The organism is Haemophilus sp. THUN1690 (assembly GCF_059704375.1).
Genome location: NZ_AP046582.1, coordinates 634,385 through 692,055, shown reverse-complemented (window position 1 = coordinate 692,055; position 57,671 = coordinate 634,385). Strand labels below are relative to the sequence as shown.

At 37.8% G+C, this 57,671-nt stretch carries 50 protein-coding genes, 1 tRNA gene and 5 pseudogenes (2 of these 56 running past the window's edge); 18 read left to right on the top strand and 38 right to left on the bottom strand.

What is annotated here, in order from left to right:
* The 3 genes from AC6H22_RS03340 to AC6H22_RS03330 all read right to left on the bottom strand — a co-directional run.
* Positions 1-248, bottom strand: partial view of a TusE/DsrC/DsvC family sulfur relay protein gene (locus AC6H22_RS03340; protein ID WP_497515336.1) — the 5' portion only. It extends 82 nt beyond the left edge of the window; only the first 248 of its 330 coding nucleotides appear in the window; it begins with the start codon at positions 246-248; its stop codon lies beyond the left edge, outside the window.
* 1 nt (position 249) lies between these two features.
* Positions 250-1,191 (bottom strand): tRNA 2-thiocytidine(32) synthetase TtcA, encoded by a 942-nt coding sequence (ttcA, locus tag AC6H22_RS03335; protein ID WP_497515335.1) that lies wholly within the window; start codon positions 1,189-1,191, stop codon positions 250-252.
* A gap of 541 nt (positions 1,192-1,732) precedes the next feature.
* On the bottom strand, positions 1,733-3,457 hold the full coding sequence (locus AC6H22_RS03330) for a YadA-like family protein (RefSeq protein WP_497515334.1): 1,725 nt from the start codon (positions 3,455-3,457) through the stop codon (positions 1,733-1,735).
* Between the two features lie 369 nt (positions 3,458-3,826).
* Here AC6H22_RS03330 and mukF point away from each other — a divergent pair, with 369 nt between their 5' ends.
* The 7 genes from mukF (at position 3,827) to ftnA (AC6H22_RS03295) (ending at position 14,547) form a co-directional block, all read left to right on the top strand.
* The gene (mukF, locus tag AC6H22_RS03325) at positions 3,827-5,161 is read left to right on the top strand and encodes a chromosome partition protein MukF (protein ID WP_118816906.1); all 1,335 of its coding nucleotides are present in this window, start codon (positions 3,827-3,829) and stop codon (positions 5,159-5,161) included.
* 46 nt (positions 5,162-5,207) lie between these two features.
* Positions 5,208-5,960, top strand: coding sequence for a chromosome partition protein MukE (gene mukE / locus AC6H22_RS03320; RefSeq protein ID WP_049374517.1), 753 nt, complete (start codon positions 5,208-5,210; stop codon positions 5,958-5,960).
* Entirely contained in the window at positions 5,960-10,477 is a 4,518-nt protein-coding gene (gene mukB, locus AC6H22_RS03315; RefSeq protein WP_497515333.1) for a chromosome partition protein MukB, read from the top strand. The genes mukE and mukB overlap by 1 nt, the downstream gene beginning before the upstream one ends.
* A 68-nt stretch (positions 10,478-10,545) precedes the next feature.
* On the top strand, positions 10,546-11,421 hold the full coding sequence (locus AC6H22_RS03310) for a DMT family transporter (protein WP_497515332.1): 876 nt from the start codon (positions 10,546-10,548) through the stop codon (positions 11,419-11,421).
* 12 nt (positions 11,422-11,433) lie between these two features.
* Positions 11,434-12,855, top strand: coding sequence for an exodeoxyribonuclease I (gene sbcB, locus AC6H22_RS03305; protein ID WP_497515330.1), 1,422 nt, complete (start codon positions 11,434-11,436; stop codon positions 12,853-12,855).
* A 691-nt stretch (positions 12,856-13,546) separates the two neighbouring features.
* Positions 13,547-14,032 carry a non-heme ferritin gene (ftnA, locus tag AC6H22_RS03300; protein WP_005634630.1) on the top strand — a complete coding sequence of 162 codons (486 nt, stop codon included), beginning with the start codon at positions 13,547-13,549 and terminating at the stop codon, positions 14,030-14,032.
* A 17-nt stretch (positions 14,033-14,049) separates the two neighbouring features.
* Positions 14,050-14,547 (top strand): non-heme ferritin, encoded by a 498-nt coding sequence (gene ftnA / locus AC6H22_RS03295; RefSeq protein WP_497515329.1) that lies wholly within the window; start codon positions 14,050-14,052, stop codon positions 14,545-14,547.
* Positions 14,548-14,662: 115 nt separating this feature from the next.
* Here the strand turns inward: ftnA (AC6H22_RS03295) and AC6H22_RS03290 are convergent.
* Positions 14,663-14,748, bottom strand: a tRNA-Leu gene (locus AC6H22_RS03290).
* Positions 14,749-15,033: 285 nt separating this feature from the next.
* Between AC6H22_RS03290 and fnr the strand changes: the two genes are divergently transcribed.
* The 6 genes from fnr (at position 15,034) to trpA (ending at position 20,823) form a co-directional block, all read left to right on the top strand.
* The gene (gene fnr / locus AC6H22_RS03285) at positions 15,034-15,807 is read left to right on the top strand and encodes a fumarate/nitrate reduction transcriptional regulator Fnr (RefSeq protein ID WP_005634634.1); all 774 of its coding nucleotides are present in this window, start codon (positions 15,034-15,036) and stop codon (positions 15,805-15,807) included.
* A gap of 133 nt (positions 15,808-15,940) precedes the next feature.
* Positions 15,941-16,870: a universal stress protein UspE gene (uspE, locus tag AC6H22_RS03280; RefSeq protein ID WP_497515328.1), complete on the top strand. Its 930-nt coding sequence runs from the start codon at positions 15,941-15,943 to the stop codon at positions 16,868-16,870.
* 199 nt (positions 16,871-17,069) lie between these two features.
* Positions 17,070-17,906, top strand: coding sequence for a DUF4198 domain-containing protein (locus AC6H22_RS03275; RefSeq protein WP_497515327.1), 837 nt, complete (start codon positions 17,070-17,072; stop codon positions 17,904-17,906).
* A 138-nt stretch (positions 17,907-18,044) separates the two neighbouring features.
* Positions 18,045-18,803, top strand: coding sequence for an SDR family oxidoreductase (locus AC6H22_RS03270; RefSeq protein WP_118816855.1), 759 nt, complete (start codon positions 18,045-18,047; stop codon positions 18,801-18,803).
* A gap of 17 nt (positions 18,804-18,820) precedes the next feature.
* Complete coding sequence (gene trpB / locus AC6H22_RS03265) at positions 18,821-20,017, top strand: tryptophan synthase subunit beta (protein WP_046953164.1); 1,197 nt, start codon at positions 18,821-18,823, stop codon at positions 20,015-20,017.
* Positions 20,017-20,823 carry a tryptophan synthase subunit alpha gene (gene trpA / locus AC6H22_RS03260; RefSeq protein ID WP_118816854.1) on the top strand — a complete coding sequence of 269 codons (807 nt, stop codon included), beginning with the start codon at positions 20,017-20,019 and terminating at the stop codon, positions 20,821-20,823. The genes trpB and trpA overlap by 1 nt, the downstream gene beginning before the upstream one ends.
* Positions 20,824-20,873: 50 nt before the next feature.
* Here trpA and AC6H22_RS03255 read toward each other — a convergent pair whose 3' ends face one another.
* Together AC6H22_RS03255 and AC6H22_RS03250 are read right to left on the bottom strand one after the other, a co-directional pair.
* Positions 20,874-21,230 (bottom strand): DsrE/DsrF/TusD sulfur relay family protein, encoded by a 357-nt coding sequence (locus AC6H22_RS03255; RefSeq protein WP_118816853.1) that lies wholly within the window; start codon positions 21,228-21,230, stop codon positions 20,874-20,876.
* Positions 21,231-21,255: 25 nt separating this feature from the next.
* Positions 21,256-22,209 (bottom strand): oxidoreductase, encoded by a 954-nt coding sequence (locus AC6H22_RS03250; protein WP_118816852.1) that lies wholly within the window; start codon positions 22,207-22,209, stop codon positions 21,256-21,258.
* Positions 22,210-22,267: 58 nt separating this feature from the next.
* On the opposite strand from AC6H22_RS03250, the gene ybaK reads away from it, so the two are divergent.
* Positions 22,268-22,744, top strand: coding sequence for a Cys-tRNA(Pro) deacylase (ybaK, locus tag AC6H22_RS03245; RefSeq protein ID WP_005631703.1), 477 nt, complete (start codon positions 22,268-22,270; stop codon positions 22,742-22,744).
* Between the two features lie 46 nt (positions 22,745-22,790).
* On the opposite strand, the gene recD is transcribed toward ybaK, so the two are convergent.
* The 14 genes and pseudogenes from recD to AC6H22_RS03175 form a co-directional block, all read right to left on the bottom strand.
* Positions 22,791-24,713 (bottom strand): exodeoxyribonuclease V subunit alpha, encoded by a 1,923-nt coding sequence (gene recD / locus AC6H22_RS03240; protein WP_118816851.1) that lies wholly within the window; start codon positions 24,711-24,713, stop codon positions 22,791-22,793.
* Positions 24,713-28,321, bottom strand: coding sequence for an exodeoxyribonuclease V subunit beta (gene recB / locus AC6H22_RS03235; protein ID WP_118816850.1), 3,609 nt, complete (start codon positions 28,319-28,321; stop codon positions 24,713-24,715). The genes recD and recB overlap by 1 nt, the downstream gene beginning before the upstream one ends.
* 108 nt (positions 28,322-28,429) lie before the next feature.
* A complete protein-coding gene (gene rplT / locus AC6H22_RS03230; protein WP_005596075.1) occupies positions 28,430-28,783 on the bottom strand; it encodes a 50S ribosomal protein L20 in 354 nt (117 codons plus the stop codon).
* Between the two features lie 65 nt (positions 28,784-28,848).
* Positions 28,849-29,046 carry a 50S ribosomal protein L35 gene (gene rpmI, locus AC6H22_RS03225; RefSeq protein WP_005596065.1) on the bottom strand — a complete coding sequence of 66 codons (198 nt, stop codon included), beginning with the start codon at positions 29,044-29,046 and terminating at the stop codon, positions 28,849-28,851.
* Positions 29,047-29,256: 210 nt separating this feature from the next.
* Positions 29,257-29,754: a translation initiation factor IF-3 gene (gene infC / locus AC6H22_RS03220; RefSeq protein ID WP_428844780.1), complete on the bottom strand. Its 498-nt coding sequence runs from the start codon at positions 29,752-29,754 to the stop codon at positions 29,257-29,259.
* A gap of 177 nt (positions 29,755-29,931) precedes the next feature.
* A complete protein-coding gene (locus AC6H22_RS03215; protein ID WP_005628698.1) occupies positions 29,932-30,744 on the bottom strand; it encodes a D-hexose-6-phosphate mutarotase in 813 nt (270 codons plus the stop codon).
* 84 nt (positions 30,745-30,828) lie between these two features.
* Positions 30,829-32,274, bottom strand: coding sequence for a sulfatase family protein (locus AC6H22_RS03210; protein ID WP_497513335.1), 1,446 nt, complete (start codon positions 32,272-32,274; stop codon positions 30,829-30,831).
* Complete coding sequence (locus AC6H22_RS03205; protein WP_118790108.1) at positions 32,274-33,953, bottom strand: solute:sodium symporter family transporter; 1,680 nt, start codon at positions 33,951-33,953, stop codon at positions 32,274-32,276. The genes AC6H22_RS03210 and AC6H22_RS03205 overlap by 1 nt, the downstream gene beginning before the upstream one ends.
* 179 nt (positions 33,954-34,132) lie before the next feature.
* A complete protein-coding gene (locus tag AC6H22_RS03200; protein ID WP_005628693.1) occupies positions 34,133-34,372 on the bottom strand; it encodes an IS3 family transposase in 240 nt (79 codons plus the stop codon).
* 225 nt (positions 34,373-34,597) lie between these two features.
* Positions 34,598-34,916, bottom strand: a pseudogene (locus tag AC6H22_RS03195) (transposase).
* A 90-nt stretch (positions 34,917-35,006) separates the two neighbouring features.
* Positions 35,007-36,962: a site-specific recombinase gene (locus AC6H22_RS03190; RefSeq protein ID WP_118816848.1), complete on the bottom strand. Its 1,956-nt coding sequence runs from the start codon at positions 36,960-36,962 to the stop codon at positions 35,007-35,009.
* Between the two features lie 76 nt (positions 36,963-37,038).
* Positions 37,039-37,182 (bottom strand): annotated as a pseudogene (locus AC6H22_RS03185) (PP2C family protein-serine/threonine phosphatase); the annotation flags it as partial.
* Positions 37,182-37,334 (bottom strand): annotated as a pseudogene (locus AC6H22_RS03180) (NAD-dependent deacetylase); the annotation flags it as partial. The pseudogenes AC6H22_RS03185 and AC6H22_RS03180, both read right to left, overlap by 1 nt.
* 4 nt (positions 37,335-37,338) lie before the next feature.
* Positions 37,339-37,455: pseudogene (locus AC6H22_RS03175) on the bottom strand (DNA translocase FtsK); the annotation flags it as partial.
* 217 nt (positions 37,456-37,672) lie between these two features.
* Between AC6H22_RS03175 and AC6H22_RS03170 the strand changes: the two are divergent.
* Positions 37,673-38,674 (top strand): annotated as a pseudogene (locus AC6H22_RS03170) (virulence RhuM family protein/type II toxin-antitoxin system death-on-curing family toxin).
* 51 nt (positions 38,675-38,725) lie between these two features.
* Here the strand turns inward: AC6H22_RS03170 and AC6H22_RS03165 are convergent.
* The 8 genes from AC6H22_RS03165 to AC6H22_RS03130 all read right to left on the bottom strand — a co-directional run bounded on the left by AC6H22_RS03165 (position 38,726) and on the right by AC6H22_RS03130 (position 46,472).
* Positions 38,726-39,436 (bottom strand): SIR2 family NAD-dependent protein deacylase, encoded by a 711-nt coding sequence (locus AC6H22_RS03165; RefSeq protein WP_005628684.1) that lies wholly within the window; start codon positions 39,434-39,436, stop codon positions 38,726-38,728.
* A 3-nt stretch (positions 39,437-39,439) separates the two neighbouring features.
* Complete coding sequence (locus AC6H22_RS03160; protein WP_005628682.1) at positions 39,440-40,330, bottom strand: 5' nucleotidase, NT5C type; 891 nt, start codon at positions 40,328-40,330, stop codon at positions 39,440-39,442.
* A gap of 58 nt (positions 40,331-40,388) precedes the next feature.
* Positions 40,389-41,342 carry a helix-turn-helix transcriptional regulator gene (locus tag AC6H22_RS03155; RefSeq protein ID WP_005628680.1) on the bottom strand — a complete coding sequence of 318 codons (954 nt, stop codon included), beginning with the start codon at positions 41,340-41,342 and terminating at the stop codon, positions 40,389-40,391.
* A gap of 64 nt (positions 41,343-41,406) precedes the next feature.
* Positions 41,407-41,892, bottom strand: coding sequence for a C40 family peptidase (locus AC6H22_RS03150; protein ID WP_005628678.1), 486 nt, complete (start codon positions 41,890-41,892; stop codon positions 41,407-41,409).
* Positions 41,893-41,944: 52 nt separating this feature from the next.
* Positions 41,945-42,235 (bottom strand): integration host factor subunit alpha, encoded by a 291-nt coding sequence (locus tag AC6H22_RS03145; RefSeq protein ID WP_005628676.1) that lies wholly within the window; start codon positions 42,233-42,235, stop codon positions 41,945-41,947.
* A 1-nt stretch (position 42,236) separates the two neighbouring features.
* Complete coding sequence (gene pheT / locus AC6H22_RS03140) at positions 42,237-44,624, bottom strand: phenylalanine--tRNA ligase subunit beta (protein WP_118816847.1); 2,388 nt, start codon at positions 44,622-44,624, stop codon at positions 42,237-42,239.
* 33 nt (positions 44,625-44,657) lie between these two features.
* On the bottom strand, positions 44,658-45,647 hold the full coding sequence (gene pheS / locus AC6H22_RS03135) for a phenylalanine--tRNA ligase subunit alpha (RefSeq protein ID WP_032825725.1): 990 nt from the start codon (positions 45,645-45,647) through the stop codon (positions 44,658-44,660).
* 147 nt (positions 45,648-45,794) lie between these two features.
* The gene (locus AC6H22_RS03130) at positions 45,795-46,472 is read right to left on the bottom strand and encodes a hypothetical protein (RefSeq protein WP_005628671.1); all 678 of its coding nucleotides are present in this window, start codon (positions 46,470-46,472) and stop codon (positions 45,795-45,797) included.
* A gap of 48 nt (positions 46,473-46,520) precedes the next feature.
* Here AC6H22_RS03130 and yfaE point away from each other — a divergent pair, with 48 nt between their 5' ends.
* Positions 46,521-46,769 carry a class I ribonucleotide reductase maintenance protein YfaE gene (gene yfaE / locus AC6H22_RS03125; protein WP_032825724.1) on the top strand — a complete coding sequence of 83 codons (249 nt, stop codon included), beginning with the start codon at positions 46,521-46,523 and terminating at the stop codon, positions 46,767-46,769.
* Here the strand turns inward: yfaE and dapB are convergent.
* The 6 genes from dapB to ribH form a co-directional block, all read right to left on the bottom strand.
* Entirely contained in the window at positions 46,764-47,576 is an 813-nt protein-coding gene (gene dapB, locus AC6H22_RS03120) for a 4-hydroxy-tetrahydrodipicolinate reductase (RefSeq protein ID WP_005628667.1), read from the bottom strand. The genes yfaE and dapB overlap by 6 nt on opposite strands.
* Positions 47,577-47,592: 16 nt before the next feature.
* Positions 47,593-48,222: a LysE family transporter gene (locus AC6H22_RS03115; RefSeq protein WP_005628665.1), complete on the bottom strand. Its 630-nt coding sequence runs from the start codon at positions 48,220-48,222 to the stop codon at positions 47,593-47,595.
* Entirely contained in the window at positions 48,222-48,713 is a 492-nt protein-coding gene (locus AC6H22_RS03110; protein ID WP_005628663.1) for a phosphatidylglycerophosphatase A family protein, read from the bottom strand. Before AC6H22_RS03110 ends, AC6H22_RS03115 begins: the two co-directional genes overlap by 1 nt.
* Positions 48,710-49,696, bottom strand: a complete 987-nt coding sequence (gene thiL, locus AC6H22_RS03105; RefSeq protein ID WP_118816844.1) for a thiamine-phosphate kinase — start codon at positions 49,694-49,696, stop codon at positions 48,710-48,712. Before thiL ends, AC6H22_RS03110 begins: the two co-directional genes overlap by 4 nt.
* 65 nt (positions 49,697-49,761) lie before the next feature.
* Positions 49,762-50,196 carry a transcription antitermination factor NusB gene (gene nusB / locus AC6H22_RS03100; RefSeq protein ID WP_005628659.1) on the bottom strand — a complete coding sequence of 145 codons (435 nt, stop codon included), beginning with the start codon at positions 50,194-50,196 and terminating at the stop codon, positions 49,762-49,764.
* A 3-nt stretch (positions 50,197-50,199) separates the two neighbouring features.
* Positions 50,200-50,673, bottom strand: coding sequence for a 6,7-dimethyl-8-ribityllumazine synthase (gene ribH, locus AC6H22_RS03095; RefSeq protein WP_005628657.1), 474 nt, complete (start codon positions 50,671-50,673; stop codon positions 50,200-50,202).
* A 226-nt stretch (positions 50,674-50,899) separates the two neighbouring features.
* Between ribH and asnS the strand changes: the two genes are divergently transcribed.
* Both asnS and can read left to right on the top strand, forming a co-directional pair.
* Positions 50,900-52,303, top strand: coding sequence for an asparagine--tRNA ligase (gene asnS, locus AC6H22_RS03090; RefSeq protein WP_005628655.1), 1,404 nt, complete (start codon positions 50,900-50,902; stop codon positions 52,301-52,303).
* A 75-nt stretch (positions 52,304-52,378) separates the two neighbouring features.
* Positions 52,379-53,068, top strand: a complete 690-nt coding sequence (gene can / locus AC6H22_RS03085; protein WP_005628653.1) for a carbonate dehydratase — start codon at positions 52,379-52,381, stop codon at positions 53,066-53,068.
* Positions 53,069-53,096: 28 nt separating this feature from the next.
* Here the strand turns inward: can and AC6H22_RS03080 are convergent, their stop codons facing one another.
* From AC6H22_RS03080 to AC6H22_RS03065, 4 genes are all read right to left on the bottom strand, one after another.
* Positions 53,097-55,040, bottom strand: a complete 1,944-nt coding sequence (locus AC6H22_RS03080) for an ABC transporter ATP-binding protein (RefSeq protein ID WP_005628651.1) — start codon at positions 55,038-55,040, stop codon at positions 53,097-53,099.
* Between the two features lie 94 nt (positions 55,041-55,134).
* Positions 55,135-56,520 carry an anti-phage deoxyguanosine triphosphatase gene (locus AC6H22_RS03075; RefSeq protein WP_497515326.1) on the bottom strand — a complete coding sequence of 462 codons (1,386 nt, stop codon included), beginning with the start codon at positions 56,518-56,520 and terminating at the stop codon, positions 55,135-55,137.
* A 92-nt stretch (positions 56,521-56,612) separates the two neighbouring features.
* On the bottom strand, positions 56,613-57,308 hold the full coding sequence (locus tag AC6H22_RS03070; RefSeq protein WP_005628646.1) for a CidB/LrgB family autolysis modulator: 696 nt from the start codon (positions 57,306-57,308) through the stop codon (positions 56,613-56,615).
* 22 nt (positions 57,309-57,330) lie between these two features.
* Positions 57,331-57,671: the 3' portion of a CidA/LrgA family protein gene (locus AC6H22_RS03065; RefSeq protein WP_005628643.1), read on the bottom strand. It continues 91 nt past the right edge of the window; 341 of the gene's 432 nt are visible here — the last part of the coding sequence; its start codon lies off the right edge, out of view; its stop codon occupies positions 57,331-57,333.

Here is a 57,671-nt window from a genome sequence, read left to right as displayed (position 1 = left end):
TAACGGCTGTTACCTTTATCCGCACCAAGCTTTTCAGTCATGGCTTTTACCAACATACGAATGGCAGGGGAGGTGTTATATTCTTGATAAAAGTCTCTCACAAAGTAAATCACTTCCCAATGGGCGTCTGTTAATTCAATATTTTCTAACTGTGCAATAGCACGAGCGACATCTTCGTTCCATTGTTGGCCATGGAGCAAGTAACCGTCTTTGTCAGTTTCAACTTCAATTCCATTGATATTCAACATATTAATTTACTTCTTTAAAGTTAATCATTTCGTTGTTTGAAAAATCGGTTTGATCTTCGTCCTCAAATTGCATTGGCGTAATTCGTTCTTCATCAAATGCGGTATCACCTTCAATGCCATCAATTATTTGCCCATGCTTGATTCCTTTGAAATCAAATAATTTCGGATCACACATATGTGACAATGTAATGTTTTGCATTGCGCTAAACATGGTTTCTAAGCGTCCCGGATATTGGCGATCCCAAGTATTAAGCATTTCTTTTACCACTTGGCGTTGAAGATTTGGTTGTGAGCCACATAGATTACAAGGAATAATCGGAAATTCTTTCGCGATGGCATATTTTTCAATATCTTTTTCTTTACAATAAGCAAGCGGACGAATCACAATTTGTTTGCCATCGTCAGAAATTAATTTAGGTGGCATGGATTTCATTTTGCCGCCATAAAACATATTTAAAAATAGTGTCGCTAACATATCGTCGCGGTGGTGTCCTAAAGCGATTTTGGTTGCACCAAGTTCTGTCGCGGTACGGTATAAAATTCCACGGCGTAGGCGAGAGCAGAGCGAACACGTTGTTTTTCCCTCAGGAATTTTTTCTTTCACAATTCCGTAAGTATTTTCTTGTACAATTTTATAATCGACGCCAATACTTTCCAAATATTCAGGCAATACGTGCTCAGGGAAACCTGGTTGTTTTTGATCAAGGTTTACCGCCACAATATCAAATTTAATCGGCGCGCTTTGCTGTAAATTCAACAAAATATCGAGAAGCGTATAACTGTCTTTGCCTCCGGATAAACACACCATGACTTTATCGTCATTTTCGATCATACCAAAATCTGCAATAGCGTTGCCTACGTTACGGCGAAGACGTTTCTGTAATTTATTGAAATTATAGGTTTGTTTTTTTTCTTGTTGGGCTAACTGGGTTAAATCGCTCATTTTGTTATCTTTAGTTATTCATGAAAGACGCACATTATACGTGAAAAATAGTAAAAGTGCGGTCAATTCAAGAGAAGATTTTTAAGAACCGCAATAAATCCTGTACAATCTTTCCGAATTTTCTTTGAATTTACCTACCTAAGGTTTGGTTTTCTTACTAGCTATTGTAATTGAATGCTTTCTGAATTAGAAATGATTATTGGTAAAGTGCTTTTTTATGTATTTAAACCTATAACGTTTAGCCTAATAGAGCATTTTTATTACGCAAGAAGTATATAATGAATCATTAAATTTTTGTTGATGAAAGAAATTTATTAAAAGCAGTCGATTAATGTTCAAATCATTCTGACTTAAAATAAATATTTCTTCACAAGAATTAACTAAAAATGTTTAATATAAATTATTATGATGATTATTTTTGTTCGCGCATTCGTTTGCGTGGCTTATATTATAATAAGTGCGGTTAAATTTTTAATTATTTTAAGAAGAGAAAAAGAGCCACAAATTTGTGGCTCTTTATTATTTTGAGATTTAAATCAGATTACCATTCATAACCTACACCAGCCCCCACAGTCCACTGACCACGAGTATCTGTTGCACCATTTACGTTTGATGACCAATGTCCATTATCAGAGTTGCGAGACGCTTTGATTGCAATCGCACTTTCACCACGGTGGTGAGCAACCCCAGTTGATACCATGCTTCTACCGTCTTTACGCGCAGATGGAGCTGATGCAATCGCTGCAACGCCTGCAATACCTGCGCGAGATTTACGGTCAAAGTCATTAACTTTCTTATTTAAAGTATTAATTGCTTTAGTATTGTTAGCCACATCGGTTTTCACTTTATTTAATTGTGAAACATTCACTGCATCGTTATCATTTTCACCATTTGCAACGTTGATCACTTTTTTGTTACCTGCATTCATTCCATTTTGATCAATTTTGATATTGGAATTATTAATGGTATAAGAATTTGCTTTGATGTCTTTTTTGGTACTAACCTTATAGGTTTTTACTTGGTTAGCATCATCGTTAGTTTCTACATCAATGTTATCGCCAGCTTCTAGTTTCGCACCCGAAGAGAGAGTACTAATATTGTCAATAAGTTTTTTGTTTTTGCCCACTTGCTCTGCAATCATATAAAGCTGAGAACCGTTGATTGCATCGGTAGAAGTGGCTGAAATCTTACCTGCACCAACATTAATAATTTGGCGTGTATGTGGCGTAACTGTGATTTTACGATCAAGTCCGTTTATGTTATCTGGTACCGTATATGTTTCACTTTTTTCTGAACCAACAGAAACAACGGATAAGGGATCGTGACCAGCAAAACCACTATACGTGATACCGTTAACAGTTGCCTCATTTTCTTGTGTCGCTTCACGAGTAATGGTGCCTGCTCCTAAAGCAACAGAATTATCATCTTTTGCATAAGCGTCTTTAGATAAAGCTAGGCTTTTTTTACCTGTAGATATTGCTGATGAACCAATAGCAATAGCATCGTCAGCACTAGCTTTAGCTTTGGAACCAATTGCAATGGTCTCAGTTGCTGTGGCGTGAGCGGAATAACCAATTGCAATTGGGCTTGAGATTTTAGAGTTATCTTCTTTTTTGGCAGGTCCTGCTTGAGATGCTGTACCAAGTGCAATTGCAGCAAAACCATTTGAGACAGCGTCACTACCGACAGCCATAGAATTTGCACCATTTACATGATTGTATTGACCTAGAGCCAAGTTTTCATCACCTAAGACAGTATTGTTGATACCAAACGCAACTCCTGATTGTGTATTCTTATCTGTAACAATATCTTTCGCTGGTATTTTATTGTTGCTATCGGAGCCTTGTTCGGGTTGGGCACCAACCATGTTACCAGCACCGAATGCCATAGAACTATTTGAATAAACTTTGTTCCCATAACCAAAACTTTGTGATTGTGATCCATAAACATCATTTTTGTTACCGATCGCACTAGCGTCAAAACCTTTTACTACATTTTGGTTACCAATAGCTGAACTAGACCCTTTACTTTTTTCTTCACTGTAGTGCCTTCTCATTTCTTCTGACTCAGGAACTGAATAGATTTGGTTTTGCTGACCAATTGCAGTATGGCCAGGGCCTTTAACATTAGTTGCTTCTATTATTTTGTTTGCATTATCAGGATCTGTTGTCGTGATATTCAAAATATTTCCATCAGTAGCATTTACTACAGCTACATTTAATCCTAAAAGTAATACTGTCATCGCATTAATTCTAAAGTTTCTCATAATTTCCTCATTATTAGATTGTTAGAATATTCGTATTTATTACGTATATTTCAGTGGTTTAATATTAATATGATTAAATATAGAATATTGAAAATAATTTTCTATTATCTATATATTTAGAGTATTATAGTTTATTTTTTAATCATATGGAAGTGGGCAACTAAGACAATTTTGTAAAGAAATGTAAATTTGATTAAATTGGCTTATAAAAATAAAATTATTTTTCTTTTTTTAGTGAATATAACTATAAGTTTGAATAACAAGTCTAAATAAAAAGTGCGGTCAATTTACAAGAAGATTTTCAAGATTGACAAAAAATCCTGTATAATCTCAAAAATTTTTTGTTCAATTTTAAGCTTTTGTAACCGAATGATCGAAACCTCACAAACCATTCCTGAACTCGTCTCATGGGCGAAAGATCGGGAATTTTCGTTAAATCTGCCGACAGAGCGTTTAGTATTTTTACTGGCCATTGCTATTTATAACAATGAGCGTTTAGATGGTGAGATGCTAGAAGCCGATTTAGTGGATATTTTTCGCCATACAGCCAATGCCTTTGACCAATCAACGGACGCGATTGCAACCCGTGCCAATAATGCTATCAATGAACTGGTGAAACAGCGTTTTCTTAACCGTTTCAGCAGTGAATTTACTGAAGGGCTTTCTATTTATCGTCTCACTCCATTAGGCGTTGGCGTATCAGATTATTATATTCGTCAGCGTGAGTTTTCTGCGTTGCGTCTTTCCGTGCAGCTTTCTATTGTGGCTGATGAAATTCAGCGTGCATCCGATGCCGCGGAAGAGGGTGCAACAAAAGGGGAGAATGAGCACTTTTGGCGCCGGAATGTTTTTGCTCCGTTAAAATATTCAGTAGCAGAGATTTTCGATAGTATTGATTTATCACAACGTGTGATGGATGAAAATCAGCAAAGCATTAAAGAAGAAATTGCCAATTTACTTACCAAAGATTGGCAGGCGGCAATTTCTAGCTGTGAACGTTTATTAGATGAAACCTCAGGCAATTTACGTGAGTTACAAGATACCTTAAATGCCGCAGGTGATAAGTTGCAGGCTCAATTATTACGTATTCAAGATTGTGTAATTGGCCATGATGAGCTGTATTTTATTGAACAATTAATTACCGATTTACAATCTAAGCTCGACCGCATTATTAGCTGGGGACAACAAGCCATCGATTTATGGATTGGTTATGACCGTCACGTGCATAAATTTATCCGTACCGCCATTGATATGGATAAAAATCGTGTATTCTCACAACGCTTGCGTAATTCTATCCACAGCTATTTCGATCATCCTTGGTTCTTGTGGACCGCTCAAGCGGAACGTTTGGTCGATCTGCGTGATGAAGAAATGGTATTACGTGAAGATGATGCATTGGGTGAATTACCTGAAGAGTTGCAATATGAATCTTTGGCTGATTTACATGATCAAATCGTCGAACATATGCAAGGCTTATTAATTCAATACCGTGAGAATAATCGTCCAATCGATTTAAGTTTAGTCTTAAAAGAACAATTAGAAGCTTATCCACTTTCTCGTCATTTTGATGTGGCGCGTATTATTGTGGATCAAGCAGTGCGTTTAGGTATGGCAAATGATGATTTAGCCGGTCTTTATCCGCAATGGCAGGAAATTAACGATTACGGCGCAGAAGTGCAAGCGCATGTAATTGATAAATATTAATTTCGTGGCTTACCCAAAAACGAATTCATAAAATGAGAAATTAACCATGACAGATATTCAAGATGTAATTTCCCCGAAATTGGCAAATGCCATTGCAAACCCTATTTTCCCGACAGTGGACAGCTTATTGCGCTCAGGTCGCCATATCAGCACAGATCAATTAGATAATCATGCTTTTTTGATGGATTTCCAAAATGAGTTGGATGGCTTTTACCGCCGTTACAACGTGGAATTAATTCGTGCACCGGAAGGCTTTTTCTATTTACGTCCAAAAGCGACGACGTTAATTGCCCGTTCAGTGCTTTCCGAATTAGAAATGTTAGTAGGGAAGGTGCTTTGCTATTTGTATTTAAGCCCAGAACGTTTGGCGCAGCAAGGTATCTTCAGTACGCAAGAAGTCTATGATGAATTACTGAATTTAGCAGACGAAGGCAAATTATTGAAAGCCGTCAATCAGCGCTCTAGTGGTTCGGATTTGGATAAACAAAAATTAGCTGAAAAAGTACGCGCAGCGATCGGTCGTTTACGCCGTTTAGGCATGATTCATACCGTAGGTGAACAGCATAGCGGTAAATTTACGATTTCAGAATCAGTTTTCCGTTTTGGGGCTGAAGTCCGTTCTGGTGATGACCCGTTAGAAGCACAAGCTCGTTTAATTCGTGATGGGGAAGCAGCAACACCACAATCTCTCGAATTGGAAAAACAAGCAAAAGCGGCGAGCAATGCTGATGACCTTGATGATGAAGAAAGTGCGGTCGAAATTGATGAAGAATTTGATGATGCAGGAGAACAAGAATAATGTCTGATGTATTAGAACTTGAAAACGAAATCTATCAAGACGAACCAGAGCAATCAACCGAACAGGTTGAAGAAGAATTTATTGCTCCTGTATTAAACCAACATAATGGGGTAGAACGGGGTAAATTCCGTTCACTCACCTTAATTAACTGGAATGGTTTCTTTGCCCGTACCTTTGATTTAGATGAATTGGTGACCACACTTTCAGGTGGTAACGGTGCCGGTAAATCCACAACCATGGCGGGTTTTGTCACAGCGTTGATTCCAGACTTAACCTTGTTGCATTTCCGTAATACCACTGAAGCCGGCTCAACAGGCGGCTCTCGTGATAAAGGCTTACACGGTAAATTGCGTCCAGGTGTGTGTTATGCGGTATTGGATACCATCAATTCTCGTCATCAACGTATTCTCGTGGGTGTGCGTCTGCAACAAATCGCGGGTCGTGATAAGAAAGTCGATTTAAAAACGTTCTCGATTCAAGGTGTAGAATTATCCTTAAATCCGACCGCACTTTTCACCGAAACAGTCGGTGAACGTCAAGCGCGCGTACTCAATTTAAATGAATTAAAAGACAAAATTGAAAATCTTGGTGCGCAATTCAAGCAATATCATTCCATCACCGATTATCATGGCATGATGTTTGATTTAGGTATTATTCCAAAACGCTTACGTAGTGCTTCAGACCGTAGCAAATTCTATAAATTAATCGAAGCTTCTTTATACGGTGGTATTTCCAGCGCCATTACCCGTTCTTTACGTGATTACTTATTGCCAGAAAACCTTGGTGTACGCAAAGCCTTCCAAGATATGGAAAGTGCGTTACGTGAAAATCGTATGACCCTTGAAGCAATTAAAGTTACTCAATCTGACCGTGATTTATTCAAACATTTAATCACTGAAAGCACTAATTATGTGGCATCAGATTATATGCGTAATGCCAATGAACGTCGTGGCAATATCGAAGCGGCTCTAGGTTTCCGTCGTGATTGGTATAAAGCAAAAGCTGAGCAAGAGTTATCACAACACCGCTTAATTGACTTAAGCCGTGAAGCTGCAGAATTGGCAGAAAATGAACGTACTTTAGAAGTAGATCACCAAAGTGCGGCAGACCACTTGAACTTGGTATTAAATGCGTTACGTCATCAAGAAAAAGTATCGCGCTATCAAGAAGATGTGGCTGAGCTTACAGAAAAATTGGAAGAACAAAAAATGGTTGTGGAAACCGCAACCGAACAGCTTGAAGAAAGCCAAGCACAATTTGAGCAAACGGAACTTGAAATTGACCAAGTGCGTGCGCAACTTGCGGATTATCAACAAGCATTAGATGCACAACAAACTCGTGCATTGCAATATCAACAAGCGATTGCTGCGCTTGAAAAAGCGAAAACCCTGTGTGGTTTAGCAGATTTAAGCGTGAAAAATGCGGAAGATTACCAAGCAGAATTTGCTGCCCATGCTGAAAGCCTTACCGAGCAAGTGCTTGAGTTAGAACATAAAATGTCTATTTCTGAAGCGGCTAAATCACAATTTGATAAAGCCTATCAGTTAGTGTGCAAAATTGCTGGTGATATGCCTCGTTCAAGTGCTTGGGAAAGCGCTAAAGAATTATTGCGTGAATATCCAACACAAAAAATTCAGGCGCAACAAACCCCACAATTACGCGCGAAATTACATGAGTTAGAGCAGCGCTATGCTCAACAACAAAGTGCGGTTAAATTATTAGCTGATTTTAATCAACGTGCTGATTTATCTTTAGAAACCGCTGATGAACTTGAAGCATACCACGCTGAACAAGAAGAACTTATTGAAAGTTTAAATGAAGAACTTGCTGAGCAAGTAGAAAACCGTTCAACCTTACGTCAAAAACGTGAAAGTTTGACCGCACTTTACGAAGAAAATTCTCGTAAAGCACCAGCTTGGTTGACTGCTCAAGCCGCTTTAGAACGCTTACAAGAGCAAAGTGGTGAAACCTTCGAACATAGCCAAGATGTGATGCATTTTATGCAATCACAATTGGTGAAAGAACGTGAACTGACTATTCAACGTGACAATTTAGAGAAACAACGTCAACAACTAGATGAGCAAATTTCTCGTTTAAGCCAACCAGATGGTTCTGAAGATGCTCGCTTGAATATGCTTGCAGAACGTTTTGGTGGTGTATTGCTTTCTGAATTATATGATGATGTTCCAATTGAAGATGCACCTTATTTCTCAGCACTTTATGGTCCTGCGCGTCATGCTATTGTTGTACGTGATCTCAACACTGTACGCGAACAATTATCTAATTTAGAAGACTGTCCGGACGATTTATATTTAATCGAAGGTGATCCAAATGCCTTTGATGATAGCGTACTTTCAGCCCAAGAGCTTGAAATGGGCGTTGTGGTGCAAGTGTCTGATCGTGAATTACGTTATTCAAAATTCCCGCAAATTCCATTATTCGGCCGTGCAGCACGTGAAAAACATTTAGAAGAATTACAAGCTAAACGTGATGAGATTGCGGAAGAATACGCACAAATCGCCTTTGATGTACAAAAATGTCAACGTTTACACGAACACTTTAGTCAATTTGTTGGCTTACATTTAGCTCTAGCGTTCCAACCAAACCCAGAAGAGGTGATGGCGGAAATCAATCAAGAACGCAATGAAATTGATCGCGAGCTCAATCAATTCTCAAGCACTGAACAACAAATTCGCATTAAATTGGATAATGCCAAAGAAAAAATGCAATTGTTGAACAAGTTAATGCCGCAGCTTAACTTGCTTGCTGATGAAGAATTACTTGATCGTATTGAAGAGTGCAGCGAACAACTAGACATCGCAGAGCAAGATGAAAGTTTTATTAGTCAACATGGCGTTGCGTTGTCACAATTAGAACCGATTGCAAATACCTTACAAAGTGACCCAGAGAACTATGAGCGCTTAAAAGCTGATTTAACCCAAGCGGTTGAACGTCAAAAACAAGTACAGCAACGTGTATTTGCTTTAGCGGATGTGGTGCAACGTAAAAATCACTTCAGCTATGAAGATGCAGGTCAAGCAGAAACATCAGAGCTTAATGAGCAACTTCGTCAACGTTTGGAGCAATTACAGGCACAGCGTGATGCTCAACGTGAACAATTACGTCAAAAACAAAGCCAATTTGCACAATACAACCAAGTATTTATCCAATTACAAAGTTCTTATGACAGTAAAAATCAATTGTTAAAAGAATTAATTGCTGAGATTGGTGAATTGGGCGTGCGTGCTGATGAAGGGGCTGAGGAACGTGCAAGAAATCGCCGTGATGAGTTGTATCAACAACTTTCAACCAGTCGTCAACGTCGTTCTTATGTTGAAAAACAATTAACACTCATTGAAAGCGAAGCGGAGAACTTAAATAAACGCATTCGCAAAGCGGAACGTGATTACAAAACTCAACGTGAATTGGTTGTGGCAGCGAAAGTTAGCTGGTGCGTGGTTCTGCGTTTATCTCGTAATTCCGATGTGGAAAAACGACTCAATCGTCGTGAATTAGCTTATTTATCTGCTGATGAACTACGTTCAATGTCGGATAAAGCCTTAGGTGCACTACGTACTGCAGTGGCTGATAATGAATATCTCCGCGATGCATTGCGTATTTCTGAAGATAGCCGTAAACCAGAAAATAAAGTCCGCTTCTTTATTGCTGTCTATCAACATCTTCGTGAACGTATTCGTCAGGATATTATTAAAACTGATGATCCGATTGATGCAATTGAGCAAATGGAAATTGAGCTTAATCGCTTAACAGAAGAATTGACTGGCCGTGAGAAAAAATTGGCGATCAGTTCTGAAAGTGTGGCGAATATTATGCGTAAAACCATTCAACGTGAACAAAATCGTATTCGCATGTTGAATCAAGGTTTACAAAATATTGCTTTCGGTCAGGTAAAATCAGTACGTTTAGTGGTCAATATTCGCGATACACATGCGATGTTGCTTGACGCGCTGTCTGGTAAACAAGAAGAATATCAAGATTTATTCAGTGATAATCGTATTACCTTCTCTGAAGCCATTGCGAAACTTTATCAACGCATTAACCCGCATATTGATATGGGCCAACGCACAGCGCAAACTATCGGTGAAGAATTATTGGATTACCGTAATTACCTCGAGTTAGAAGTTGAAGTCTTCCGTGGTGCTGATGGCTGGTTACGTGCTGAAAGTGGCGCATTATCAACAGGTGAAGCGATCGGTACGGGTATGTCTATCCTATTAATGGTTGTACAAAGCTGGGAAGAGGAAAGCCGCCGTATTCGCGGTAAAGACATCGTGCCATGTCGTTTACTATTCTTGGATGAAGCTGCACGTTTGGATGGTAAATCCATTTCCACCTTGTTCGAACTTTGCGAACGTTTGGATATGCAATTACTTATCGCAGCGCCAGAGAATATCAGCCCTGAAAAAGGGACAACCTATAAACTCGTACGTAAAATCGCAGGCAACCAAGAGCATGTACACGTTGTTGGTTTACGCGGATTCGGTGCGACAGAATAAAAATAGAAGGGAAGTGCGGTTAAAATTTTAAGAGTTTTGACCGCACTTTAATTATATAAGGAATTTAAATGCACAATCTTATTCTTGCCATTCTTTGCAGCGTAGCGGTTTCAGTTTTGCTTAAAATAGCCCGTAAAAAAAATATTATTATTGAACAAGCTATCGCATTCAATTACATCACGGCCATCACTTTCAGTTATTTCTTACTCAAACCTGATTTTAAAGGCTTAGCATTTACTGATTACATCGTACAAAGCGAAAATTTACCCATTTTTTTAGCACTGGGCTTATTGCTACCTAGCGTGTTTATTATTATGTCAAAAGCGGTAGAGTTTGCTGGAATTGTACGTTCTGACGCAGCACAACGTCTTTCGTTGTTTCTTCCTATTTTATCGGCGTTTTTAATTTTTCATGAAACACTAAGCCAATCTAAAATCATTGGCGTTGTATTAGCCTTTATTGGTTTATTTTGTTTATTAACTAAGCCAACTCAAGGGCAAAGTGCGGTCAATTTTAAAGGTGTTTTAGGATTAATTGGCGTCTGGTTTGGTTACGGCATCATTGATATTTTATTCAAACAAGTGGCGAAAAGCGGCGGCGCATTCCCTGCAACATTGTTTATTTCCTTCTCGCTTGCAGCTTGTGTTATGTTTATCTATTTATTTTTAAAACGAGCACAATGGACATCATCAAGTGTAATTGGTGGCATCGTTTTAGGTGTATTGAATTTCTTTAATATTTTATTCTACATAAAAGCACATCAAAGTTTTGCTGGAAATCCAACGCTTGTTTTCGCGGGAATGAACATTGGCGTAATTTGCTTAGGCACGATAACTGGAGCATTAGTTTTTAAAGAAAAAATCAGCAAGCTAAATTGGCTAGGTATTATTTTCAGTTTATCAGCTATTTTCTGCCTATATTATTTAGATAAACTTATTGCGTAAAAGAGAGTAGTCATGGCAAAAGATTTCAGCTTTTTTATTTACGATTATGAAAGTTTTGGTGTAAATCCAGCAACAGATCGTCCTGCGCAATTTGCGGGTATTCGTACAGATGTTGATTTTAATATCATTGGTGAACCAATAATGTTTTATTGTAAACAAACCAATGATTATTTACCGGCTCCTGAAGCGGTAATGGTGACAGGAATTACACCACAAGAATGTAATGAAAAGGGGCTTTCTGAGCCTGAATTCGCCGCAAATATCTTAGCCGAATTTTCCCAACCAAATACTTGTGTCATGGGCTATAACAATATTCGCTACGATGATGAAATGACGCGTTATACATTTTATCGTAATTTTATTGATCCTTACGAATACAGCTGGAAAAACGGGAATTCACGCTGGGATTTGTTAGATTTAGTGCGAGCTTGTTATGCCTTGCGTCCAGAAGGGATTAATTGGGCTTATGACGATGATGGAATGCCAAGTTTCCGCTTAGAAAAACTCACTAAAGCAAATGGTATTGAGCATGAAAATGCACACGATGCAATGGCGGATGTATATGCAACTATTGCTATGGCGAAATTAATTAAAGAAAAACAGCCTAAATTATTTCAATATTTCTTTGAAAAACGAGGTAAAAAAGAAATAGAAAAATTGGTTGATACAGGCGCAATGGCGCCTTTAGTTCATGTTTCTGGAATGTTAGGGAATTATCGTGGAAATTGCACTTGGGTTGCGCCTTTAGCGTGGCATCCGACAAATCAAAATGCACTCATTGTTTGTGATTTAACTGGCGATATCGATAATTTATTAACCAAAAGTGCGGATGAATTACGGGCAGATTTATATACCAAAAAATCGGAATTAGAAGAAAGGGGAGTTTCATCTGTTCCATTAAAGCTTGTACATATCAATAAATGTCCTATTTTAGCGCCAGCCAAAACCTTGTTGCCCGAAACAGCAAATCGCTTGGATATTGATCGACAATTATGCTTGGATAATCTTGCAAAATTACGAGTATCTTTTGATATTAGAGAAAAAGTGACGGATATTTTTAATGAAGAACGTCAATTTGAATCGAATGATAATGTAGAAACTGAGCTATACAATGGCTTTTTCAGCAATGCTGATAAAAACAATATGTCTATTTTACGTAGTTTACCTGCAGAAAAATTAGCTGAACATGGTTTAGCTTTTGAAGATAAACGTATCACTGAATTATTGTTCCATTATCGTGCTCGTCATTTTTATAAAACCCTCACACGCGCTGAACAAATTAAATGGCAAAAATACCGACAGAATAAACTTGAAAAAAGTGCGGTAGATTTTGAATCAAGTTTACAACGTTTAGCGGAGGAACATTCAGATAATCCTGAAAAACTATCTTTGCTACAACAAGTATATGAATACGGTATAAAACTACTAGGTTAGTCGATACGTTGTCACATTTTTTTAGAAGAGCGCGTTTTAATAAAAACGTGCTTTTTTGTTATTTTATTCTGGGAATAATTATCCCCAAAATTATTCAGATTTTACGTAGCGTAATCACATAGATTTAGCTTATTTCACCTTTACATTATCTTTACATTTCAATTCATCCATTCAATAACTCTATAAAATAATACGTTACAACGTGTTATCTAGCCTTATTTTGTCTTGTTTTACTAGTACCTGTGACTTGTGTATAACTGTGTGATTTATTTAATCCTTAGTTTCCGCTAACCTGATAACTAATTTCGCATAATGTATATTATGTTAAATTTCGTGAATATAAAAGTAACTTTTTGTGAGGTTGTCAAAAAGGGATACTCTGCTTCTTCTCCATTAAAAAGTTAAAGCAATAATATTTAATTCTGGATTTAGATTGCGCTAGGTGAAATCTGAATAAATTGACAGAAGATTTGGTAGTAGATTTAACATCTTTAATTGTGACATTGTAATTATTTTATGCGCCTAGATTACTCAAATGAGAATAATTGTTTTTTAATTTTCTTTTTAAAATTAATTGGTTATATGAATTTTATTTTAATAAAAAACTTGCAATTCTCATTTGTAAGCTTAAAATGAGAATCGCAAGTCAAGTTTTATTGCACTTTATCAATCAAATGGAAAGGAATTAGTTATGCTTAATCAAATCATCACAAACAAGCTGAATGACCAAATAAATTTAGAGTTCTACTCTTCTAATGTATATTTACAAATGAGTGCATGGTGCTCAATTCATGGCTATGAAGGTGCTGCGGCATTTTTACTTCGTCATGCAGATGAAGAATTAGAACATATGCAAAAATTGTTCAATTATGTAAGTGAAACTAGTGGTATGCCGCTTCTAGGAAAAATCGATGCACCTAAGCACGATTATTCTTCATTAAGAGAAGTATTTGAAACAACTTTAGAACATGAAAAATTGGTAACGTCCAAAATCAATGAATTAGTTGAAGTTACTTTTGAAAATAAAGACTATTCTACTTTTAACTTCTTACAATGGTACGTAGCAGAACAGCACGAAGAAGAAAAATTATTTAGTGGAATTATTGATAGATTTAACCTTGTTGGCGAAGATGGTAAAGCATTGTTCTTTATTGATCGTGAGTTAGCAACTTTATAATAGATAGGAGAAATAAAATGTTATCAGCAAATGTAGTAAAACTATTAAACGACCAAATGAACTTGGAATTTTATTCTTCTAATTTATATCTACAAATGAGTGCTTGGTGCGAGCAAAAAGGTTTTGAAGGTGCTGCAAAATTTTTATCAGCTCATGCAGCTGAAGAAATGCAACACATGCGTAAATTATTCACTTATTTAAATGAGACTGGCTCAGTTGCTCTAATTTCTGCAATTGAAGCACCATCATATGAATATAAATCATTAAAAGAAGTAATTGAAATTACCTATGAACATGAGAAATTGATTACAAGTAAAATCAATGAATTAGTAGGTAAAACTTTTGAAGAAAAAGACTACTCTGCATTTAATTTCCTACAATGGTATGTAGCAGAACAACATGAAGAAGAAAAATTATTCAGTGGTATCTTGGATAAATTGAATCTTCTTGGCGAAGATGGTAAAGGTTTATTCTTAGTTGATAAAGATTTAGGTAACCTTGCTACTGAAGCTTAGTCTAAGGGACTAAAGTATTTATGAGCCTAGTATTACACTAGGCTTATTTTTTATTTGAGATATGGATTTTATAAAGAAAAACCCCGCATAAAATTATGCTGGGTTAAAATAATTGTGGTGCCTAGGGTCGGACTCGAACCGACACGTTTATTCAACGGCGGATTTTGAATCCGCTGCGTCTACCAATTTCGCCACCCAGGCTTAATGGTGTTGAATTATACGTATATATAAATGTGTGACAAGTAAAATTTTTTAGAAATAATTCATTTGTTTTAAAAATGAGCAAGGATTTTCTGGTTTTTTAAAAATATCGCCAAACAAATGCAATAACTAAAATACATAACATGATTAAAATCTGAATCAGCCGTTTTTTTGTTAATTTTTCTGCTGCCATAATGCTTTACTCTTCTTAAAATGACTATTTAGTGGTATGATTATTGAGTTAGATCAATTTTACACTAATTTTTCGAAATATTTGAGGCTTACATGAAAAATTTCGTTGCAGAAACCAAGGCAGGACGCCGGGTTCAATCGGGAGGTTGCGCTATTCATTGCCAGGATTGCAGTATTAGCCAACTTTGCATTCCTTTTACGCTGAACGAACATGAATTAGATCAGCTTGATAATATTATCGAACGAAAGAAACCTATCCAAAAATCACAAGTTCTTTTTAAAGCTGGTGATTCCCTCAATTCAATTTATGCAATTCGCTCTGGTACGATCAAAAGCTACACTATTAGCGAATCTGGCGAAGAACAAATCACTTCATTCCATTTACCTGGTGATTTAGTTGGCTTTGATGCCATTACTCAAATGCAACACCCTAGTTTTGCGCAAGCTTTAGAGACCGCAATGGTATGCGAAATTCCTTATGATATTTTGGATGATTTAGCAGGTAAAATGCCAAAGTTGCGCCAACAAATTTTGCGTTTAATGAGTAATGAAATTAAAAGTGATCAAGAAATGATTTTGTTACTGTCCAAAATGAATGCAGAAGAACGTTTGGCTGCTTTTATTCATAATCTTTCTAAACGATATTCTGCTCGTGGTTTTTCAGCTAAAGAATTCCGTTTAACGATGACGCGTGGTGATATTGGTAACTATCTAGGGTTAACAGTTGAAACTATCAGTCGATTATTGGGACGCTTTCAAAAACTAGGCGTTCTTACAGTGCAAGGAAAATATATTACAATTAATGATCTCAATGCTTTAATTGAATTAACTGGCACGAATAAAACCAAAATAACATTAGTTGAATAATTTTTAAGGCGTGAATTTCACGCCTTTTTTGTATTCATTAAAAATAAATTTTGCACTAGATCACCTTTTTGAAAATCGCACCTTGCCATTCAAAAGATTCTTTCTTATTCTATGGTGAGTTTTGGAGGTTATTATGAAATTTAAAAATATCCTGGTTGTTCTCAATCCTGAAAATGAAAAACAATATGCCCTTGCGCGCGCCGTACGTTTGGTGAAAGAACAAAAAAATGAAACTAAGGTAAAAATCACCGCACTTTTATCTGTATATGACTTATCTTATGAAATGTCGGCTTTACTTTCTTCTGAAGAACGTTCAGAAATGCATCAACAAGTAATCGAAAAACATCGACATGCGGTTCAATATTACTTAGATAAATATGCAGATCCTGAAATTGAATTGCAATCTCACATTGTTTGGAATAGTAATGAAGCTGAGGCGATTAAAGAAGAAGTCGAAGGCAATAATTATGATCTTGTGGTGAAATATACTAAAGATGAAGAAAGTTTTACCTCACTTATTTTCACACCAGTGGATTGGCAGCTTCTTCGTAAATGCCCTGTTCCTGTTTTGATGGTTCGCGATGGCGATTGGAAACATCAACGCCGTATTCTTGTGGCAGTAAATGTTTCTGGTGAGCAAGACTATCAAGATGAATTTAATCAAGAATTAGTGGAAACAGGCATGTCACTCGCTGAAAATCTAAATCGTGGTAATGTTCACTTAGTTGCAGCCTACCCTTCTGCTCCAATCAATATGGCGATTGATTTACCAGAATTTAATACTTCAGGCTATGAAAACGGTATTCGTGGCCAACATCTTATTAATATGAAAGCATTGCGTCAGAAATTTGGTATTAGTGAAGACCATACTCATGTGCATGAAGGTTTCCCAGAAGAAGTGATTCCTGAAGTTGCAAAAGAAATTGAAGCAGAGTTAGTAATTTTAGGCACAGTTGGCCGTACAGGTTTATCAGCTGCATTATTGGGCAATACTGCGGAACATGTGATTAGTAAATTAAGTTGTAATTTATTAGGCATTAAGCCATCTAAAAAGGACGATTAATAACAGCTATCTACATTTAGACATTCCCTAAGTACTAAGTATTTATGGAATTTTTTTATATGCTTTATATAGATGTTTTGTGATCTGGATCACAAATATTAAATTTTCTCTAAATCACCATTTAAATGATAGTTATTTTTATTTAATATTTGCGCTCATTTTATAAATGCTCACCTCTATTTTTTTATTAAGGAAAGGTATGAAAAAAACATTAATTACAAGTTTATTGGTTTTAGCTGGTGCAGCGCAAGCTCATGAAGTTTGGGTTCAAGCACCTGCAAAATTGGCATCAAGTTCTGTATTAAAAGCAGAATTAGCTTATGGGGACTACCCTTACGTAGAAAAAATTCCTGAAGCACGTTTAAAAATTTTTGCGCCAATGGAAATTATTCGTCAAGATGGTGAAAAACAAACCTTAGTTCAAAAAGGGGAAAACTATCAATATCAATCAGAGAAAGCATTGTCTGATGGCTCTTATTGGGTGACAGCAACTTATAAACCAACCTTTTGGTCACAAAATGCTGAAGGTTGGAAAATGGATAATTTGAAAGGATTAGAAAATCCAACTTATTGCGAACAAACCCAAATGTTTGGTAAAAGTCTTGTTACAGTTGGTAAAAAGCCATTAAATGCAGAAATGGCAATGACAAGAGTAGGTTTACCACTTGAAATTGTTCCTTTGCGTGATCCAAGCAAAGTGAAATCAGGCGAACCGTTCCCTGTTCAAATTTTCTACCAAGATCAGCCATTAGCGGGCGAAACTGTAACTGCAACCGCTGATACTATTGTAGTGAAAGATCTTGAAGCAAGTACAAGCCATCGTGAACCACAAGGTTTTTCAGGTAAAACAGATAGTCAAGGACGTGTGAATATCATTCCATTAATTGATGGTATTTGGAAAATTAAAGTCATTCACAAAATACCATTTGCAGATCAACAAATTTGTCAGCAATCTGCAAGCTATAGCACATTAATTTTACCGGTTGGTAAAGGATTGGCTAAACTCCCTCCAAAACCAGAACACCATCATCATTAATCTTGAAAGTGCGGTGGAATTTCACCGCACTTTTGCTTTTATTTTCCTTTCTTTTTCTTTAAATTTCTTCATAAACTCCTATATTTTTTTGCACTAGTGTAGTAGTATAAAAATATTATAAATAAAAAGGAGAGAATGATGTCTAAAATTGCCCTTATTACTGGTGCTACCGCAGGATTTGGTACTGCAATCTGTAGAACACTTATTCAAGCTGGATATTTTGTAATTGGTACTGGCCGTCGTACCGAACGTTTAACTTCACTAAAAGCTGAATTGGGTGAAAAATTTCTGCCTCTTGCTTTCGATATATCTGATCGACTAGCCACTGAAGAAGCAATTAAATCTTTACCTACACAATGGAAAGATATTGATTTACTCGTTAATAACGCAGGATTGGCTCTTGGCTTAGAATCTGCCGATAAAGCGAATATTGATGATTGGGAACAAATGATTGATACCAATATTAAAGGATTGGTGAATATGACTCGATTCGTTTTGCCTCAAATGGTCGAAAGAAATACGGGCCATATTATTAATTTAAGTTCAATTGCAGGTACCTACCCTTACCCAGGCGGTAACGTATATGGTGGTACAAAGGCTTTTGTAACACAGTTCAGCTTAAATTTACGTGCAGATTTGGCGGGTAAAAATATCCGTATTACCAGTGTAGAACCTGGGCTTTGTGGCGGTACAGAATTTTCTAATGTGCGTTTTAAAGGTGATGATGAACGAGCTGGAAAACTCTATGAAAATGTGCGATACGTTACGCCACAAGATATTGCAAACATGGTTTTATGGCTCAATCAGCAACCAGAACACGTTAATATTAATCGCATTGAAGTGATGCCAACAGCACAAACTTTTGCACCACTTAATGTGGCAAGAAATTCAAATTAAAATAATAAGGAAACACAATGTCAGAAACTCTTTTAAATCCCTATTTTGGTGAGTTTGGTGGTATGTATGTACCAGAAATACTCGTGCCAGTGCTTAAACAGCTTGAGAAAGCATTTGTAGACGCGAAAGACGATCCTGAATTCCAACGTGAATTTCAAGATTTACTCAAAAATTATGCGGGAAGACCGACCGCACTTACCCTTTGTCGTAACTTAACAAAAGGTACTAAAGCGAAAATCTATCTTAAACGTGAAGATTTATTACACGGTGGCGCTCATAAAACCAATCAAGTTTTAGGACAAATATTATTGGCTAAACGTATGGGCAAAACGCGTATTATTGCCGAAACAGGTGCGGGTCAGCATGGTGTTGCGACAGCCCTTGCTTGTGCTATGTTAGATATGCCATGCCGTATTTATATGGGCGCAAAAGATGTTGAGCGTCAATCGCCGAATGTATTTCGTATGCGTTTAATGGGCGCGGAAGTGATTCCTGTACAAAAAGGCTCTTGCTCTTTAAAAGACGCTTGTTGTGAGGCTATGCGTGATTGGTCAGCAAACTATGAAACCACCCATTATTTACTTGGAACCGCTGCAGGTCCTCACCCTTTCCCGACGATTGTGAGAGAATTTCAAAAAATGATTGGGATTGAGACGAAACGTCAAATTCTCGAACGAGAAGGTCGTTTACCTGATGCAGTGATTGCTGCGGTTGGCGGTGGTTCTAACGCAATTGGAATGTTTACTGATTTTATTGATGAACCAAATGTGCGTTTGATTGGCGTTGAACCAGCGGGGAAAGGCATTGAAAGCGGTGAACATGGCGCACCATTAGGTCATGCAAAAGTTGGCATTTATTTCGGGATGAAATCTCCTTTGATGCAAACAGAAGATGGTCAAGTTGAGGAATCCTACTCTGTTTCAGCTGGGTTAGACTTCCCTTCTGTTGGGCCTCAACATGCTTATTTACAAAGTATTGGACGTGCAGAATATCCAAGTATTACCGATGATGAAGCATTGAATGCTTTCCAAGAATTAGCTAAACATGAAGGCATTATTCCAGCATTAGAAAGCTCACACGCTCTTGCTCAAGCCTTAAAAATGATTCATCAAGAACCTAATAAAGAACAAATTTTAGTGGTAAATCTATCTGGCCGTGGCGATAAAGATATTTTCACCGTAGATAAAATTTTGACAGAAAAAGGAATGAAATAATGAGCCGTTTTGAAACTCAATTTGTTGCGCTTAAAGCAAAAAATGAAGGAGCATTTGTTCCTTTCGTCACCTTATGTGACCCTACTTTTGACCGCTCTTTTGAGATTATTTGTACGCTTGTAGATAACGGTGCAGATGCTTTAGAGCTTGGTTTTCCTTTTTCCGATCCGCTACTTGATGGCCCCGTGATCCAAGTTGCGAATAATCGTGCTTTAACTGCGGGCCATAGTACTGAAGATAGCTTTAGGTTATTAGAAAAAGTGCGGTCAAAATATCCAGAGATTCCGATTAGCTTATTACTTTGTGCCAATTTAATTTTTGCCAAAGGCCTAGATGATTTTTATCAACGTTGTGCAGAAGTCGGTGTTGATGCTGTGCTTGTGGCAGATATTCCGTTACTCGCAAAAGAAGATTATGTACAAGCAGCTAAAAAACACGGCATTCAACCGGTATTTATTTGCCCGCCAAATGCAGACGAAAAAACGATCCAAGGTGTAGCCGAAAATAGCGAGGGCTATACTTATTTAGTCTCACGCGCAGGCGTAACCAGTGCTGAAAATCAAGCTCACGCAGCAAATTTAGATACCCTTGTAGAACAGCTTAAGGCACATAATGCCCCACCAATTTTACAAGGCTTCGGTATTGCTCAACCAGAGCAAGTTAAAGAAGCGTTGTCTTTGGGCGCTGCCGGTGCGATTTCAGGTTCGGCAACGGTGAAAATCATTGAGCGAAATTTAGATAATCACGAGCAATGTTTAGTTGAATTAGCTGAATTTGTTCAAGCAATGAAAGCCGCAACAAAATAAGCAAAAAAGAACCCGCACTTGCGGCGGGTTTCTTTTATCTATCGAGAAAATTAAAAATTTAATACTTTGTCAGCTTCCATCGTCCAGTCTGCCAGCTCTACCAACGTGCCGATTTCCACGCCTTCTGCCAACGGTAATTCAGTGATACCACGAGCATTTGTACAGGTTTTACAAAGTTTAATTGTTGCCCCTTGTGCCGTTAAAATTTCCAACATTTGTTGTAAATGATACCCTTCTGCTGGATTTTGTTTTGCTAAACCGCCAGTTACCGCATCAGACATTAAAAATATTTTTAAATTAACCGCACTTTTATGTTGCTCTTGCAACTGTAACGCCAAACGTAATGCACTAAAAAAATGCTCGTCACCATAAGGGGATGAATGGATAATAAATAGAATATTTTGCATACTCTTCTCCTTAATTTTCTTGGTATTAATAACCTTGCTGATAAATTCCTTCCAACAATTTCACTGAAAGCAGGGCGAGATTAAAGCGTTGTTCATCCGCCACAGACCAGAATTCTACACCATTTTCTACCGCACTTATTTGACTTAAATGAAGTTTTACTGATTCTTCGCCATTTTCTTGTTCTCCATTAAGAACAGGCGTAATTAAGGTTTCTTCTAAAGCGACAAGCTCGCTATTTTGAGGCTGATAGTCGAAATCATAATCTGAAAGTGCGGTGACTTTTTGTGCCAATCCATAAAATACAGGTACTTGGATTGCATGGAATGTGGCACGCTCTAATTGCGGAAAAATTCGTTGTAATTGATTTGATAAATTAGGTGCTTGATACGGATAAACATCAAACGCTAAGCGCGTTTCTTCTTCATCCAATGGAATACCATTTAATAAACGGGCTGTTTGTCCCGCAAGTTTCGTCACGGTTTCTGCATCCGTATAAGAAGCCGGCAATAAAGAAGTGACAAACACTTGATTGAGATTGATCTCTTGTAGAATAGGGGCAAGCGTTAAAGCAAGTTGGCTTACTTGTGGGTCAGGTAAGCTAACAATGTTACGTTGTCTTAGTTCTAAAAGCTGTGATTCATTTACCGTTGGAACAACTACAGGTACATCCGAAAGCGCACTGCAAACGCCTAACATATCAATGACAATACAGCCCTGCTCCGCTGCTTGCGCAATATGGGAAACTTGCTCAAGTTTTCCTGCAAAAAAGACATAATTAAAATCAGCCCACTCAACTTCATTTGGCGAAAGTTGTTCAACGCCTTTATTGCGAAAACGAATATTTTGTTCTTCTTCAAAAGGTGTTATTTCAACAATAGAAACGTTACTAATTTCAAGCGCACTTTGTTCTAAACGCTCTACAATTTTTTCATTTAATTCAAATTCTGCTGCTATCGCAATATTTAAGGTTGCGTCCATTTTTCTCTCCGCTGTAAAATAATCGGCATTATTTTACACCAAAACCAGGAACGAAATAATGACACCTGCAATTGATTTACTTAAAAAACAAAAAATTCCTTTTATCTTGCATACTTATGATCATGATCCGAATAATCAACATTTTGGTGATGAAGCGGCAGAAAAATTAGGCATTGATCCTAACCGCTCTTTTAAAACGTTACTTGTGGCGGAAAATGGCGATCAGAAAAAACTTGCTTGTTTTGTGCTTGCAACGGCCAATATGCTGAATTTAAAGAAAGCAGCAAAATCTATCGGTGTGAAAAAAGTAGAAATGGCGGATAAAGATGCAGCACAAAAAAGTACAGGTTATCTTGTAGGAGGAATTAGCCCGCTCGGTCAAAAGAAACGAGTGAAAACCGTGATAAATTCAACCGCACTTGAGTTTGAAACGATTTATGTTTCAGGCGGAAAACGTGGGCTAAGCGTAGAAATTGCACCACAAGATTTAGCAAAAGTATTAGGTGCAGAATTTACTGATATTGTTGATGAATAAGTGATGGGCTTATAAATTTAAAGGCGGATTCATTCCGCCTTTTTGACTACTTCAACTCTTCCAATAATTTACCCAATCCGCTCTGGCGTCTCACTGTTTGGAGAATTGCTGTTTTCCATATTTTTTCATCGGCAAATATAGTGAGTTCTTTTTTCGCACGAGTCACGCCCGTGAAAACTAATTCTCGCGACAGTACTGGATTCACTTCTGTTGGAAGCACCATGACAGTGTGTTCAAATTCGGAACCTTGAGATTTATGAATCGTCATCATAAAAGCGGGCTCATGTGCTGGAATTCGGCTTGTCAGCACTTCTCGATTGCCAAACCATACTTTGCCATTTGCCAAGCAAAGTCCAATATCGCCGTTATAAAGGCGAACATTATGATCGTTTTCATTAATCATAATTGGCTTGCCGATATACCAATCTTGTTCATTACGGAACCAAAGCAATTTTTCTTCTCTCAACGCTAACGCGATTTCTTTATTGAGATTTTCAACACCTAACTTGTTATTACGAAGTGCGGTTAAAAATCTCACAGAATTAAATTGTGATTGAATAGCTTCAGCATAGGAAATACCTTGCTCATTTTTAGCGTTAGGATCAATTTTTTGTTTACGTAAATCGTCTAACATTTTTAAGAAAGTGCGGTAATTTTCCACCGCACTTTTTACTACTTGATTGACCGCATCACTTTCATCATTTAAGGCATTAAAGTGCAATTCTTGTGGATAATGTTCAAATAACCCAAGGCTATCGTCTGCTTTGCCTTTTTGAATGAATTCAGCCAATTTTCCAATGCCTGAATCTTTATCAAAACGGCGACTTTCTGTTAAATGGCATAAACAATCACGTATTGGATTTGAACAATCAGCACCTTTTACTTCGTAGCCTGTTGTCGCTTGTAAATACGCAGCTTGTTCATGACTATAAGGTTGATTAACAAATTGTGCCAATTCCCCCAATACAGCCCCCGCCTCAACAGAGGCTAATTGCGCCTGATCGCCTAATAAAATTAATCGGGTTTCAGGCTTTAACGCATTGATAAGTTTTGCCATCATCGGTAAATCAATCATTGATGTTTCATCAACAACTAATACATCTAACAGTAAAAGGTTATGGCTATTATATCGTGTGTAATCATTAAAGGCATTCACACCCAGTAAACTATGCAAAGTGCTGGCTTTTTGTGGAATCGCATTGAAAAGTGAATCGGACAAATTCATTTTTTCTTGCATAAAACCTAACGCATTTTTAATCGACTCTTCCAAACGAGAGGCTGCCTTACCAGTCGGCGCAACCAATTTGATATGTAATTTACAATCAAATAATTCTTGTAGAGCGAGCAATAAACGCGTAACTGTAGTGGTTTTTCCTGTTCCTGGGCCGCCTGTAATAATCGAAAATGGACTTTTAATCGCCGTTGCCACTGCCACTTTTTGCCAATCTGTTTTCTCCTGTTTTTCAGGGAAATATTTGTCTAATTTTTGACGAATTTCATCATAAGAAAAGGCTAAAGTGCGGTGTTTTTTTAAAGTATTTTTTATATATTGTGCGATACGGTATTCATCTTGCCAAGCGCGATAGAAATACAACGCACCAAATTGAAATGCCATGGGCGCAATTTGACTGACGGGATCTTGCGTAAATGCCATATGCCCGCGCAACGCATTTTGCCAATCTTTCACAGCTAAATAACCTATCTTTTCACGAATTTCAGCCAAGTAATCTTCTTCCGTTGTACGATAAGCCAAGCCAAATAAATTATGTTCTAAATAGCGATCTAATTGGCTGCAAGTATTTCCCTGCGTATAGAGCCAACTACAAAGTGCGGCTAATAATATGGCTAAATTTTTGACTGGTTCTGCATAATTCGTATGACATTGTTTATCAGCTATCAACTTAGCAAAATAATAATCACCTAGAGAAAGAATGCCCTGCTCTTTAAGTTTGTGTAATACAGATAACATTAAAACACCCCGTCTAATTCTGTGATTAATTCAACGCTTGGACGATCATAAAATACGCCAGATTGTAGCTCTCCGTTCATTCCACGTAAGAAAAGATAAAATACCCCGCCGAAATCTCGCGCATAATCGTAATGAGGCACAACGCTTTGTAAATAACGATGCAATGCCAGCGTATAAATTAAATATTGCCAATCATAGTGACTGTGTAACATTTCTTTTTTCAATGCCTCTTGATTGTAATCAGCAAGGGTTGAACCTAAGAAATTAGATTTATAATCAACAAGATAATATTTCCCATTATGGCGGAAAACTAAGTCAATCGAACCTCGCACCATGCCCTGAATTTGTTCAAATTGAAGTGGCTCGCTTGGTAAATGATGATGGGCTTTCAACGTACGATTAAACGCTTCAACATCAAAATGTTCCCGAATAGCCAGATAAAATGGCATTTCTTTAATGCAATCTTTATTTGCCAAATCAGCTAATGCTATTCCTATTTCATTAGAAAGTGGCGTATGTGAAATCTGTTGTAGCCAATTTTGTAGCGGCTCTGTAAAAGTTTCATCTAACTGTAAAGATTGTCGTAATTTGTCAATTTCTTCTGTATTTGCTAAATCAGAAAAATAGCAATTTTCAAAATGGCGATGCAATGCAGTCCCGACTTGTTTACCTCGTGGTAAATCTAAAATGTTTGATTCATTTTCGCTTAAAAGTGCGGTCGAAATTTCAATCGAATTTTGGCTGTCATAATCTTTTGCGTCATCAAAAACAGCGTGTTTTTTCCCTGCACTTTCAGTGAAATAATTTTGTCGGCGATGACCTTGTTCAATTGAAGTAAAACTGGTTATTCGCCAATCTTGCTCAATATTGCCAGTAAATTCTGAGGCTTTAAGCTCATCATTTTTTGTATTGATAGATAAAGCCGGAAAAGCCTCTAGATTTTGCGTAGTGCAGATTTCCACATTATCTCGCATTTTTTCTTTGAAGGCTTGCAACAATGTTTCGGTATCTTTAGGCGCTGATAACGCTATTTCCTTGCCTATTTCACCTTGGCTTAGTACATAATGTAAGGCATTCCATTTTTTATCAAATTGCGCAGGCAAAGCGAATGCCATTTGATATTTGGCACGTGTTAAAGCTACATAGAGTAAACGTAACTCTTCCGCAAAAGTTTCTTCATAAAGTGCGTTTAAATTGCGATTTTCTATATCCCATAAGGTTTCATCTCGTTCTTTAGAATAATAAACATTCATGTCACCAGCCGTTGGAATTTTGCTTGATACAGCTAAAAATGGTAGCCAAACTAAATCGTACTCTAAGCCTTTAGATTTATGGATACTCACGATTTTTACCAACTGGCGTTCGCTTTCTAAACGAATTTGAGCCTCTTGACGACCTTCGCCTTGAATTTGTTTTTCAAACCAACTGAGTAATGCCGCTTCACTTTCGTGTAGCGTGGCAGCTTGTTGTAAAATTTCTGCCAAATGTAGGAAATCCGTTAAATCTCGCTCGCCCGTGGCTTGGTTTAATAAGCGTTCTGAAATGCCTTGTTCCAATAAAATTTGGTGTAGCATGGCCAAGATTCCTTGGCGTTGCCAAGTTTGTTGGTATTGAGTAAAGCTATCTGCCCAACGTTGCCAGTCTGCCTCATTTTGCTGAATTTGATGAATATCCGCTGCATTTAAGCCAAAAAGTGCGGTCGCAATCGCATTCAAAATTGGACGCTCAGCAACATTTAAACAAGCTTTTAAAATTCTGAGTAACTCCACAGCTACATGGCTATCAAAAACACTACTTTGATCTGAAAGATAAACGGAAGCAATACCAAGTTTTTGTAGCTCTTGAATAACATATGTGGCTTCATAACGATTTTTTACAAGTACAGCAATATTTGCCGCTGGCAATGTTTTACAAGTATCTTCATTTTGAAAAACTGCCTGATTTTCTGCCGCACTTTTTAGCCAATGTTGAATGGAGATAGCACATATTTTTGCCATTTCAGTTTTATTCACTTTGTCACTTTCGGTTAGATAAAAACGATAAGCTGGTTCGGCTTTACCGTTTAAATAAAATCGCAGATGATCATCACGAGAATCAACAGCAGTAAAGTTAATATTTTGATAAATAAATGGCGATTGAGGAAAATCAAACAACGCATTTACGCCATCAACCAAATGCTTCTCTGAACGATAATTTTTAGTGAGTTCAAAACGAGATTGGGCTTCATCTGATGCTTTTAGATAAGTAAAAATATCTGCGCCACGGAAACGATAAATCGCCTGCTTCGGATCGCCAATCATAATAAAACCGGTATTTTTTTCGGGATTATCACGATAAATTTTTGAAAAAATAGCGTATTGTTGTGAATCCGTATCCTGAAATTCATCAATCATCGCAAAAGGATATTGGAAACGAATCATTTCCGCTAATTCATCCCCTTGCGCTCCTTGCAGGGCTTCGCAAAACAAGCGTAATAAATCATCAAAGGATTTTTCTTGGTGATTAAGTTTATAATCTAAAAGTTTTTGTTGTAAGCCTTGTCGATAATGATAAAGAATGATTCTGCGAAGTAAATCTGGGGACATTAAAGCATTTGCACGCTCTTCTAATTCAGTAAATACAGGTGCGATAAAGGAAGATGCGCCCTCCTCACCTTTTTCACCTAAAGCTGATTGAGTGAAATACGACATCAAGGTTTCATTTAGTAAATAATCACGCGGATTATTTGCCCAGGCGTTTACTTGCTCAATCCATTTCGCCAAACGCGATGTATTATAGCTTCGACGACTCAAGGATTTAGGCTCATCTTTTGCATAATTTTTATTCAATTCTTCTGTAATTAATTCAGAAATTTTACCCGCACTTTCTAACCAAAAGCGTTTTAGTGCCTTGATATCTTTAAAATACTCACCAAGATATTGGTGCAAAAATTCTGTAATAGAAATAGATAATGCCTGTTGGTTCTCCAAATCAACAATTAAATTTTTGCCTAAATTAGATTCTAATAGGGATAATACGTAATCTGGTGATCCTAGTTCATTCGCAATAAAATCAGCCATTTCAAAAGGCAATGGATAAAAATGTTCTCGCCAAAATTCATTAGCAAAACGAACTAACAAATCAGATTGATCTTTAATTAATTCTAAATTGAAGTGAATGCCAGAATGAAAAGCATATTGCATCAACATACGGCGACAAAAACCGTGAATGGTATAAATCGCTGCCAAATCCATATTTTGCTCAGCTAATTTTAAACGATGAATTGCCTCAAAAATATCTAAATCATGACAAAGTGCGGTAAGAAATTTATCATTTTTAAATGCGGATTTATCTTGGGTTTCTGCAAAGGCAGTGAGTTTATCAATCGCATCTGTTATACGCTCACGAATTTTTTTCTTGAGTTCTTCTGTTGCCATTTCCGTAAAGGTTACCACCAGAATTTCTTCCACATTTAACGGACGAGAAAAGTTATTTTCCCCTGCCTTTAATAAAAGTCGGAGATATAAAGAACCAATAGTGTAGGTTTTCCCCGTACCAGCAGACGCTTCAATTAAGCTAATTTGATTTAAAGGCAACGTGATAGGATTTAGTGGGAGTGTTTCGGCCATAGATTTTAACAGATGACAACTAATGGCATTATTTTACAAAATTTGAAGCCATAAATGCAAAAAAGGACGCTTTTCAGCGTCCTAATTCTTTATCTAAACTTTAAAAAATTAAAGTGCAGATTTTGCTTTTTCAACTAATGCAGCGAACGCTACTTTGTCGAATACAGCGATATCAGCAAGAATCTTACGGTCGATTTCAACAGATGCTTTTTTCAAGCCGTTGATGAATTTGCTGTAAGATAAACCATTTTGACGCGCTGCAGCGTTGATACGTGCAATCCATAATTGACGGAATTGACGTTTACGTTGACGACGGTCACGATATGCGTATTGACCAGCTTTGATCACCGCTTGGAAAGCAACGCGATACACGCGTGAACGTGCACCATAATAACCTTTAGCAGCCTTAAGAACTTTCTTATGGCGTGCTCTTGCAATAACACCACGTTTTACACGAGCCATTATTTAATCTCCTATGTAATATTTTTCTAAAATGAACTAATCGTACGTTTTGCTTAAATAACGGCTTATGCGTATGGTAAGCAAGCTACTACTAAAACTTGGTCTGCTTTCGCAACCATTGATTTATGACGTAAATGACGTTTACGTTTAGTTGTTTTTTTAGTCAAAATATGACGTAAGTGAGATTGTTTACGCTTGAAACCACCAGAAGCAGTTTTTTTGAAGCGCTTCGCTGCGCCGCGTACTGTTTTGATTTTAGGCATTGTTAAAATAACTCCGCATTTTTCGTTTAAAACAACATAATCAGGCGAACTTAAAAAGTTACTTGGAAGCACTGATCATTTCCATCATTAGGCAAATTCAATTGCCTTTTCAAAAGCAGTTAGGCTGCGTAGTGTGCCCAACGTGCAGTTGTCTTTTCATTTAAGTCAAACTTAAACAAAAAGATTTGCTGAGAAATCTCAGCAAAATTCTTATTTTTTCTTCGGTGCTAACACCATTACAGCCTGACGGCCTTCTAATTTACCCGGTGCAGATTCAACCACAGAGATTTCAGCTAAATCATTTTTTACTCGCTCTAACACATCAAAACCGATGTCTTGGTGAGCCATTTCACGACCGCGGAAACGCACGGTAATCTTTGCTTTGTCACCGTCTTCTAAGAAACGGATTAAGCTACGTAACTTAACTTGATAGTCACCTTCGTCTGTACCCGGGCGGAATTTAATTTCCTTAACTTGCACAACTTTTTGTTTTTTCTTTTGTTCTTTAGCGGTTTTACTTTTTTCGTAAAGGAATTTACCGTAGTTCATAATGCGACAAACCGGCGGCTCTGCATTTGGGCTAATTTCAACAAGATCAAGCTCTGCTTGCTCTGCCATTTCTAGGGCTTGTTGAATAGAAACAATCCCTGCTTGTTCACCATCTTGGTCAATTAAACGAACTTCTTTTACACGAATCTCTTCATTGATACGGTTTGGGCGATTTACTGCCGGCGCTTTTTTTACGGTTTTAATAATCGTATTCCTTCTATTGGTTAATAGTAAAAATCTTTTCGCTAAAAATAAAAGATTTCAAATTTGTTGCCCGCAAGGAACGAGCAAAATCCCGCGAATTCTATAGTATTCACACCACTTATGCAACAAAATTTAGCCTTTAAGCGAAATTTCTATGCTTAAACTTTCGCCAAATTCAAGCAAGTGATGAATACGTGCAGTTTCTAAGCACAACATCGTTTGATAGCCAGTTTCACTCATTCCACTCGTCTTTTTATGCCAAGGATTCCAAAGGACAAATTGGCTTGAATTATGATGATGCAGTGCGATCGTACGATTGAAACTTTTATCTACGATCTGATTCTGCATTTTTTCTGCAGAATAAATGCAATCAACATTTTCAGAAATGTGACGCGGTGACGGAACATTTTCTTGTTGTTGGTTTAAGCTATTAAAACAAGTTTCAGGTAAACCTTGTACTTCCACTTGATTAATATCCCCAATATTGAAATAGGTATGCAATGCTGCTTGTGCAGGTTCTTCGCCATAATGTGTGAAAGTTAAATGACATTTGTCTGTGAACACCATTACAATTTTAGCTTCGATAATATTTAAATCAGAAAACAACTCAAATTCTAACCGCACTTTATGCGCTGAAATATCGTAATGACTCAACTGCCATAAGCGAATACGAGCTGTGCCATGTGCAGGTTGTTTTACACCACCAAACCAAGGATAACAAATCGGTACACCACCACGAATAGCATTGCCATTTTCGAATGGTTCTACTTCACTTAACCATAATACATCTTGCATCGTATTTTGCGGTTTCCAACTGATAAGCTGTGCCCCTTGTAAGGAAATTTTTGCCGTTCCAACCGCATGTTTTAAATGAAGAACTGGGATGTCGTTATGTTGAACAAGATGAAGCTCTGGTGTCAGTGTTTTTAGTAATGTTGTTTTCATGTTTATTCCTGTAGTTTTAAAAGATAAATAAGGTGCAGAGATAACAAAGGGCGTATCTGATACGCCCTTAATCTACGACTTTGGTTAAATTTCGTCAATAATTCGATAAACCCAATTTTCCAGTGGGTCATTCAGACGTTTCATCTCGGCGCGCATTTCTTCCAACATCTCTTTTTTGATGCTGTTATATTGTGAATCATAGAATAAATTATGCATTTCTTCTGGATCGTTACGGATGTTGTAAAGTTCACAAACATCAGTCGCATTAAATACGAGTTTGTAATCTTTACGACGCCACATACGTTGTTCAAAATACACAAAATGCCCTGCGAGCTGACCAAGCACACCTTTTCTTTGGTTATCTTGGTGTTGGCGCATAATCGGGAGAATACTCTGCCCTTCAAAACTTTCAGGTACTTTTTGATTAGCTAAATCAAAAACTGTCGAGGTTAAGTCGTGAAGATAGACAAAGTTATCATCTTCTTGATTGACTCGGTCTGAATTTGGGTCTTTGATAATCATCGGAATGTTATAGGTGGCATCAAACATAAATTCACCTTTTTCAATCATTCGATGCGCGCCCATTGCATCACCATGATCTGCGGTTGCTACCAAGAAAGTGCGGTCATAAAGGCCGTTTTTTTCTAAGTAATCGAATAATTCACCTATTGCATCATCAATTAAGGTGATATACCCCCAAAATTTTGTGATGACTTCTTTCCAATGATCTTCGCTCGCCTCCCACATTCCCCACATTTTTGAAATTGTGCGAAAATGCCCTGGTTTGCCCTCTAACGGTTTAAAGAAACTTTTATCAAGTACCACATCTTCTTTTCGATACATGGAATAATAAGGTTCTGGCACGATACAAGGCGTGTGAGGCCCCCAGAAGTTTATCCATGCAAAGAACGGCTTGCCTTCATCTAATGATTCTTGAATATATTTTTTCGCTTCATCAATAATGAAATAAGGGATGGTTTGCTCTTTAGTGCCTGATAGCAAACCGCAAAGTTCTTGTACCTGTAAATGCGGATTATCACCAAAGTAGGTGCGGCTTACTTCTGGGATTTCATACCCCTTTTCTTCTAACCATTCTTTATAACGATTGGAATGTGTTGGCGGTTGGTTGAAGACTAAATTTTTATATACTCCACTGCCGGGATAACCATAACCATCAAAGTTATGGCCTTTAATCCCATAATCTTCGGGTACGGATTTAGTACCTACGTGCCATTTCCCTACAACATAAGTGTTATAGCCAGCTAGTTTACCGATATTCGGTTTTTCTTGGCTAATTTCACCTGTACCGCCTTTTTCCCCATTCTTAATAATGCCGTGAGACGACGGCATTAATCCAGTAAAAAGCGAAGTGCGTGCAGGACCGCAAACAGATGCTGGAGTGAAGGCATTATTAAAGCGAACGCCATCTTTTGCCAAACGATCTAAATTCGGGGTTTTCACAATTTGGTGACCATAAGGCCCCAACATATCTTTACGAATTTGATCCAGTAGAATATAAATAATGTTCATTATTTAGCCTCTTTATCTCGTACAACAAATAACACGATAATTTGTAACACCGCCCATACGCCAAGCACCATTGACGGATTGCCAGATTCTGATGCCATACCAAGTGGTGAAAGGAAAGTGTAAAGCGCAAGTAAACCTAAGATTAAAGACACGCTGGTTACTTTTAAGTATTTCCAGTTAGTTAAATCTACGTTACCTAAGTTTTCTTTGTTTTCAATGTAAGGTTCACGGCGTAAGAATTGTCCTAAGATGAGCATTAATACGACATCAAATACGAATAATCCGCCCATAACATACACAAAGTTGATTTTGACATTAAACACCCAAACGATGCAGAAGTACAAGATAACATGAGCAAGTAAAGCAATACGTGCCGCTTTGCCAGATACCGTTTTGTTAAACATACCTACGGCAAATAAAGCAACGATTGGAATATTCACAAATCCTGCGAAACGTTTAGTGATTAAGAAGATACCATCTGTACCAAACATGAGTAACGGAGCGAAAATCATAGTGACAATGGCCATAATGGTAGAAACTTTTTTCGCATAAGAAATTAATTCTTCTTCTGACCGCACTTTTTTGCTGATAGAAGGTAATAAGTCTTTACAGTAAATGGTTGCTGCTGAATTTAAGAATGAGTTAAAGGTACTTAAAATTGCGCCAAATAATGCAGCAATAAAGAAACCTTGTAACCAAGTTGGCAATACTTTGTTTACTAATAATGGATAAGAGGCATCAATTGGATTTATGCCTTCACCTAAAATATGGAAACTTAATAAACCAGGAAGGTTTAAAATGATCGGTAAAGTTAATAAGAATAGTGCCGCAATCAAAATACCTTTTTGACCTGATTGTAAATCTTTCGCGCCTAAACAACGTTGTACAATAGCTTGGTTAGTTGTCCAATAGAAAAAGTGAACAACCATAATCCCCGTGAAAATCGTTGGCCAAGGTGTGGCATCTGTTTCGCTACCAATCGCATTCCATTTTTCAATGTGCGTTGTTGTGATTGTGTGTAAACCTTCGGAGAAACTGCCATCGCCTAAATACATCAAGGCAAAGAATGGTACAAGCAATGCGCCAATGACTAAAATCACTGCATTGATCGTATCTGATACCGCTACCGCTTTCAAACCACCAAAAATCGCATAAATAGCCCCAACAACGCCAATCGCAATAACGGTGTAAGTTATGGCGGCCCCATAGCTTAAGCCAAATGCGGTTTCTAAGTTGAAGATTTTATTGAAGGCGATTGCACCAGTATAAAGTGCGGTTGGAATTACGATGAAAAGATAAAACACCAAGAATAATGTTGACATAATCAAGCGTGTTTGACGGTCAAAACGGCTTTCAAAAAACTCTGGCACTGTTGTGTAACCGTTACGCAAATATTTCGGCAACATATAAAGTGCCAAGAAACAAAGCGGAATAACCGTTGGAACGGTCCATGCGATAATTGAAAAGTTTCCTTTATAAGAGACCGCATTTACACCGATCAGTTGTTCTGTTGAGAGTGAAGTTAATACCATTGAGCACCCTATCACTAACCCACCTAAACCACGACCAGCTAAGAAATACCCTTTGGATGTACTTAAATCATCCCCTTTTGTTTTTAACCAAGAAATATACGCGACCACACCGGTTACAATGAGGAAGCTGAGTATCGTCATGAGCATATGTTGTCCTCCCTATATCGATCAACATAGCATAAAGATAATATAATGCTCTCTAAAGGGTTATGATAATTGTCATATTAAGATTGTGAGGTGGATCACAGAAATAATAATTGAAGATAAATTCAATGGTTTTTATTTTCTGGCAGTTAAAACTGCCCCCCAAAAGTTGGACAGGTTAGTTAACTTAAATATTGAGCTCGGTATTGCACTGGGCTCAATCCTTTTAAACCAAGTTTAATTCGTTTTTGATTGTAATACACTAAATATTCTTCAATTTCAGCCTGTAATTCAGCAATTGAATGATAAGTCCGAGAGTAAAAACACTCTGATTTTAGTATCGCAAAAAAACTTTCAATCACCGCATTATCGTAGCAATTTCCTCGGCGACTCATACTTTGAACTGCTTTACCTTCCAACATCTTTACCCATTCCGCCGTGCCATACAATACGCCTTGGTCGCTATGAATAATAGGGCATTATGTCGGTTTAAGCCGACTAAGCCCTTGTTCTAACATCTTTTTTACCAATGAAAACTTCGGGCGTTTTAGCCACACGAAGTAAATCATTTAACGCGTGGTCCGGCTTCAATCTTTCAATGATTTTTCTTTTTTCTGTCGTTGTTTTTGACGGTCGAGCGCCTCCAACTACTTTAGATAAGCAATCTCCGCACGAGCCAAGGCGAGCTCTCATTGTAACTTTTTAAACGCTTTAGGTGAAAAGTCTGTGGTTTCTGGAATTTCAATGTCTTTCTTTTTCATCTTTGGCTTCACTATTTTCGGGGTTTGAAGGTTTGTATGAGGCGATTTTACGCCATCAAACCCTCTTTCCCGAAATGCTTTTAGCCAATAGATGACGGCAGAATGGGGAATGTTATGAAGTTTAGCCACCTCACGGATACCATACATAATCCTGTTCGGTGACGAGTTTGATAATTTTCAAACGAAATTGATAAGGGTAGGACATAATCTGCACCTCAAAATAGGTGTCCAGATTTTGGGATGCAGATCAAAGTGCGGTCAAAAACGTTGATATTTTTGACCGCACTTAAGACGATTATTTATCTAATTGAACTGGAAGAAATAAGCTCAATGGCCGTTTTTTCACAATTTGGCAAACTTCATGCCAAATTGGCCACCAGCTCTCAATTTCCGCATTCAAAGAACGCAGTGCGACCCAAAGCGTTAATGAAAAACTGACAATTAAATTCACTAAACCAATCAACAATACAAAACCAATGCATTGTAAAAGCAATGAGTAGGTGAATTGTCCGCTCACAGCAATATAGCCTACATTCGCAGATGAAAATGCCACATGACGAATATCTAATGGAAGGTGCGTTAAGTAACCTACCACACCCGTAATACCAAGCAGCATACCAAAGCAAAGATTACCGATAAGCGAGCCATAATTCTCATGCATATAATTAGCAAATTTAACGCGAGATTTCTCAGACATTAATTTTTTCAATAACGGATGTTGGGTTAAACGCATACGCATATTCAAATAATTGCTGCGGTTATCAAAATAACCCGAAATAATCCCTGAACAGAATAACCATACACCCGCAATGGCTGCAAACCATAAGGTTCCCGCAAAAGGATCAATGCTATGCAACTGATAAGCGATTTGCTCGGAGTTCATCAACGGCTCACCTGTTTTATATTGGTAACCAAAAGCAATCAATGCAGCCAATCCCATCGCAATAAGTACATTGCCTAGCACCGCAATACTTTGAGAGCGAAATACATCCACTAATAATTGGGCTAATTTCATATTGACGCTTTTACCTTGAGGCGTTTTCTCAACAGCCTCAGCAAAACGGGCTGCAGTCATGGCTGGCTGTTTCGTCGCTACCGTAAAATGCAACATAAAGATCACCATAAAACCTAAGCCGTAATTTAAGCCTTCGGCAATCCCTTTCCAGACTTTGTCATCAATAATGCTACCTAGATAGATTTTAAATAGCGCCATCAGTGCAATTAATACTCCACCACCTGCCGCAGAATAAAACATTGCCCAATACTCTTTTTTATCTCGCGTAATGTAGTGCTCGCCGTGGTCACCCGCATTTTGGGTAATGCTACGTGAAACTAATCTTGAGCTTTTTTTCCATAATCGGGTGATGCTATGTTTTTCTGCTGCTGCGCGGGCAAAACAGCCAGTTAATAACAATATTCGGCGTGGTAAATAGCGATTTGAAACAAAAATCGCCATCAAGGTTTCTAATCGTTCTAAGGTCTGAGAAAGACGCTCCAGTAAATAAGCCGTATTTAAAGAAGAGCCCACCACTGCTCCACGTTTTTGCAAACGCTCAACCAATTTTTTACATTGGCTAAACATTACCTGTAAATGGCTATCATCAAAAACGGTTGATTGGCGACGTGCCTGTAACCAATTCACCACTTCATGGTGCAATGCCACAAAAGGTGAATCAGTATTTAACAGAGAGGGGTCCATTCGCATCAGTTCAGGATCCATATCTTCAGCTGCAATCCAAATTGAAAGCATCTCAATGGCAAATAGCCCTTCACTTTCAATATGATTTTTTAAACGTTCCCGATCTTTTTGTTCTGTATAACGGGTTAAAACGCCAAATACGCCTCGCCACGTTTTTAATGGGACGGCATCAATCCAGCGCGCATCATTTTTATCGCTAAACAATAAATAAAAAATATCACGTAAATCATTAATATCTTTAAAAGAGGGGTTAAAACGCTCATAAATACGCGTTTTCATTTCTTGCCCAAAACCGCCACGCGTAAGAATACCACTGCTAATAAACAACGAGTAAAGACGTAAACCACATAACCAACCACATAATAATTTCGAAACAGAACAGCCTAATTCTTTGTCGTTCTTTAAGATAAACTTAAATAGATGTAAGGTTGGAGAAATTTTTTCTGTAGGGCTACTACGTAATAATTGACACAGCCCTTCCACAAGACCAAAGGCATCATTTTTCTCGACTTTATTACGCAAAAATTGCGGTAAAGTATCTGGTTTTATCATGCTTTCCTCCTGTAATCGTTTATATTCAAAGGGTAAATATTATACAGATCTGTTAGGGAAAATCAAAATGAAAGGAAAAGTGCGGTCGGTTTTCAAGGCGTTTTTCAGCCGTTTTGAGTTTATATTGAAACACCGCCTCGCCATTAAAAAGGGCATCTTGGTTGTGTCGCTTGTTGCTGCCAATTTGTTGGCAGAAGGTAATTTCGCAAAAATTTTCCATTATTCAATCGCTTGTTGAGAAGGGTTTAGAAGGCAATCAATCGCTTTTAGTGCATCTAATGCTTTCATTTCTAGACTTTAAAAGTGCATTTTCGGCACACCTGCATCTTGCGGGTTAATACGAATAAATCCGCCTTTTTTTGCTTTCGCCGTACTTAAAACCCAACATAAATCTGCGTTGAATCACCGAGCTAGATGCAACTTTTTGTTGTTTCACAAATTTTTTTACATCCTCAAAAAGTGGATCTCTTGCCATAATTACTTTCATTGCCATTATTTGCTCCTTTTATTGATTAAAGGCTTGATAGATATGTAAGAAGTAAAAAATCTCCCTTTATGGAAAAATTATATGAAAGGAAGCGACAACTTGTGTCGTTTGTGAATATTGAAAGCGGTTATTTTTAGAAGATTTTTTGCAAATAAGATAATCTGTATTGCAATATGTATATTTATCTGGTTATATATACATATAACTTATTAAGGAAAATAATATGAATAACCCAAACCCGATTGAAATTTACCAAGCTCAAGATGGCACAACTCAAGTGGAAGTGAGATTTTAAAATGACACCGTTTGGCTTTCTCAGGCGCAGATGGCAAATATTTTTGATACTAGCTCAGATAACATAAGCCTACACTTAAAAAATATTTTTAATGAAGCAGAACTTGATGAAAATTTAACTACCGAGGATTTCTCGGTAGTTCGACAAGAAGGGAAAAGACAAGTTACTCGTAAGGTTAAACATTATAATTTGGATGCTATAATTTCTGTAGGCTATCGAGTGAAGTCTAAATCTGCAACAAATTTTAGAATTTGGGCAACTGCACGTTTAAAAGAATATCTGACTCAAGGCTATACTATTAACCAAAAACGTTTACAACAAAATGCTCACGAATTAGAACAAGCACTTGCGCTTATTCAAAAAACGGCAAATTCATCGGAATTAACGCTAGAAAGTGGTCGTGGATTAGTGGATATTGTCAGCCGTTATACGCATACGTTTTTATGGCTACAACAATATGATGAAGGTTTACTTACCGAACCACAAACACAGCAAGGCGGTACATTACCGACTTATATTGAGGCCTGTTCTGCACTAGCAGAGTTAAAATCACAGCTGATGGCAAAAGGTGAAGCAAGCGATCTCTTTGGGCGTGAACGAGATAACGGCTTATCTGCGATTCTAGGCAATTTAGATCAAAGTGTATTTGGTGAACCTGCTTATCCAAGCATTGAAGCAAAAGCGGCACATTTGCTTTATTTTGTCGTCAAGAATCATCCTTTTACAGATGGTAATAAACGTAGTGGTGCATTTTTATTTGTGGATTTCTTGCATAGAAATGGGCGTTTGTTTGATCATAATGGGCATCCAGTTATCAATGATACTGGGCTTGCAGCACTCACTTTATTAGTTGCAGAATCTGATCCGAAACAAAAAGAAACGCTTATTAGACTTATTATGCATATGCTTAAACATAAGCAAGATAAATAATGATAAATAGCGACCGAAGTTGCTATTTGTTTAAAAAGTGCGGTCAGTTTTCTATGATTTTTTAATTTTCTCCAATAACTCGGCGACCACTTTAGGAACGCCCTCACCCGCTTTTTCTTTTATTGCAATCACTTTCTTATGAACAAATCCTGTATTGGGATTAGGATCGATCAAATAGATAAGTGAACCGTATGGAGCTAGATTTACCAATCCATTAGCTGGATAAACTTGTAATGAAGTGCCAATAACAATCACAATATCTGCCTTTTTTACTAACTTTTCTGCTTTAGGAAACATGGGTACATTTTCCCCAAAAAAGACTATATGTGGACGCATTGGATGACCGTGATTATCCTTATCCTCTAACAGTTGATCACCCAAACATGGAACAATGTAATCGGTATTAAAACTGCTGCGAGCTTTATTCAATTCACCATGTAAATGGAGTACGTTAGTACTTCCCGCTCGCTCATGTAAATCATCCACATTTTGAGTGATTATATGAACTTCATAAAACTCTTCCAATTCAACCAAAGCTAAGTGTGCAGCATTAGGCTCTGCAGCTTTAGCATTACGACGTCGTTCATTATAAAACGCCAATACTTTTGCACGGTTTTTCTTTAAGGCTTCTGGCGTGCAAACTTCTTCTACTTTATGCCCTGCCCACAAGCCATCTTCCGCTCTAAAAGTAGGAATACCACTTTCGGCACTAATGCCTGCGCCGGTTAATACTACGCAAATTGGTTTATTTTTCTCTGTCATTTTTCAGGCTCCTTTTTGTTCTAAAATTTCATCAACCTGTCTATCTCTCGCCATCATGCCAAATATATTCCCTGCTTTATAAAGTGGTTGATAATTATAGCTTTCAATATGTAAGAATGACTTATCTGAAAGGCGTTGGAAATATTGTTTTAGCTGTGATTTTGAGCGTAATAGCACTTCATATTCAGATTGAATATGAGCGCACATGGCATCAATACGCAATTTAAATTCATCACTGTGATAAGGACTGATAATTAAATAGACCGTTTTGTGTTCGGTTGCTGTTTCATCCGCATAAACACAGGCTAAATTAAACACTTGCCATTTATAACGATCTGCAAAAGCACCAATGATTCGGCTTTGCTCCTCAGTTTCAACTTGCACGAGGGCGGCTGGCTTTTTCAAGCAATCTTGCAAAATATCACTTGGCGTAAAAGGCCCACAGTCTAAGTAAGATAAGACGCAATTCCAGTTAGCAAATTGTTCTGTACCAAAATGAACATGTTCACCTTGAAATTTGCCAGCGCCATTTTTAGTACGATCATCAATTAAATAATCGCCTTGGTTGAGATTTTTATGATGGGATAAAATCAATCGTTTGTATAAGGCTGAACCTTTTTCTTCACCGAAATAATGTTGAATCCATTTTACTTTATCACTCCAAGCGGAAGGATTATGCCAAGGAGCAGTAGAAAGTACATAAATATGATATTTTTTCATCAATTTATGCACAGCAGAAATCGCATTCGGCATGGGCTCCATTAAGCTAAAAATACCCTCAACTTCATCATATCGACCTTCATATTCTCGCTTGGTTTTATCATCTAGTTTTGCAATACCCGATGGAAAATCTACCATCACATTATCCATATCAATGTACACAATCTGTTTCATTTGAATGTCCTTTCTTCAGATAGATTTATCATAAAGCACAAAGCGACAATTTATGTCGTTATACTGTTTCTTCTAAATATACACGCTCAATTTCTTGATAATTTTCACCAAAGTGAGCTATCCACCATTCCAGCATTTGACTTTCGATCACAGTTGCTGAAATTTCATAATCATCCCCAGAATCTTTTACTGTTTGATAGGTTGATAATGGTGTTTCTGTTAAAAAGCCACCAATATCTTTATTAATGCGGAAAGTTAACCGGATTTTTCGACCATAGGTAAAACCAAACTTTTGGCTTTCTACATAAGATTTCAAATTGAAATCAGGGCGTTCAAATATCATTGTACTTACTGTTACCTTAAGCAAGCGATGCAAAGCCAAGTGTAAAATATCGCCATTCTCATATTGTGCGACTAAATAGCTACTTGGCCCTTGTTGTACCAAAGCCAATGGCTTGACCTGAGCCTTATGTTCTTTACCGTGAATACTCCGATAATGCACCTGTAAAAATCGATTTTGATAAAGTGCGGTGCTAATTTGAGAAAAAATTTCTGGATTGATTTTGGCAGGTAATAACGGCTGACTAGTGGGCGCAATAGCAACTTTATTAAGCCATTCAGCCCCTGATTTTTTATGGCTGTCATAAACCAAATTATATTCGGCCTGTTGAAAGAACGCTTCCATTGAGCTCATAATGCTAGAAGGCAAAATACCATTGAGATATTGTTTAGCAAGCATAAGCACAAGTGATTGCTGTTCATTTAAAATCGGTAAATCCAAGCCTTTAGCATTTGATTTCCATCGGTAGCCATAAGGTTTATCACGCATATCACGTTCAATTTCAAACTGTTGAGATAAGTTTTCTAGCTGGCGTTGAATTGAACGAATATCACGTTGAACGCCAATATCAGCAAGTTTTTGTAAGATTTCTTCGGCGGTAATGAAACGTGTTTTCGGAATAAGGCGTAAAATTTCAAGTTGAATTTGAAGTGCGGTTAAGTTTGAGGACATTTTATCTCCCAAATTTGAAAAAAATCATTATAAAAAATGCTGGAAAATTCCAGCATTATACTTTCTAAATCCGTCTGACTTGCCAGAAGGCTTTCGACCAATAAGGGTTATTCATTGAAGAATAGACAACTCCCCCTTTGGTGGAAGCATGAAGGAATTTGTCTTCTTTTACATAAATTCCCACATGATAGCCATTAGGGCCACGACCAGTTTTAAAGAAAATTAAATCACCCGTTTGAATATCTTCTTTGCGTATATGTTTACCATAATTGGCTTGTTCAGTTGTACTTCTTGGCAAACGAAGATTAAAACGCTCGAAGAAAGTTTTCTGCACAAAACCGGAACAATCTACGCCACGACGTGAAACACCACCGAGCACATAAGGTGTACCCGCCCATTCATGTTGTTGTTCGCTCAACATGGCTATGGCCATAATAGGATCGCCGATTTGACCTTTATAGTTCATCGCATAATCATCGTTTTGAAAACTAGAACAAGCGAATAAAAACAGCGAGGCAGTAGCGATTAAAAATGATTTATATATTTTCATACCTTTTCATATGAAAAGTGCGGTAGAAATTCACCGCACTTTTTGTTGCTTACTATTTAGTTTTTTCTACACGAGCACGTAACTTTTGCCCTGGTTTAAATGTCACCACTCGGCGAGCAGAAACTGGCACAACATCACCAGTTTTCGGGTTACGACCTGGGCGAGATGACTTATCACGTAGTTCAAAATTACCAAATCCTGATAATTTCACATCATGACCAGATTCTAGCGATGAACGAATCTCTTCTAAAAAGTTCTCCACCACATTTTTCGTATCGTGTTTAGATAACTGATATTTATCACTTAAATATTCAATAATATCAATTTTGGTTATCGTAGCCATATTAATCCCTTAATTCAGCATTAAAGCGTTGTTTTACCTCCGCTAATACTGCTGAAATCACTGCATTAATTTCTTCATCTTCAAGTGTTTTTTCATTATCTTGGACAGTTAAGCTAATAGCTAAACTTTTATAGCCTTCAGCGACGCCCACACCTTGATATACATCGAACAAGTTCACTTGCACCAATTTTTCGCCGCCTGCTTGTTTACAGGCTGCAATTAATTCCCCTGCTGGTACGCTATCTGCTACAACTAAAGCTAAATCACGACGGTTTGCTGGGAATTTAGAAATTTCTTTTGCTTGCACCACATTACGTGCCGCAATTGTATTCCAAAGAATTTCAAATACAAAAGTTTTGCCATTTAAGCCAAGTTTTTGGCTAATAGATGGGTGAATTGCACCAATAAAACCAATTTCTTGACCATCTAATTCAATAGAAGCAGATTGGCCAGGGTGTAATGCATCAAATTGTTTTGCAACAAAACGAACTCTATTACCACCTTCTGTTAAAGAAAGTACTGATTCTAAATCGCCTTTAAGATCAAAGAAATCAACAGACTCTGCTTTGCCTGCCCAATGTTCAGGTTTTGCCGTTCCAGTAATTACCGCACTTAAAACAAATTCTTGACGCACGCCAAATTCAGCATTGGCATCTGGCACAAAACGCAATCCAGTTTCAAATAAACGAACGCGAGATTGTTGGCGATTTTGGTTATACAGCACAGCACCTAATAAACCACTAATCAAAGACACGCGCATTGCTGACATTTCCACAGAAATAGGATTTGGCAATACAAGTGCTTCTTGATGTGGATGTAATAAACTTTGAATTTTTGGATCCACAAAGCTATAAGTAATGGCTTCTTGATAATCAGCATCCACAAGTGCGGTCTTAATTCGAGCTAAATCTAAATCAGACTCTTTGTGCTCACGCATGCGGAGATGCGCTAGTGGCGCATTGTTTGGAATGCTGTTATAACCATAAATACGCGCCACTTCCTCAATTAAATCTTCTTCGATTTCAATATCAAAACGCCAGCTTGCAGAAGTTACCGTCCAAATATCATTAGCATAAGTAACATCGAAACCAAGACGGTGGAAAATTTCTGTTACGCTTTCTGTGTCAATATGATGACCTAAAAGTGCATCTAATTTACTACGGCGAAGTTGAACGGTATTGACTTTAGGAAGATGAGTTTCACTGCTTGCTTCACAAATCTCACCCGCTTCACCACCACAGATTTCAAGCAATAATGCGGTTGCTCGTTCCATTGCTTTACGGGCTAATTCAAAATCCACACCACGTTCAAAACGGTGTGATGCATCAGTATGTAAACCATATTGTCTTGCACGGCCTGCAATAGCTAATGGAGCGAAAAATGCGGATTCTAAAATCACATCTTTCGTTTCGCTATTCACGCCACTCGCTGCACCACCAAAGATCCCTGCCATTGCTAAAGGCCCATTTTGGTCGGCAATTAATAAAGTATTTGATTGAAGTTTTGACGTTGAACCATCTAATAATACTAATTCTTCACCTTCTTTTGCGAAGCGAACTTGAACAGGTTGTGCAACTTTGGCCGCATCAAACGCGTGCATTGGTTGACCAAGCTCAAGCAAAATGTAGTTAGTAATATCAACAATAGGATCAATAGAACGAATACCACAACGACGCAATTTTTCTTGCATCCACATTGGTGATTGTGCTTTTACATTGACGTTCTTTATCACACGTAATAAATAACGCGGGCACACTTCTGGCGTTTGTAAATCAATTTGAACTTTATCAGAAATTGTTGCTGGCACCACTTCAAAGTGCGGTTGATTTACAGGATGTTTATTTACCACACCAATTTCACGCGCAATACCCGCAATGCTCAAACAATCCGCACGGTTTGGCGTTAAGCTAATTTCAATAGCATTGTCATCTAGACCTAAATATTCACGCAAATCTGTACCGATTGGAGCATCAAGTGGCAGTTCAATAATGCCATCAGCTTCAACATCAATACCTAATTCAGAAAATGAACAAAGCATTCCTTCTGATGGTTGACCGCGTAATTTCGTTTTCTTAATTTTGAAATCGCCAGGTAATACCGCACCTTCTGTTGCGCAAGCCACTTTTAAGCCTTGACGACAATTTGGTGCGCCACACACAATATCCAATAAACGATCACCGCCTACGTTCACTTTAGTTACACGTAATTTATCCGCATCTGGATGTTGTGCACATTCTACCACTTCACCCACAACGACACCATTAAATGTACCCGCAACGGCTTCTACCCCATCCACTTCTAAGCCAAGCATGGTAATTTGCTCGCATAATTGCTCGGTTGAAACGGATGGATTCCCCCATTCTCTTACCCACTGTTCACTAAATTTCATTTGTTGTTATCCTTTTAATTCAAATCCGAGAAATTACTTAAATTGTTTTAAGAAACGTAAGTCGTTTTCAAAGAACGAACGTAAATCTGTTACGTTATAACGTAACATTGTTAAACGCTCAACGCCCATACCCACTGCAAAACCAGAATATTCATTTGGATCAATACCAACGTTACGCAACACATTTGGGTGCACCATACCGCAGCCCAACACTTCTAACCATTTACCGTTTTTACCCATCACATCCACTTCGGCTGAAGGTTCGGTGAATGGGAAATAAGATGGACGGAAACGCACTTGTAAATCCTCTTCAAAGAAAGCACGTAAGAAATCGTGCAATAAGCCTTTCAATTCTGTGAAATTTGCTTTTTTATCCACATAAAGCAATTCAATTTGGTGGAACATTGGTGTGTGCGTTTGATCGTAGTCATTACGATATACACGTCCCGGAGCCATAATGCGAATTGGTGGCTGCATGTTTTCCATAGTACGAATTTGCACGCCAGAAGTTTGAGTGCGAAGTAATAATTCTGGATTAAACCAGAAAGTATCGTGATCCGCACGTGCTGGGTGATGTTTAGGAATATTTAACGCATCAAAGTTATAATAATCACTTTCAATTTCAGGGCCATTTTCAACTGAAAAGCCAAGTTCTGAGAAAAATTTTGTTACACGATTAATCGTCATGGTAACTGGGTGTAAGCCACCGGTTTCAACTTTGCGACCTGGTAAACTGACATCTATACGTTCTTTTTCTAATTTTGCGTTAAGTTCAGCCTGTTCCCACTCCGTTTTTTTTGCATTTAAAGATTCTAACGCAGCTTGTTTTGCTTCGTTAATTTTTGCGCCCATCGCAGGACGTTCTTCTGCTGACACATTACGCAATTCTTGCATTAATTGAGTAAAATGCCCTTTCTTACCAAAATATTCGACCCGGATTTCATCCAAAGCCGTTAAACTTTTATCCTGAATGGATTCAATCGCTAATTTTGCTTTCTCAACAAGCTCGTTCAGATGTTGCATAGTTTCCCCTGCTTCTCTTTTCTCTATAAAATAAAAACCGAGTAATGATAATACCAAGTACTTAAAAAGTAAAAGAATAATACGAAAAATCATTGGTTTATCAAAAATAAAAATGGAATAACGTTATCGATATTCCATTTTTTCTTGTTACCAACAAAATCGTTCATTCACAAAATTTTCTGACCGCTCTTTTTGCCATTTTTCTTTATTTTTTGGATTAGCAAAAAAACGTGCTTGTTCCTGTAAACGTTGGACTAATTTTTCTTCTGCTTCTTTTAACGCTTTTTGACGATCTGCAAATTTTGCGGGTAATGCTGGTAAGAAAATAACTTCATAAGGATGCGCAATTGTCCATTTCACCGCATTTTCGGCAGCACGACTTTGTTTATCAAAATTGCAAAACGCATAAGCATTAACAAACTGCCCCACTACATGGCTGAACCCTGTATTATCCTGCACCGTTTGTTTTGGTAAATCCAACACATAAAGTGCGGTGATCAAGCGATTTTGTCCACGATAAAACCAAGTAACGGCTTCATCTCTTAAGCCAAAATCATAAGCCCTAGCGGCTAACGTGAACATCGTCATTGGTGAAATACGGGCCGGATTTTCTTCTACAAATTTCACCGCACTTTTATAACCTTTTATCGTATTTTCACGTAGCATAGGATCAATTTCTTTATGTACAAATACATTTTCTGCTTTTCCATTTTCAGCAGAATAATAAGGTTTGATATAAACATCCACCGTCTTCACTGGTTCTTTACTAATAGAACTACAAGCAGTAATAAAAAGTGCGGTTATAAAACACAGTATTTTTAACATATGGATTTTCCTTATATAATGTCCAGCAAATTTCACTGCATTGTTATTATGAAAATTCATCTAATCTACAGTAAAACCACATTAGAATTCAATAATGAAACAAGTTTACTTGAGCATCTCGAGAAAAATAATATTCACCATGAATATCAATGCCGTAGTGGCTATTGTGGTTCTTGTCGTGTGAAGATCAAAAAAGGCAAGGTATCCTATAAAGATACGCCCCTTGCCTTTATTCAACCTGATGAAATTTTATTATGCTGTTGTCACGTAGAAAGTGACATTGAAATTGATTTATAAATTATTTAAATCTAATACATCGGTCATATCAAATAAGCCATTCGCCTTATTTTCTACCCATTTACCAGCACGCACTGCACCATTAGCGAAAGTCATTCGGCTTGATGCTTTATGGGAAATTTCTACACGCTCACCAATATCTGCAAACCAAACCGTATGTTCTCCTACTACATCCGAAGCACGAATAGTAGAAAAACCAATTTCATCGCGTTTACGTTCGCCTGTGATTCCTTCACGACAGAAGACTCCGTGAGTTTTTAAATCGCGACCTAAGGTTTTCGCGATATGTTCGCCCATAGAAAGTGCGGTGCCTGATGGCGCATCGACTTTATGACGGTGATGTGCTTCGATCACTTCAATATCGCAATAATCCCCCATCACTTTTGCCGCTTTTTCTAAAAGTTTGAAGACTAAATTCACGCCGACACTGAAATTTGATGCAAACACAATAGCAATTTTATCTGAAGCTGCTTTAATAGCCACTTTACCATTTTCATCAAAACCAGTTGTACCGATCACCATTTTTTTATTATTCGATACGCAAAATGCAATATGTTCAAGGGTTCCTTCTGGTCGAGTGAAATCGATTAATAAATTGAATTTATCTTTTTGGCTTTCAAGATCGTCCGAAACTGTTACACCAAGTTGACCAATTCCCGCCAATTCTCCCGCATCTGTCCCGACTAAAGATGATCCTTTGCGTTCAAAAGCCGCACCTAGTTCCACGCCTTCCGCAGAATGAACCGCTTGAATTAATTGACGCCCCATTCTTCCGCCAGCACCAGCGATTGCAATTTTTAATGTCATGTTACTTCCTTTTTTATTAATGAATTATTTCGTTGAGGCCGCTATAAACAAGCACACAACCAAAAAATAAAAATACAATACCCGCCATATTATCAATATAACGGCTGTATTGACTGTATAAACGCTTGGCAATATTACGTGAAAAAATCAATGAAATCACATAAAAATAACAAAATGTTTCTACCACAATCACCATAAAACCCAAGATAATTTGCCACATTTCAGTGATATTTACTAAGACAAGCGACATCACGCTACTAAAATACACCACGACTTTTGCATTGGATAAATTCACTAAAAGCCCTTTCAAAATTTCTTTTTTGATTGTGGTTTGCTGATTAAATTCAATATCAGAGTGCGGTTCAAATTTAGCGTATTTTTTGCTGCGAGCCATTAAAAAACCGATATATGCTAGGTAACTACCGCCTAGCAACATAATCACGCCATGTAATGCAGGAATAGTAACGAATAACACCGCCAATCCCAACATAGAAAGCATTCCCCAAAAAGCGATGCCAAGCGTTATGCCTAAAATGCCACAAACTGTATTACGACGAGAGTTACTTGCCGCCATCCGACTTACATAGAAGAAATCAGGTCCCGGCGTCATTAATCCAAATAAATGTACAATGATTAAATTTAGCATCACGACATCCAATACTGAATAGCCAATACGACAATCACGGCATAAATTGCCGCTAATACATCATCGACCATAATGCCAAAACCACTTTCGAGTTTTTCGTCCAAATAACGAATTGGGAACGGTTTTAAAATATCGAAAAAGCGAAATAACACAAAAGCAGCCAAAATCCATTGCCAAGATAATGACGGTATCGCCGATAATACAATAAATACACCGACAAATTCATCCCAGACGATAGAACCATGATCGTGCACGCCCATATCTGCAGTAGTTTTTTGGCAAAGGTAGCAACCGAGTAGAAAACAAAGTGCGGTAAAAATTAAAAAGGTTTTTACACCTAACAAAGAAAGCAAAATCACGCCTAAAATTGTTCCAGCTAAGCTCCCCCAAGTACCGGGAGCAGGATGAATTAAGCCCGAGCCAAAACCAACGGCAAGCAAATGAATAGGATTTAAAAGAGAGATTTTTTTAAGAGGATTATTTTCTGTCATTTTGATTCCTTAAAATGATCGAAACCGCTTGAAAATGTAATATTCACAAGCTTTCCATCCCGTAAAAAACGGGGAGAAAAGTCGCCGCACTTTTCATTAATTTTACCAATATAAGTGCAAGGCACGTTCAGTTTTTTCAAGCGTAATTCTAATTCATCTTTATATTCGGGCGGTATGGTAAAACAAAGTTCATAATCTTCTCCACCACTTAAGGCAAATTGTTCCGCTTGAGTGCGATCATATTTATTTAAAATCGATGATGAGAGAGGTAATGCAGTCAGTTCAACTTCAGCACTACATTGGCTTCGCTCAAGAATATGCCCTAAATCAGAGATTAACCCATCGGAAAGATCAATGGCTGCATGAGCGATGCCAATTAACGCCCGCCCAAGTTCAATTCTAGGTGTGGGTCTAAGATGTCGTTGTTGCAAAAAAACATCATCTGAATCAACCGCACTTTTGCCCAATAAAATTTGTGTTAAACCAGCCGCACTATCGCCTAAAGTGCCTGAAACATAAATTAAATCGCCAACTTGCGCTTTATGACGACAAATCCCTTTACCTTTTTCGACAAAGCCTTGTGCCGTAATGGTAATAGATAAGTTGCCTTTTGTGGTATCGCCACCAATTAATGTGACGTTGTATTGTTTTAACGTGTGCAATAAACTTTGACTAAATGTTGAAATCCAATTTTCATCTACATTTGGCAAAGTTAATGCCAGAGAAACCCATTTGGGCTGTGCCCCCATTGCAGCAAGATCACTTAAATTTGTTGCAACCGCCTTATAAGCTAAATCTTCAGGTGAAATGGTTGGTAAAAAATGCGTATTTTCCACCATTGTATCCGTCGTAATGGCAAGCTGATAATTCTCTGGCACGGAAACCAGCGCACAATCGTCGCCAATAGATAATTGAACGGAATCATCAACTAATATTTGTTGCTGAAAATATTGTTTAATTAAATCAAATTCACCCATTGCCATTTTCACCTATCTTATAAAAGAAAAGGCACGCGTTAAAAACGCGCGCCATTTTCAGTTTAAAAGGATTATTTACGTCCTAATGCTGGTGCGATTTTATCAAGTACGCCATTGATATATTTATGGCTTTCGTCTGCACCGAATACTTTTGCCACTTCAATCGCTTCATTGATAACCACTTTATATGGCACATCTAACTCAAAGCGCAATTCATAAACGGCTAAACGTAAAATTGCAGTTTCAATAGGATCAAGCTCATCAAAAGCACGGTCAATATAAGGCGAAATAGAAAAATCAACGGTTTCAATATTTTCTACTGTTTGACGAAATAATTTACGGAAGTAAGGTTTATCTACGCCATCCATATCTTGATCTAACACAAAGGCTAATTCAACTTGTTCTGCAGTATTGCCCGATACAGCCCAAGAATACAAGGCTTGAACAGTACATTCACGCGCACGACGACGAGCAGAAGGCTTTTTAACTTGTTTTTGTTCTGTCATGATTTATGCCGCATCAATTTGTTGAATAAGATTAACCATTTCAAGTGCGGTTAAGGCTGCTTCTGCACCTTTATTACCTGCTTTAGTACCAGCACGTTCAATCGCCTGCTCAATATTTTCTGTGGTTAATACACCAAAAGCGACTGGGATTTCAGCATCCATTGCAACCTTTCCTAAACCGCTGCTTGCTTCCCCTGCTACATATTCAAAGTGCGCAGTACCACCACGGATAACTGTACCTAAAGCTACAATCGCATCAAATTTTTTACTTTCAGCTAAACGACGAGCAACTAATGGCAACTCATACGCACCCGGAGCACGCACGATAGTGATATTTTCATCTTTCACTTGGCCGATACGTTTTAATGCATCAATTGCACCTTCTAATAAACTTTCATTAATAAAACTGTTAAAACGAGCAATTGCTACTGCAACTTTTGCATTAGGTGCTGCGACTGAGCCTTCTAAAACTTTCATATTTTTTCCTATTATTAGCCATAATGATTTTGGCCCGAGATTTTAGCATAAAATCGCGTATATTCAATATTAATAAGGCTTTACCCTATTTTATTTAGGGCTCATTTTTAAGACTATTTTATTGTTCATAGCCCGCACCAACACTATATTTTTATGGAAAATTTCCTTCATTAAGGTAAACTATCGGCAATTTTATGTGAATTACATTCAGTTACAGAGGTTTAATATGTCTAAAGTGGCATCAATTGTTGATGTATTACAAGGGAAAGTGGCGATTGGTGAAACCGTCACTGTGCGTGGTTGGGTGCGTACCCGTCGCGATTCTAAAGCAGGTTTATCTTTCTTAGCGGTTTATGACGGTTCTTGCTTTGATCCAATTCAAGCAATTATTAATAACGATATTGAAAATTACGAAAGCGAAATTTTACGTTTAACAACAGGCTGTTCTGTAATTGTAACAGGTAAAGTCGTTGAATCACCTGCAGAAGGACAAGCAGTTGAATTACAAGCAGAAAAAGTAGAAGTGACAGGGTTTGTTGAAGATCCAGATACTTACCCAATGGCAGCAAAACGCCACTCTATTGAATATTTACGCGAAGTGGCTCACTTACGCCCTCGTACCAATATTATTGGTGCGGTCGCACGTGTTCGCCATTGTTTATCTCAAGCAATTCACCGTTTCTTCCATGAGCAAGGTTTCTACTGGGTGGCAACCCCATTAATTACTGCATCAGATACTGAAGGTGCGGGTGAAATGTTCCGTGTTTCTACACTTGATTTAGAAAATCTTCCACGTGGTGAAAATGGAAAAGTTGATTTCAGCCAAGATTTTTTCGGTAAAGAATCATTTTTAACGGTTTCAGGTCAGTTAAACGGCGAAACCTATGCTTGTGCATTAAGCAAAATTTATACTTTCGGCCCAACATTCCGTGCAGAAAACTCGAATACCACTCGTCACTTAGCTGAATTCTGGATGGTTGAACCAGAAGTTGCATTTGCAACTTTAGCGGATAACGCAAAACTTGCAGAAGATATGTTGAAATACGTATTCCGCGCAGTATTAGCAGAGCGCAAAGACGACTTACAATTCTTTGAAAAACATGTAGATAAAGATGTTATTACTCGTTTAGAAAACTTTGTAAACTCAGATTTTGCGCAAATTGATTATACTGATGCCATCGATGTGTTATTAAAATCTGGTAAGAAATTTGAATTCCCAGTTTCTTGGGGTATCGATCTTTCTTCTGAACACGAACGTTTCTTGGCGGAAGAATATTTTAAATCACCAGTTGTAGTAAAAAACTATCCAAAAGATATTAAAGCATTCTATATGCGTTTAAATGATGATGGAAAAACTGTGGCGGCAATGGACGTGTTAGCACCGGGAATTGGTGAAATTATCGGTGGTTCACAACGTGAAGAACGTTTAGACGTGCTTGATAAACGTATGGAAGAAATGGGATTAAATCCAGATGATTATTGGTGGTATCGCGATCTGCGTAAATACGGCAGCGTTCCACATTCTGGTTTTGGTCTTGGTTTTGAACGCTTAATTGTCTATGTAACTGGCGTGCAAAATATTCGTGATGTAATTCCATTCCCACGCGCGCCAAGAAATGCGAATTTCTAATTCAATTTAACTTTAATATTGACCGCACTTACCTAAAAGTGCGGTTAATTTTTTAAAAATTTTAAGGAAAGCAAAATGGATAAAATTAAACAACTCTTTGCCAACAATTACAGTTGGGCGCAAAGAATGAAGGAAGAAAATTCTACTTACTTCAAAGAGCTTGCGGATCATCAAACGCCACATTACCTTTGGATTGGTTGCTCTGATAGCCGTGTGCCCGCTGAGAAATTGACGAATCTTGAACCTGGTGAATTATTTGTTCATCGTAATGTTGCTAACCAAGTGATTCACACAGATTTTAATTGCCTTTCTGTTGTGCAATATGCCGTCGATGTGCTTAAAATTGAACATATTATTATCTGTGGCCACACCAACTGCGGTGGTATTCATGCCGCTATGGCAGATAAAGATTTAGGGCTTATCAACAACTGGCTTCTTCATATTCGCGATATTTGGTTCAAACACGGTCATCTTCTCGGTAACCTTTCCCCAGAAAAACGTGCGGATATGTTGACTAAAATTAACGTAGCAGAACAGGTTTACAATCTAGGTCGCACTTCAATTGTAAAAAGTGCTTGGGAACGCGGACAAAAACTCTCATTACACGGCTGGGTATATGATGTAAATGATGGATTTTTAGTGGATCAAGGCGTAATGGCAACCAGTAGAGAAACCCTTGAAATTTCTTACCGTAATGCTATCTCACGCTTATCAACGCTTGATGAAGAAAGTATTTTGAAAAAAGATCATCTTGAAAAGATCTAAAGAAAACGCCCTTTCGGGCGTTATTTTTTTAAGCTTTACCGTCAGCCAAATTTTTCTTTTCTTCCAATTCTTCCCAGCGTAAAAATGCTGTTTCTAATTCGGCTTCAGTATCTGCCAATGCTTTTAATTTAGCATCGGTAATATCATGAGCCTGTTGGAAAAATACTGGATCGGCTATTTCAGCTTGCAGTACGGTGATTTTAGTTTCCAACTCTTCCAAAAGTTGTGGAAGTTGTTCTAACTCACGTTGTTCTTTATAAGAGAGTTTCACTGATTTAGGCTTAGAAGTGCGGTCATTTTTCACCGCACTTTCTTCTTTTAGTGGTTCAGATTTCTTCGCCTTAGCCTGTTCTTCTGTCGCTTTGCTTGCCCAGAAATTAGCTTGTTGCTGTTTAGCATCAAAGAATCCACCTACATACTTATTCAAACGCCCTTCACCTTCGAATAAATAACATTCTGTCGCAGTGTTATCGATAAATTGACGGTCATGGCTTACAATTAACAATGTGCCCTGATAATCAGTCAAAATTTCTTCTAAAAGCTCCAATGTTTCTACGTCAAGGTCATTAGTTGGTTCGTCAAGAATCAATAAATTGTTTGGTTTGAGCAACAATTTTGCGAGTAATAAACGATTTCGTTCCCCCCCCGATAAGGCTTTAACTGGCGTCATTGCTCGTTTTGGTGGGAATAAGAAATCTTGCAAATACCCTAGTACATGGCGTTTTACACCATTGACTTCAATATCTTGTTTACCATCTGCCACATTATCCATTACAGTTTTTTCAGGATCTAAATCAGCACGGTATTGGTCAAAATAAGCAATGTCTAATTTGGTACCACAACGAATTTTGCCTGATGTTGGCTGAATTTCCCCCAGTAATAATTTAATGAAAGTGGTTTTCCCACAGCCATTTGGTCCAACAAGCGCAATTTTATCTCCACGTAAAATCGTTGTTGAAAAATCTTTTAACAAGGTTTTTCCTGCGATTTCATAGCTCACATCTTCCATTTCAAAGACAATTTTGCCAGAACGACTTGAGGTATCTAACTGTAATTTAGCTGTTCCCATTACGTCACGGCGTTGGCGGCGTTCCTCACGCATCGCTTTTAATGCTCGCACTCGCCCTTCATTTCTTGTACGGCGAGCCTTGATACCTTGTCGAATCCACACTTCTTCCTGTGCAAGACGTTTATCAAATAATTCATTTTGCAAGGCTTCAACACGTAGATTTTCTTCTTTCGTAGTTAAATATAAATCGTAATTGCCTGGATAAGACACTAATTGACCGCGATCTAAATCCACAATCCGTGTTGCCATTTTTCGAATAAAAGAACGGTCATGGGAAATAAATACAATGCTACCCTGGAAATCCAATAAGAAATTTTCCAACCATTCAATAGCTTCCACATCCAAGTGGTTGGTTGGTTCATCAAGTAATAACACATCAGGATCGCACACTAATGCGCGTGCTAGTGCCGCTTTGCGTAACCAACCGCCCGAAAGTGCAGATAATTTTGTGTTTGGATTCAAGCCTAGTTTTAACAGCACTTCATTGATTTTATTTTCAAATCGCCAGCCATCCGCGTGTTCTAATTTAGCCTGAACTTGCTCTAGTTGACTTAAAATTTGATCACTGTAATTTTCTTCCAATTGAACAGAAATATGATGATATTCTTTCAATAAATCCGTTAAATGCCCAACACCTTCCGCGACATAATCAAAAATATTGCCTTGCGCATTACGCGGTGGGTCTTGCTCTAAACGAGAAACCACAAGATCTTTTTCGTATTGGATTTTGCCATCATCCATGAGCACATCGCCTGCGATGATTTTCAATAAAGTTGATTTACCTGCGCCGTTACGCCCAACTAAACAAACACGTTCATTCGGTTCAATATGTAGTTCTGCGTGATCCAACAAAGGTGCATCACTAAAGGAAAGATATCCATTGGTTAAACTAATTAATGCCACAGCTGCCCCATAAAAATTCAGTGAAAATTAACCGCACTATTCTATACGGTTTGGCATAAAAAATCCCATCAATTCGATGGGATTCTCTCTTAAATCAAAGTTGTTGATATACCCGCAATGCGTGTGCATCCGACATGCCTGCAATATAATCGCAAATAATCCGTTTCTTCCCTTCGTCTGGTGCATTACGCCAACGATTTGCAGTATTTCGCGGTAATAAACGCTCTGGATCAGATTCAAAAATCTGGAACATTTCTGTCAGCATTCTCTGCCCTTTATATTCGATTCGTTGAGTAGCCACATTGCGAATAACATAATCCCAAACGAACTTTTTAAATACACCAAGTGCAGCAATCACTTCTGGTGGCAATTCCGCGTTATAACGTAACAAAGGTTCATCAAAATTTGCCGTTAATTTCCACTGCACATTAGTAATAAAAAAGTTCACTAATGCGCCAATCGCCTGTTTGCGTTCAAAATGTTTATCCGAGAAAAGTCGTTGGCTAATTGAATCAATATTTTCATGCAACCAAGCTGATGGAATTTGTTTCAATGTAGCATGTGCTGCTTGCCATTGATGAGGATTTACCACGCCAGTCACAATCGCATCTTCTAAATCATGCACACCATAGGCAATATCATCTGCCAATTCCATAATGCTGCAATCCAGCGATTTAAACCGAGTATGTAAAGATTCAGCTGGATTTTCCCGCACTTTTTTAAATTGACAGAATAAAGTGCGGTCATTTTCAGAAAGATTTTCCAGCAACCAATTAAACATTTTTAAATCATCGCGGAAAATGCCTTTTCCCGGAATCCAATCATGAATACGCACAAAACGCGGATCAATATTGCGAGAAAAATTAAGTTCTGCATATTGAGGCGAGGCCACATCTAACAACGTGGGATATTTCACTACACCCAATAGTGTTCGACGCGTTAGATTCATCCCTGCGTTTTCAGTGTAAGGCTCAAGTTTCGTTAAAATTCTAAAGGTTTGTGCATTGCCTTCAAATCCGCCCTGCTCTGCCATCATATAATTTAATGCCGTTTCGCCACCATGCCCAAAAGGCGGATGCCCAATATCATGAGCAAAACACAAACTCTCAATAAGATCGTTACTCGGCAATAAAGGTTTTAATTGTTTTTGCAACTCGTTTTTATCAATATTTAATGCTTGAGAAAGGCTTTCAAAGGTTTCTAAAAATTTAAGTTGTGCAACGAGACTGCTGCCAATCTGGGCGACTTCTAAAGAGTGAGTTAAGCGAGTGCGATAAAAATCATTTTCACCAATCGCGTGAATTTGAGTTTTCGCTTGTAAACAACGAAAGGCGGCAGAATGTAGAATCCGCCCGCGATCGCGACGAAATGGTGGGCGATTATCTTTTTCGCGTGGAGGATCGGGAAGAAAACGTTCTGTCCAAGAAGAATCAATGATAAGTGGTTTCATATCGCTTTGTTTTATTTGGTTTTTCTGCATTATCTAATCATTTAGCGCAAAAAACAACCGCACTTTATCTGGAACAAACACAATCTAGAATGAATAAAGTGCGGTTGAATTTTTATTGATATTTAAACAAAGAAATAAATCAGCTTAAATACAAATGGCGCGAGAATAGAACTAATAATCCCACAAAGCACAAGAGAAATAGAACTGTAACTTCCCGCTGTTGGATTAGTTTCCATACAGCTTACTGTGCCAAGTGCGTGGGATACCGCCCCGACAGATAATCCAATCGCTTCCTGATATTTAACGCCTAATTTTTTCAACACTAAATAACCAAATACAGAGCCTTGCAAGCCTGCAACAACGACCCCAACTGCAGTGACAGCAGGGATTCCCCCTAGATTATGCGAAACTTCCATCGCGATTGGTGTAGTGATTGATTTTGGTAATACCGTCGCCACCATTTCAGGTGATGCGCCAAGTATGAGTGCTAATACCGCCCCGCTTAACATCGAGAAAAAAGACGCAATCACCACAATAGATAAAATAATCTTCCATTGTTTAGCAATTTGGCGAAGTTGTTCATAAAGAGGTAATGCAAGAGCGACGATACTCAAGCCAAGTAGATTATTAATAGGCGCATTTCCTACCATATAATCATCATAAGGAATCTTGCCTATCACTAAAATCGCAACCAAAATTAATACTGTTAAAATAAAAGTATTAAAAATCATTGATTTCCAACGTTTGCTAATTTGTAGTGCGAGCCAAAATCCGAAAATTGTCAAAAATGTATAAAGATAAATAATGTACTGCTGCATATAAAACTTTCCCACTATATAATTAAGCTGATTCATTCATTTGTTTAGCTTGGTTCTCACGACGTTTAATCACTTTTTTACGTTTATGTGTAAAAGATTGCAAATGGAATAAATGATTCCCTAACAAGCCCATAACGACCAAAGTTACACAAGTGCTGACAACATTAGGAATCAGTAAAATATTCACTTGTTCTATTAATAAATCTGAATATTTAATGATTCCAACGCTCACTGGTACAAAAAGTACCGCCATAAAACGAATCAATAAGCTCGCGCCTAAATAAATCCAATCTAAATGAATTAATCGTGTCGTTAAACCTAAAAAGAGCAATAACAATCCCCAAATACTCCCAGGTACACCGG

Coding starts and splice junctions, on each gene's coding strand:
- dapB (WP_005628667.1), bottom strand. CDS start 47,576: ATGACATTAAAAATTGCAATCGCTGGTGCTGGCGGAAGAATGGGGCGT.
- AC6H22_RS03205 (WP_118790108.1), bottom strand. CDS start 33,953: ATGCTCATGACGATACTCAGCTTCCTCATTGTAACCGGTGTGGTCGCG.
- AC6H22_RS03270 (WP_118816855.1), top strand. CDS start 18,045: ATGTCTAAAATTGCCCTTATTACTGGTGCTACCGCAGGATTTGGTACT.
- ttcA (WP_497515335.1), bottom strand. CDS start 1,191: ATGAGCGATTTAACCCAGTTAGCCCAACAAGAAAAAAAACAAACCTAT.
- AC6H22_RS03255 (WP_118816853.1), bottom strand. CDS start 21,230: ATGCAAAATATTCTATTTATTATCCATTCATCCCCTTATGGTGACGAG.
- AC6H22_RS03215 (WP_005628698.1), bottom strand. CDS start 30,744: ATGAAAACAACATTACTAAAAACACTGACACCAGAGCTTCATCTTGTT.
- recD (WP_118816851.1), bottom strand. CDS start 24,713: ATGTTATCTGTATTACACAAACTTAAAGAGCAGGGCATTCTTTCTCTA.
- asnS (WP_005628655.1), top strand. CDS start 50,900: ATGTCTAAAGTGGCATCAATTGTTGATGTATTACAAGGGAAAGTGGCG.
- AC6H22_RS03310 (WP_497515332.1), top strand. CDS start 10,546: ATGCACAATCTTATTCTTGCCATTCTTTGCAGCGTAGCGGTTTCAGTT.
- sbcB (WP_497515330.1), top strand. CDS start 11,434: ATGGCAAAAGATTTCAGCTTTTTTATTTACGATTATGAAAGTTTTGGT.
- AC6H22_RS03145 (WP_005628676.1), bottom strand. CDS start 42,235: ATGGCTACGATAACCAAAATTGATATTATTGAATATTTAAGTGATAAA.
- AC6H22_RS03330 (WP_497515334.1), bottom strand. CDS start 3,457: ATGAGAAACTTTAGAATTAATGCGATGACAGTATTACTTTTAGGATTA.
- AC6H22_RS03165 (WP_005628684.1), bottom strand. CDS start 39,436: ATGACAGAGAAAAATAAACCAATTTGCGTAGTATTAACCGGCGCAGGC.
- mukE (WP_049374517.1), top strand. CDS start 5,208: ATGACAGATATTCAAGATGTAATTTCCCCGAAATTGGCAAATGCCATT.
- yfaE (WP_032825724.1), top strand. CDS start 46,521: ATGAAAATTCATCTAATCTACAGTAAAACCACATTAGAATTCAATAAT.
- recB (WP_118816850.1), bottom strand. CDS start 28,321: ATGGCCGAAACACTCCCACTAAATCCTATCACGTTGCCTTTAAATCAA.
- pheS (WP_032825725.1), bottom strand. CDS start 45,647: ATGCAACATCTGAACGAGCTTGTTGAGAAAGCAAAATTAGCGATTGAA.
- AC6H22_RS03130 (WP_005628671.1), bottom strand. CDS start 46,472: ATGTTAAAAATACTGTGTTTTATAACCGCACTTTTTATTACTGCTTGT.
- trpA (WP_118816854.1), top strand. CDS start 20,017: ATGAGCCGTTTTGAAACTCAATTTGTTGCGCTTAAAGCAAAAAATGAA.
- AC6H22_RS03275 (WP_497515327.1), top strand. CDS start 17,070: ATGAAAAAAACATTAATTACAAGTTTATTGGTTTTAGCTGGTGCAGCG.
- ribH (WP_005628657.1), bottom strand. CDS start 50,673: ATGAAAGTTTTAGAAGGCTCAGTCGCAGCACCTAATGCAAAAGTTGCA.
- AC6H22_RS03200 (WP_005628693.1), bottom strand. CDS start 34,372: ATGTTGGAAGGTAAAGCAGTTCAAAGTATGAGTCGCCGAGGAAATTGC.
- AC6H22_RS03115 (WP_005628665.1), bottom strand. CDS start 48,222: ATGCTAAATTTAATCATTGTACATTTATTTGGATTAATGACGCCGGGA.
- rplT (WP_005596075.1), bottom strand. CDS start 28,783: ATGGCTCGTGTAAAACGTGGTGTTATTGCAAGAGCACGCCATAAGAAA.
- trpB (WP_046953164.1), top strand. CDS start 18,821: ATGTCAGAAACTCTTTTAAATCCCTATTTTGGTGAGTTTGGTGGTATG.
- ybaK (WP_005631703.1), top strand. CDS start 22,268: ATGACACCTGCAATTGATTTACTTAAAAAACAAAAAATTCCTTTTATC.
- ftnA (WP_005634630.1), top strand. CDS start 13,547: ATGCTTAATCAAATCATCACAAACAAGCTGAATGACCAAATAAATTTA.
- ftnA (WP_497515329.1), top strand. CDS start 14,050: ATGTTATCAGCAAATGTAGTAAAACTATTAAACGACCAAATGAACTTG.
- can (WP_005628653.1), top strand. CDS start 52,379: ATGGATAAAATTAAACAACTCTTTGCCAACAATTACAGTTGGGCGCAA.
- pheT (WP_118816847.1), bottom strand. CDS start 44,624: ATGAAATTTAGTGAACAGTGGGTAAGAGAATGGGGGAATCCATCCGTT.
- AC6H22_RS03160 (WP_005628682.1), bottom strand. CDS start 40,330: ATGAAACAGATTGTGTACATTGATATGGATAATGTGATGGTAGATTTT.
- nusB (WP_005628659.1), bottom strand. CDS start 50,196: ATGACAGAACAAAAACAAGTTAAAAAGCCTTCTGCTCGTCGTCGTGCG.
- AC6H22_RS03075 (WP_497515326.1), bottom strand. CDS start 56,520: ATGCAGAAAAACCAAATAAAACAAAGCGATATGAAACCACTTATCATT.
- mukB (WP_497515333.1), top strand. CDS start 5,960: ATGTCTGATGTATTAGAACTTGAAAACGAAATCTATCAAGACGAACCA.
- AC6H22_RS03070 (WP_005628646.1), bottom strand. CDS start 57,308: ATGCAGCAGTACATTATTTATCTTTATACATTTTTGACAATTTTCGGA.
- AC6H22_RS03250 (WP_118816852.1), bottom strand. CDS start 22,209: ATGGACGCAACCTTAAATATTGCGATAGCAGCAGAATTTGAATTAAAT.
- rpmI (WP_005596065.1), bottom strand. CDS start 29,046: ATGCCTAAAATCAAAACAGTACGCGGCGCAGCGAAGCGCTTCAAAAAA.
- AC6H22_RS03110 (WP_005628663.1), bottom strand. CDS start 48,713: ATGACAGAAAATAATCCTCTTAAAAAAATCTCTCTTTTAAATCCTATT.
- mukF (WP_118816906.1), top strand. CDS start 3,827: ATGATCGAAACCTCACAAACCATTCCTGAACTCGTCTCATGGGCGAAA.
- AC6H22_RS03150 (WP_005628678.1), bottom strand. CDS start 41,892: ATGAAAATATATAAATCATTTTTAATCGCTACTGCCTCGCTGTTTTTA.
- AC6H22_RS03190 (WP_118816848.1), bottom strand. CDS start 36,962: ATGATAAAACCAGATACTTTACCGCAATTTTTGCGTAATAAAGTCGAG.
- AC6H22_RS03210 (WP_497513335.1), bottom strand. CDS start 32,274: ATGAACATTATTTATATTCTACTGGATCAAATTCGTAAAGATATGTTG.
- AC6H22_RS03155 (WP_005628680.1), bottom strand. CDS start 41,342: ATGTCCTCAAACTTAACCGCACTTCAAATTCAACTTGAAATTTTACGC.
- uspE (WP_497515328.1), top strand. CDS start 15,941: ATGAAATTTAAAAATATCCTGGTTGTTCTCAATCCTGAAAATGAAAAA.
- fnr (WP_005634634.1), top strand. CDS start 15,034: ATGAAAAATTTCGTTGCAGAAACCAAGGCAGGACGCCGGGTTCAATCG.
- thiL (WP_118816844.1), bottom strand. CDS start 49,696: ATGGCAATGGGTGAATTTGATTTAATTAAACAATATTTTCAGCAACAA.